Source organism: Klebsiella sp. 1SOBk10mer (genome assembly GCF_046602535.1).
GTDB classification, from domain to species: domain Bacteria; phylum Pseudomonadota; class Gammaproteobacteria; order Enterobacterales; family Enterobacteriaceae; genus Klebsiella; species Klebsiella quasipneumoniae.
The window spans coordinates 1-56,712 of record NZ_JBKIUP010000015.1 but is presented as its reverse complement, the minus strand read 5'-3'; the positions used below and the strand labels follow the sequence as shown (position 1 = coordinate 56,712).

The window sequence follows — 56,712 nt, the reverse complement described above, 5'->3', positions numbered from 1 at the left end:
CACGGAAGGGGCGACGATTTTTGGCTATCAGGTGATGGATCCTGAACGCTTTGGCGTGGTGGAGTTTGATGACAACTTCCGCGCGCTGTCGCTGGAAGAGAAGCCGAAGCAGCCGAAGTCGAACTGGGCGGTTACCGGTCTCTATTTCTACGATGGCAAGGTGGCGGAGTACGCCAAACGGGTCAAGCCATCCGAGCGCGGCGAACTGGAAATCACCTCCATCAACCAGATGTACCTTGAAGATGGCGCATTAACCGTCGAACTGCTTGGACGCGGCTTTGCGTGGCTGGATACCGGCACCCACGATAGCTTGATCGAGGCCAGCATGTTTGTGCAGACCGTCGAGAAGCGTCAGGGCTTTAAAATCGCCTGTCTGGAAGAGATCGGCTGGCGCAACGGCTGGCTGGACGACGACGGCGTCAAACGCGCGGCGAAGCGGCTGGAAAAAACCGGCTACGGCCAATATCTGCTGGATCTGCTCCGTGCCCGTCCGCGCCAGTATTGATCCCCTGGAGTGGGAGAACCGCTTCTTTGCCGTTAACAGCGCCGTCGTTCACTTTGACGAGCGTGCGCCGCTGCTGACGCCTGAGGCGCTGGCGGGGTGGTCGCGGGTGCAGGCGAAGGTAGCCGCCAGCGACACCGTCCGGCTCGATGCGCTGCAGCAGCTGGGTTTTCAGCTGGTGGAAGGCGAGGTCGATCTGGCGCTACCGGTGGGCAACCCTGCGGATGCGGGCGCCGACGTCGCCGTGGAGGCGGATATTGCGCCACTGCGCGAGCTGGCGGCGCAGGCCTTTGCCCTGAGCCGCTTTCGTGCGCCCTGGTACGCTGCCGATGCCAGCGGCCGCTTCTATGCCCAGTGGATTGAAAATGCGGTGCGCGGCACCTTCGATCATCAGTGCCTGATTTACCGCCATCCTGAGGGCGATATTCGCGCCTTTGTCTCCCTGCGCCAGCTCAATGCCACCGAGGCGCGTATTGGCCTGCTGGCCGGACGCGGCGCCGGGGCGCAGCTGATGCAGGCGGCGCGGTACTGGGCCGCTTCGCGCGGACTTTCTACACTGCGGGTGGCGACCCAGATGGGCAACACCGCCGCGCTTAAACGTTATATTCTCAGCGGTGCTAATGTGGAAAGCACCGCCTACTGGCTATACAGGTGACCTCATGATCCCATTTAACGCGCCGCCGGTGGTTGGAACCGAGCTTGATTACATGCAGTCTGCGATGAACAGCGGCAAGCTGTGCGGCGACGGCGGCTTTACGCGCCGCTGCCAGCAGTGGATGGAGCAGCGTTTTGGCACGGCAAAGGCCCTGCTAACCCCTTCCTGCACGGCTTCGCTGGAGATGGCCGCGCTGCTGCTGGATATCCAGCCGGGCGACGAAGTGATTATGCCCAGCTATACCTTTGTCTCCACCGCCAATGCTTTTGTGCTGCGCGGGGCGAAAATCGTCTTCGTTGATATCCGTCGCGATACGATGAATATCGATGAAACGTTAATCGAAGCCGCTATCACCGATAAAACCCGGGCGATCGTCCCGGTGCATTATGCCGGCGTAGCTTGCGAGATGGATATCATCATGGCCATCGCCGACAAGTACAACCTGTTCGTGGTGGAAGATGCCGCGCAGGGGGTGATGTCCACCTACAAGGGGCGTGCGCTGGGCACCATCGGCCATATCGGCTGCTTCAGCTTCCATGAAACCAAAAACTACACCGCTGGCGGCGAGGGCGGGGCGACGCTCATCAACGATCGCACGCTGGTGGAGCGCGCGGAGATCATTCGCGAAAAAGGCACCAACCGCAGCCAGTTCTTTCGTGGCCTGGTGGATAAATATACCTGGCGGGACATTGGCTCCAGCTATCTGATGTCCGACCTGCAGGCCGCCTACCTGTGGGCGCAGCTGGAAGCGGCGGAGCGCATCAACCAACAGCGCCTGGCGCTGTGGCAGAACTACTATGACGCCCTGCTGCCGCTGGCCCGCGCGGGACGTATCGAACTGCCGACGATCCCGGCCGACTGCGGGCAAAACGCGCACATGTTCTACATTAAGCTGCGCGATATCGAGGATCGCAGCAGGCTGATCGCCTGGCTGAAAGAGGCGGAGATCCTCGCGGTATTCCATTACATTCCTCTGCACAGCTGTCCGGCAGGCGAACACTTCGGCGAATTCCACGGTGAAGACCGTTATACCACCCAGGAGAGCGAGCGCCTGGTACGCCTGCCGCTGTTTTACAATCTGTCTGTGGTGAACCAGCGGACGGTGATTAACTCGCTGCTGAGCTACTTCTCCTGATATGTCGTTAGCAAAAGCTTCATTGTGGACGGCGGCATCGACGCTGGTCAAAATCGGCGCCGGGCTGTTGGTCGTCAAGCTGCTGGCCGTCTCGTTTGGGCCCGCGGGCGTTGGCCAGGCCGGTAACTTCCGGCAACTGGTCACCGTACTCGGCGTGCTGGCCGGGGCCGGGATATTTAATGGCGTCACGAAGCTGGTGGCGCAGCATCACGACGATCCCCCGCGCCTGAAGCAGGTGGTGGGCACCTCGTCGGCGATGGTGCTTGGCTTTTCCACACTGCTGGCGCTGGTGTTTTTACTGGCCGCGGCGCCGATAAGCCAGGGGCTGTTCGGCCATACTCATTATCAGAATCTGGTACGGCTGGTGGCGCTGGTACAGATGGGGATCGCCTGGGCGAACTTCCTGCTGGCGCTGATGAAAGGCTTTCGCGATGCGGCGGGTAACGCCTTCTCGCTGATTGCCGGGAGCCTGATCGGCGTGGCGGCTTACTATGCTTGCTACGTGTTGGGCGGCTATCAGGGCGCGCTGCTGGGGCTGGCGTTAGTTCCGGCGCTGGTGGTGGTTCCGGCGGGTATTATGCTCTGGCGGCGGGGTAATATCCCGCTGAGCGCCCTGCGTCCGCGCTGGGATAACGGTCTGGCGGGACAGCTATCGAAATTTACCCTGATGGCGCTGATAACCTCAGTGACCCTGCCGGTGGCTTATGTGATGATGCGTAATCTGCTGGCGGCGCATTATGGCTGGGAGGCGGTCGGTATCTGGCAGGGGGTGAGCAGCATCTCTGATGCCTATCTGCAGTTTATTACCGCCTCGTTCAGCGTCTATCTCCTGCCGACGCTGTCGCGGCTGAGCGCCAAAACGGATATCACCCGCGAGATAGTCAGGTCGCTGAAATTCGTCCTGCCGGCAGTGGCGGCGGCGAGCCTGACGGTCTGGCTGCTGCGCGATTTTGCCATCTGGCTGCTGTTTTCCGATCGCTTTACCGCGATGCGTGACCTGTTCGCCTGGCAGCTGGTGGGCGACGTTTTAAAAGTAGGCGCCTACGTCTATGGCTATCTGGTGATCGCCAAAGCGTCGCTGCGTTTTTATATTCTGACGGAAATCAGCCAGTTCACACTGCTGACCGCATTCTCACACTGGCTTATACCGGCGCACGGCGCGGTTGGCGCGGCGCAGGCGTATATGGCCACTTATATTGTTTATTTCGCCCTTTGTAGTGGCGTGTTTTTACTCTGGCGTAAACGGGCATGACAGCACTGATACATGTACTGGGATCAGATATCCCGCATCATAACCAGACCGTACTGCGGTTCTTTAACGACGAACTGGCCGCCGATCCGCAGGCCAGGAGATTTATGATCGTCGGTGATGAGGCCAGCGTGCGTGATGGGTATCCGGCGCTGGACATCACCTGCTATCCGGGGAAGAAGTCGCTGGCGCAGGCGGTGATTGCGCAAGCCAAAGCCAACCGCCAGCAGCGCTTTTTCTTCCACGGCCAGTTCAATACCGGCCTGTGGCTGGCGCTGTTGGGCGGTGGTATCCGCCCGTCGCAGTTTAACTGGCATATCTGGGGGGCGGATCTGTACGAAAACGCCACCAGCCTGAAGTTCCGCCTGTTCTATCCGCTGCGCCGCCTGGCGCAGGGGCGGGTAGGGCGCGTTTTCGCCACCCGCGGCGATCTGAGCTGGTTCGCAAACCGTCATCCGCGCGTCCCGGGCGAACTGCTCTATTTCCCGACCCGTATGGATCCGGCGCTGAATACCCTGGCCGAAAACGCGCCGCGCGGCGACACGCTGACCATTCTGGTGGGTAACTCAGGGGATCGCAGCAATGAACATATTGCCGCGCTGAAGGCTATTTATCAGCAGTTTGGCGATACGGTAAACGTCATCGTGCCGATGGGCTATCCGGCGAATAACGAGGCCTATATCAATGAGGTTCGTGAGGCGGGGGCGGCGCTGTTTAGCGGTGAGCATCTGCAGATCCTCAGCGAGAAACTGGAGTTTCATGATTATCTGGCGCTGCTGCGCCGCTGCGATCTGGGCTATTTCCTGTTCGCGCGTCAGCAGGGGATCGGCACCCTGTGCCTGCTGATTCAGGCGGGCATTCCCTGCGTGCTCAACCGCGAAAACCCGTTCTGGCAGGATATGACCGAGCAGCATGTGCCGGTGCTGTTCACCAGCGATGCGCTGGACGTCAGCGTGGTGCGCGAAGCGCAGCGCCAACTGGCGAGCGTGGATAAGTCGGGTATCGCTTTCTTCCGGCCGAACTATCTGACGGGCTGGCAGCGGGCGCTACGGTTAGCGGCGGAGGGGCAGGCATGACGTTAATGCAATTTAGCGGGCTGCTGGTAGTCTGGCTGCTGTCGACGCTGTTTATCGCTACCGCCACCTGGTTTGAGTTCCGCCGGGTACGCTTCAACTTCAACGTCTTTTTCTCGTTGCTGTTTCTGCTGACTTTCTTCTTCGGTTTCCCGCTGACCAGTATTCTGGTGTTCCGCTTTGACGTCAGCGTGGCGCCGCCGGAGATTTTGCTGCAGACGCTGCTGATCGCGGTGTGCTTCTATGCGATTTACTACGTGACCTATAAAACGCGGCTGCGTCCGGCATCGCGTGAGGTTGCGCGTCGGCCGCTGTTCACCATGAACCGGGTAGAAACCCATCTGGCGTGGGGCATTTTGATGGGGCTGGCGCTGCTGTGCGTTGGCATCTTCTTCGCCCACAACGGTTTCCTGCTGTTTAAGCTCAACTCCTACAGCCAGATTTTCTCTGCTGAAGTCTCCGGCGTGGCGTTGAAGCGCTTCTTCTACTTCTTTATTCCGGCGATGCTGGTGGTCTATTTCCTGCGCCAGGATTATAAGGCGTGGATCTTCTTCCTCGTCAGCACGGTGGCCTTTGGTTTGCTGACCTACGCCATCGTCGGCGGGACGCGCGCCAATATCATCATCGCCTTCGCCATCTTCCTGTTTATCGGCATTATTCGCGGTTGGATCAGCCTGTGGATGCTGGCGGCGGCGGGCGTGCTGGGCATCGTCGGCATGTTCTGGCTGGCGCTGAAGCGCTACGGGATGAACGTCAGCGGCGACGAAGCGTTTTATACCTTCCTCTATCTCACGCGCGATACCTTCTCGCCGTGGGAGAACCTGGCGCTGCTGCTGCAAAACTACGACAAGATCGATTTCCAGGGGCTGGCGCCGATGATCCGCGATTTCTACGTCTTTATCCCCAGCTGGATGTGGCACGGTCGCCCGACGATGGTGCTCAATACCGCCAACTACTTTACCTGGGAAGTATTAAACAACCATTCGGGGCTGGCGATTTCGCCGACGCTGATTGGCTCGCTGGTGGTGATGGGCGGCGTCTGGTTTGTGCCGCTGGGCGCCGTGGCGGTCGGGTTGATTATTAAATGGTTCGACTGGCTGTATGAGCTGGGCAACCGGGAGAGCAATCGCTATAAAGCGGCTATCCTGCACAGTTTCTGTTTCGGCGCTATCTTCAACATGATAGTGCTGGCGCGCGAGGGCCTGGATTCGTTCGGCTCCCGCGTGGTGTTTTTCCTCGTGATCTTTGGTATCTGCTTGCTGGCGGCGAAACTGCTGTACTGGTTCCTGGATAGCGTGGGACTGATTCATAAGCGCGTAAAACCGCTTTCGCAACCGCAAGTCTGAGAAGGATGGACATGACTGGGACCATTTCCGCGCCGTTGTACCTGTTAAGAGGGCTGCAGCTCATAGGCTGGCGCGATATGCAGCACGCTCTGGATTATTTGTATGCCGACGGCGTTCTCCGCGAGGGGACGCTGGTGGCGATTAATGCCGAGAAAATGCTGGCCGTAGAGGATAACCCGGAGGTGCGGGCGCTGATTGAGGCGGCGGAGTTTAAATATGCGGATGGCATCAGCGTGGTGCGTTCGCTGCGTAAAAAATATCCGCAAGCCCAGGTGTCCCGCGTGGCAGGGGCCGATCTCTGGGAAGCGTTAATGCAGCGCGCCGGCGCTGAAGGCACACCGGTGTTTTTGGTCGGCGGTAAACCTGAAGTCCTGGCGCAGACGGCGTCCAGCCTGCGCCAGCGCTGGCAGGTGAATATCGTCGGCACCCAGGACGGCTATTTTGCTCCTGAACAGCGCCAGGCATTATTCGAACGCATTCGCGACAGCGGGGCGAAAATCGTCACCGTCGCCATGGGGTCCCCGCGTCAGGAGATCTTTATGCGCGACTGTCGGCGTCTGTACCCGCACGCGCTGTATATGGGCGTCGGCGGCACTTACGATGTTTTCACCGGGCACGTGCATCGGGCGCCGAAGTTCTGGCAGGATCTGGGGCTGGAATGGTTCTATCGTCTGCTTTTACAGCCGAGCCGCATCAAGAGACAGTTCCGCCTACTGCGCTATTTACGTTGGCATTATTCCGGTAAGCTCTGATATTCCACTGCAACCAGGCGAGTTTGCATACATATTCTGTGTAATCTCTTCACTCGCCTGATACTTTATTTGCCATTTCCGCAAAATTAATTAACCATTCGCAGGCTTTATACGCGCGGGGGAGACCTGCGCGTCGGCAAGGCTATGAGTTCAGTTAATAACAATAACCGGGAGTACCCGGAATACGGCAAACACAAGAGGATATATGACTGAGAAAAAAGCGGAGCTCCAGCGTGGACTGGAGGCCCGGCATATTGAACTGATCGCCCTTGGTGGGACGATTGGCGTGGGGTTGTTTATGGGGGCGGCCAGTACGCTGAAGTGGGCTGGACCTTCCGTGCTGCTGGCGTACATTATCGCTGGCCTGTTCGTCTTTTTCATTATGCGCTCAATGGGCGAAATGCTGTTCCTTGAGCCCGTCACCGGCTCTTTCGCGGTGTATGCGCATCGCTATATGAGCCCCTTCTTCGGCTACCTGACCGCGTGGTCGTACTGGTTTATGTGGATGGCGGTGGGCATCTCGGAGATTACCGCCATCGGCGTCTATGTGCAGTTCTGGTTCCCGGAGATGGCGCAGTGGATCCCGGCATTAATTGCCGTGGGGCTGGTGGCGCTGGCAAACCTCGCGGCGGTCCGGCTGTACGGTGAAATCGAGTTCTGGTTCGCCATGATTAAAGTGACCACCATTATTGTGATGATCTTCGTGGGCCTGGGCGTCATTTTCTTCGGCTTTGGCAACGGCGGCCACTCCATCGGTTTTGGCAACCTGACCGAACATGGCGGTTTCTTTGCCGGCGGCTGGAAGGGCTTCCTGACGGCGCTGTGTATCGTGGTCGCGTCATATCAGGGCGTGGAGCTCATCGGCATTACCGCAGGTGAAGCGAAAAATCCGCAGGTCACGTTACGCAGCGCGGTGGGCAAAGTGCTGTGGCGGATCCTGATTTTCTACGTCGGCGCGATTTTCGTTATCGTCACCATCTTCCCATGGGATCAAATCGGCTCCAACGGCAGCCCGTTCGTACTGACGTTTGCCAAAATCGGTATTACCGCCGCGGCGGGGATTATCAACTTCGTGGTGCTGACGGCGGCGCTTTCCGGCTGCAACAGCGGGATGTACAGCTGCGGACGTATGCTGTACGCCCTGGCGAAGAACCGTCAGCTGCCGGCGGCGATCGGTAAGGTATCGCGCAACGGCGTTCCTGCCGTCGGCGTAGCGCTGTCGATTCTGATCCTGCTGGTAGGCTCCTGCCTGAATTACATCATTCCTAATCCCCAGCGGGTATTTGTCTATGTCTATAGCGCCAGCGTCCTGCCGGGGATGGTGCCGTGGTTTGTGATCCTGATTAGTCAGCTGCGTTTCCGTCGCGTACATCAGGCAGCGATAGCCAGCCATCCGTTCCGTTCGCTGCTGTTTCCGTGGGCCAACTATTTCACCATGGCTTTCCTGATCTGCGTGCTGGTCGGGATGGGGCTGAATGATGAAACCCGGATGTCGCTCTTTGTCGGTATTATTTTCCTTGCTGCCGTTACCCTGATTTATAAGGTGTTTGGCCTCGGAAGACAGGGACAAATCAATAATCCGGCTGAATAAGCGTCAAAACGAACAAAGCATGAGCAAACGATAATTTTCTTTAAAAAGGCACTAGACAGCGGGGGAGGAAGTCCGTATTATCCGACCCCGCAACGGCGCTAAGCGCCCGTAGCTCAGCTGGATAGAGCGCTGCCCTCCGGAGGCAGAGGTCTCAGGTTCGAATCCTGTCGGGCGCACCATTAACCCGGTGCTGGAGCTGCGGTGGTTTTAATACCGCGTAAAAGGTTTGCAGTGGTGGCTATAGCTCAGTTGGTAGAGCCCTGGATTGTGATTCCAGTTGTCGTGGGTTCGAATCCCATTAGCCACCCCATTATTTGATAGAGTTGTGAATTTGCGAAGGTGGCGGAATTGGTAGACGCGCTAGCTTCAGGTGTTAGTGTTCTTACGGACGTGGGGGTTCAAGTCCCCCCCCTCGCACCACGACTTTAACGAATTGAACTAAAAATTCAAAAAGCAGTATTTCGGCGAGTAGCGCAGCTTGGTAGCGCAACTGGTTTGGGACCAGTGGGTCGGAGGTTCGAATCCTCTCTCGCCGACCAATTTTGAACCCCGCTTCGGCGGGGTTTTTTGTTTTCTGTTACTTCCTGCCATGACTTATTCCCCTGATCTTGCTGATAAAAAATCTTCTCTTTGCTTAAGAATACGCGTCAGGAAAACTCTCAATTCATCACTGTGGTAGATGCAATTTCCCCGGATCCTGTGCGATAATAACCGGGTAGATGCTCATTCCATCTCTTATGTTCGCCTTGGTGCCTCATAAACTCCGGAATGATGCAGAGCCGTTCTTACGGTGCTTATCGTCCACTGACAGATGTCGCATTTATGCCTCATCAAACACCATGGACATTACGTTGAGTGAAGCACCCAATTTGTTGTCAAACAGACCTGTTTTAACGCCTGCCCTGATTTCAGCGCAGGCGTTTTTTTCTTTCAGGGGATCGTCAACGCGAAGGCGGGGGAGAAGCGCTATCGCCCCGCAGGAGGCGATAGCCAGACCAGGTTATTGCTGAGGGTTATTCTGCAGCGTCAGCAGCAGGCCATCGCGGCGCATGGTGGCCGCTTCCTCCGGCTGATGCAGGCGATCCAGGGCATCGGCCAGCCAGGCGTAATCAAAGGCATCCGGACGCTGCTTAAGCGCGGCGCGGAAGGCGATGCTGGCCTCCTGCCATTCACCGTGCCGCATCAGCGACTGGCCCAGGGTGCTCCACAGCAGCGGACGGTCGCCAACGGCTTTGATCTGTTGGCGCAGTACTTTCTCCAGCTGTTCCGGGTTATTGGTCTTCAGGCGCGGGATCGGCATCACCAGACGATCGTCATACTGTTTCTTCAGACCATCAATGATAATTTGCTGCGCGGTATCGTGATCGTCGCTCTCGATGAGGCGCTCGGCCATCGCCACCTGCAGCGGCACCAGCGCCCGCGTTTTACGGCTCTGGTTGCGCCACCATTCACGCAGCCCCTCGCTGCCGCCATCGGCCAGCGCTTTGTCCATCAGGCCAACCCACGCCAGCTGTTCCAGCGCGGCGCGGTGCTCTTCATCGCCGACGTTAGCTTTCGCCATCGACGGAATGATATCCAGCAGCGACTGCCAGGCGCCGGTGCGGGTATAAGCCTGTTCGGCGAGGCGCAGCACTTCCGGATGACGCGGGGTGATCTCCAGCAGCTTATCGATGCCATGGCGCGCGGCGTGATTTTCATTGCGCGCCAGCTGCAGGCGAACGCGGGTGATTTCCACCGGGATCAGATCATCGCCCGCCAGTTCTGTGGCGCGCTCCAGATGCTGGTTAGCCCGCGCTTCATCGCCGCGCTGCTGGGCCGCTTCCGCCGCCAGCAGATAGTTCACCACCGGCTGTTCGGCGTGATCGGCGTTTTTCGCCATCAGCTTCTCAACCTGCTGGTAATCACCTTCCGCCAGCTTAAGCAGCGCCTGCTCGGTTTGCTTACGCGCGCGACGGCGTTTACGGCCGACAAACCAGCCGCGCGTATGCGCCCCGGTGCGGAAAATGCGGCGCAGCAGCCATTCAATGGCGAACAGCACCACCATGGCGAGGATCAGGATAATCACCAGCCCGGTCACGCTGGTCTCGATATTGTAGTTATCAGTCTGGATCAGGACGTAGCCCTGATGGCCGGCGATCATCGGGCCAAGCACGATCCCGGCGATCAACAGTGCGAAGAGTAAAAGAATTTTCAGCATGCGTTACTCTCCTTGCGGCGCAGCGGGGGCGGCCGGTGCAGCAGGTGCAGACGGTGCAGGTGCGGGCGCGCCGCCCGCGGAAACGGCAGGCTGCGCCATCAGATTACGCACCCGGGTCTGCATCAGTTTTTCCAGCAACGCCTGGCTCTGCAGCGTCTCCGGCACCGTCATGGTAATGCTTTGCTGACTGAGTTTATCCACCTCTTCAAGGAAGGCTTTAGTGGTGGCGTCATCGGTATCGTAATAGGCGCGTACCCAGGTCGAGACGTTATCCAGCGACTGTTTCCAGGTCTCTTCCTGATGACGCGGCACCGCCTGCGCGGCGACCAGCAGGCGAGAGCGAATATTTTCCCGCAGATAGATATCCTGATTCGGCGCCAGCAGCGGGACCGCCGTTTCATCGCGACGGCGCACGGTGATAAAGCTGTCCATAAAATTCTGCCAGCTTTTCTGCAGATTGATGCGCCATTCGCTGATGGAGCTGGAGAGCTCATCGCTATCAGAATCCATCGGCGAATCGTCATCGTTATTATCCGCCAGCCGCAGGTTATCGATCTGGTTCGCCAGCTGATTAACCTTGAGGATCATGCCGTCGTAGTCCACCTGGTTCACCGCGGAGAGAGTGGCGATGTCGTCGGTAATCGCCCGGCGGGCGCCGATCAGGCTCGGGTCATTCATGTCGGCGAGACTGGCGTCGGCGCTTTTCAGCAGCGCAGCGGCGGTAGTGACATCCTGATCGCTCCACAGCTTACGTCCCGCCAGCTTGACGAGGAAGTCGGCCTGGGCCAGCAGCCAGGTTTTGGCGTCGCTACCGGAAATGACTGCCACTTTTTGCTGGACTTCGTCCAGCTGTTTGGCCAGCGTCTCCTGCTGGCGTTTGGCTTCGTTTAGCTGGTCGGCCTGCTGTTTGATAATGCCTTCCAGTTCGCTTTTTTGGCTCTCCTGCGCTTTTTGCAGCGCCGCGACCTGGCTTGATAATTCAGAGGTGGTTTCGTTTTGACGCGAGGCCTGCTGTTTGTTCAGGCCATACAGACCGATACCGGCGGCTATCGCAATGGCGATAGCGATCGCGCTGAGCGCCAGGCTGGTTTTGTTGCCAGCCTTCTTCTTATCAGTGTTCTCTGGCTGTGGTGTGGTCTCCACGGCCTCCCTGGTCTCTTCAACCACGGCGGATTGATTTTGTTGTTCCGTCATTATGGCTTCCAATGTTGAGAGTTATTGTAATGCGCGTAGCAGCGCATCGTTGTCGGCGCTATCGGCAACCTGAATCTCCTGCCAGCCCAGCTCCCGGGCCTGAAGGGCCAGACGTTCGCTGACAACGACAACGCGGCAGTGCAGGAGCCACCGTTCGCGATACCATTGCGGTATTAACGACCATAGCTGCTGCAGCATCTCGCCGCTGGTGACCACCAGCGTGGTGACCCCGCGAGATTGCCAGCGCATCGCTTCTTCTGCGCCATCGTAATGCTTTGCACTACGTTGATAACATTCACAAAATGTGACCCTGGCGCCGCGCTCGGTCAGCGTCGCGCCTAAGAGTTCCCGCCCGCCATTGCCACGTAAGATCAGCGCATTTTTCCCGGCAATGTTTTGTAATTCAGGTAATTGTAGCAAGACTTCGCTAATTTCCCGATCTAACGGGTAATGGATATGCTGCCCGCTGACCGTATGCAGGGCCAGCGCCGTCGTGCGGCCAATGGCAAAATAGCTTGGGGAAGTGGGCCAGGGCAGCCCCTGTTGCTGCAGGCGGGCATGGGCGAACTCCACCGCATGCTGGGACAGCGCAAACAGCAGATCGTCAGGCCCGAGGCGGGCAAGCGCGTCGCCCAGCGCGGGAAGCTCCCGGCCAGGCGTAAATTCTATCAGCGGAAAGCCCCAGGCCACGCGTCCCATGGCCCGCAGACGGCTGACCAGCGCTTCTCCTTGCGGTAATGGACGAGTGACCAGGATGCTCATCGTGGGGCTTCTCCATCATAAACTGCCGCGAGAATGTCGCGCGCGCCGTTATCCAGGAGCTCTTCCGCCAGCGAGATGCCGAGCGCTTCGGCCTGCTCTGCTGGCCCGCGCCGTTCGCCGCGTACCATCTGCGAACCATCCGGGGCGCCAACCAGCGCCCGCAGCCACAGTTCGCCGTTGACGAGTTCCGCATAGCTGCCAATCGGCACCTGGCAGCCGCCTTCGAGACGAGTGTTCATCGCCCGCTCGGCGCGCACGCGCACTGCCGTTTCCGTATGGTTGAGAGGCGCTAGCAGCCCCTGGGTCCATGCATCGTCGAGACGGCATTCGATGCCGACCGCACCCTGGCCGACCGCCGGCAGGGATTGCTCCGGCGACAGCGGCTGGCGAATTCTCGCCTCGAGCTGCAGGCGCTTCAGGCCGGCGGCGGCGAGGATGATGGCGTCATACTCGCCGTTATCCAGCTTACTCAGCCGGGTACCGACGTTACCGCGCAGAGAGCGGATCACCAGGTCCGGACGAGTGGCGGCCAGCTGGCACTGACGGCGTAAACTTGATGTGCCAACGACGCTGCCGGCCGGGAGTTCATCAATCGAGGCATAGTGATTGGAGACAAACGCGTCGCGCGGATCGTCGCGCTCGCAGATAGTCACCAGCCCCAGACCCTCCGGGAATTCCACCGGCACATCTTTCATCGAATGAACGGCGATATCGGCGCGCCCTTCGAGCATGGCAAGCTCTAACTCTTTCACAAATAAGCCCTTGCCACCCACCTTTGCCAGCGGAGTATCAAGGATGACATCCCCGCGAGTGACCATCGGCACCAGCTCGACCTTCAGTCCGGGATGCGCGTGTTCGAGGCGCGCTTTAACATATTGCGCCTGCCATAGCGCAAGCGGGCTTTGCCGTGTGGCAATTTTCAAAACTTTGTCTAACATGCTTGTTACCGTCATTGTCGACCACTAACCATCCTAACATTGTTGTCTTACGGATGTTAGTTTTCACGGTTTATGTGGGAGATAGCTCCGGCCCACTCTTTTTTAACCTTTCATGCGCGTGGCGGTTGCCGGAGGCGTAGTGAGGAATTTACAGGTAATAAACGGTGCTACACTTGTATGTAGCGCATCTTTCTTTACGGTCAATGAGCAAGGTGTTAAATTGATCACGTTTTAAACCATTTGTCCGTCCGCTGCTCATCACAACCACACCGACGACGAATGGTGACGGTTTTTGTTGAAATACTGAAATCCTCCGTACTATTGTACCTCGGGTTTTTGAACATCAGGCGATATGTCTTGTACCTCTATATTGAGACACTGAAACAGAGACTGGATGCCATCAACCAATTGCGCGTGGATCGCGCGCTTGCTGCCATGGGACCCGCTTTCCAGCAGGTTTACAGTCTACTGCCAACGTTATTACATTATCATCACCCGCTGATGCCGGGTTACCTTGACGGTAACGTTCCCCGTGGCATTTGCCTCTACACGCCTGATGAAACCCAACGCCACTATCTTGAAGAACTGGAACTGCATCGCGGCATGCAGACCCAGGAGCCGCCAAAAGGCGAGCTGCCGATCACCGGCGTCTACTCGATGGGTAGTACCTCCTCCGTCGGCCAGAGCTGTTCTTCCGATCTTGATATCTGGGTATGTCACCAGGCCTGGCTGGATAGCGAAGAGCGCCAGCTGCTGCAGCGAAAATGCAGCCTGCTTGAGAGCTGGGCGGCCTCGCTCGGCGTGGAAGTCAGCTTCTTCCTGATCGACGAAAACCGCTTCCGCCATAACGAAAGCGGCAGCCTCGGCGGCGAAGACTGCGGTTCGACCCAGCATATTTTACTGCTCGATGAGTTCTACCGCACCGCGGTGCGTCTCGCCGGCAAGCGTATTCTGTGGAATATGGTGCCGTGCGATGAAGAAGAGCATTACGACGATTACGTCATGGGGCTGTATGCCCAGGGCGTGCTGACGCCAAACGAGTGGCTCGATCTCGGCGGCCTTAGTTCACTGTCGGCGGAAGAGTACTTCGGCGCCAGCCTGTGGCAGCTGTATAAGAGTATCGACTCGCCCTATAAAGCGGTGCTGAAAACGCTGCTGCTGGAAGCCTACTCCTGGGAATACCCCAACAACCGCCTGCTGGCGAAAGATATCAAACAGCGCCTGCACGACGGCGAGATCGTCTCCTTCGGACTCGACCCCTACTGCATGATGCTGGAGCGCGTGACCACCTACCTCCAGGCCATTGACGATGAAACTCGTCTCGACCTGGTGCGCCGCTGCTTCTACCTGAAAGTGTGCGAAAAACTCAGCCGCGAGCGCGCCTGCGTCGGCTGGCGTCGCGAAGTCGTCAGCCAGCTGGTCAACGCGTGGGGCTGGGATGAAAAGCGTCTGATGATGCTCGACAACCGGGCGAACTGGAAAATTGATGAAGTGCGCAAGGCGCACAACGAACTGCTCGATGCGATGATGCAGAGCTATCGTAATCTGATCCGTTTCGCACGGCGCAATAACCTCAGCGTCTCCGCCAGTCCGCAGGATATCGGCGTGCTGACGCGTAAGCTGTATGCGGCCTTTGAAGCGCTGCCGGGCAAAGTGACGCTGGTGAACCCGCAAATTTCGCCGGATCTCTCGGAACCGAATCTGACCTTTATTCACGTGCCGCCGGGTCGCGCCAACCGTACCGGTTGGTATCTGTATAACCGCGCGCCGGATATGGAATCGATCATCAGCCATCAGCCGCTGGAATATAACCGCTATCTCAATAAGCTGGTGGCCTGGGCCTGGTTTAACGGCCTGCTGACCTCACGCACCCGCCTGTTTATTAAGGGCAACGGCATCGTCGATCTGGCGAAGCTGCAGGAGATGGTGGCCGATGTGTCGCACCACTTCCCGCTGCGCCTGCCGGCGCCCACGCCAAAAGCGCTATACAGCCCGTGCGAAATTCGCCACCTGGCGATTATCGTTAACCTCGAATATGACCCGACGGCGGCCTTCCGCAATCAGGTGGTGCACTTCGATTTCCGTAAGCTCGATGTCTTCAGCTTCGGCGAAGAGCAAAAATGCCTGATCGGCAGCGTCGACCTGCTGTATCGCAACTCGTGGAATGAAGTGCGTACGCTGCATTTCAACGGCGAGCAGGCGATGATTGAAGCGCTGAAAACGATCCTTGGTAAAATGCATCAGGATGCCGCGCCGCCGGACAGCGTGGAGGTCTTCTGCTATAGCCAGCATCTGCGCGGCCTGATCCGCACCCGCGTACAGCAGATGATCTCCGAGTGCATCGAACTGCGTCTCTCCAGTACCCGTCAGGATACCGGGCGCTTTAAAGCGCTGCGCGTCTCCGGCCAGACCTGGGGACTGTTCTTCGAGCGTCTCAATGTTTCGGTGCAGAAGCTGGAAAACGCCATTGAGTTCTACGGCGCTATCTCGCACAACAAGCTCCATGGCCTGTCGGTGCAGGTTGAAACCAATCACGTTAAGCTGCCGGCGGTAGTGGACGGATTCGCCAGCGAAGGGATTATCCAGTTCTTCTTTGAAGACGCGGATAACAACGACAGCGGCTTTAACATCTATATTCTCGATGAGAGCAACCGCGCTGAGGTCTATCACCACTGCGAGGGCAGCAAAGAGGAGCTGGTGCGCGATGTCAGCCGCTTCTATTCGTCATCGCACGATCGTTTTACCTACGGCTCCAGTTTTATCAACTTCAACCTGCCGCAGTTCTATCAGATTGTCGAGGTGGACGGGCGCACCCAGGTGATCCCTTTCCGCACCCAGGCGATTGCCGCCGCGATCCCCACCAGCCAGGACGTTACCGCCTCGCCGGTGCTGCAGCAGCGCTACTCGTAGATTTGGCCCGGAAAAGGCGCAATGCGCCGTCATCCGGGAAACATGTCATTAACGGAATCTCACCGTCTCACCGGCCTGCTGGCTCGCCGCCTGCTCCAGCAGATCCCAGAAGGTTTCACCGCTGCGATCGCAGATCCACTCGTCGCCTTTGAGATCGAAATGGTAGCCGCCCTGTTTGGTGGCCAGCCACACCTGGTGCAGCGGCTCCTGACGGTTAATAATGATTTTGCTGCCGTTTTCAAAGCTAATGGTCAGCACGCCGCCGTTGATTTCGCAGTCGATGTCGCTATCGCCGTCCCAGTCATCCAGGCGTTCTTCGATGGTCATCCACAGGCTATCGGCCAGGCGATGGAATTCACTGTCGTTCATAATTTTATTCTGCTTTTTTGATTTTTGAAGATGGGTCGCAGTATAGCGCGAAACAAAAGCGCGCGCAGTCGGATGCTAAAGGCTTGCTTTTACGTCTTCTCCTGCGATGATAGAAAGCAGAAAGAATGAATCACGGGCAACTATCAATGAAAAACGTTTTTCCTACGCTTGCCGTTTTGTTTGCGATCTTCAGCCTGACCGGCTGCGGTCTGAAAGGGCCTCTCTATTTCCCGCCGGCTGATAAAACTGCGCCGCCGCCGACCAAACCGGTTAACCCGGGCATTCAGAGCTCAACGCCGGATCGTAACGATCGTGGCGATACTGGTGGTCCGAGCCAGGTCAATTACTAACGATAACGTTCTGTTCCGCGCAACTGGAGTAGATGATGCAGTTCTCTAAAATGCATGGCCTTGGCAACGATTTTATGGTCGTTGACGCGGTAACGCAGAATGTTTTTTTCTCGCCGGAGCTGATTCGCCGCCTGGCGGATCGCCACCTTGGCGTCGGGTTCGATCAGCTGTTGGTGGTGGAGCCGCCCTACGATCCGGATCTGGATTTCCATTACCGGATCTTTAATGCCGACGGTAGCGAAGTGTCGCAGTGCGGCAACGGCGCGCGCTGTTTCGCGCGTTTCGTCCGGCTGAAAGGCCTGACCAATAAACGTGATATCCGCGTGAGTACGGCCAACGGCCGTATGGTATTAAGCGTAACGGAAGACGATCTGGTGCGGGTGAATATGGGCGAGCCCAACTTCGAGCCCTCCCAGGTGCCGTTCCGCGCCAACAAAGCGGAAAAGACCTATATCATGCGTGCCGCCGAGCAGACAGTATTGTGCGGCGTGGTGTCCATGGGGAACCCGCACTGCGTTATCCAGGTGGATGATGTGGATACGGCGGCGGTGGAAACCCTCGGCCCGGTGATGGAAAGCCATGAGCGTTTTCCGGAGCGCGCGAATATCGGTTTTATGCAGGTGGTCGGCCGGTCCCATATTCGTCTGCGCGTCTACGAACGCGGCGCGGGGGAAACCCAGGCCTGTGGCAGCGGCGCTTGCGCCGCGGTGGCGGTGGGGATCCAGCAGGGGTTGCTCGCTGAAACGGTACGTGTGGAATTACCCGGCGGTCGTCTTGATATCGCCTGGAAAGGCCCGGGCCAGCCGCTGTTTATGACCGGCCCGGCGGCCCATGTCTATGATGGATTTATTCATTTATGAAACCAATCGGGGAAGAACAGCAGGAGGTCGCCAGCGCATTGAACGATCGTGCAGTGGTGGACTATCTGTTGCAAAATCCTGAATTTTTTATTCGTAATGCCGCCCAGGTCGAACATCTCCGCGTCCCGCATCCGGTGCGCGGTACGATTTCGCTGGTGGAGTGGCACATGATGCGGGCGCGTAACCATATCCATGTGCTGGAAGAGAATATGTCGCTGCTGATGGAGCAGGCGGTAGCCAATGAAAGCCTGTTCCAGCGCCTGCTGCAGCTGCAAACGCGGCTGGCGGCGGCGGAGAGCCTCGACGATATGCTTAACCGCCTTCACCGCTGGGCGCGCGAGCTGGGGCTGGCGGGCGCCACGGTGCGCCTGTTCCCTGACAGCTGGCGCCTGGGCGCGCCTTCGAAGTTTACCCACCTGGCGTTAAGCCGGCAGGCGTTTGAGCCGATCCGTATTCAGCGTCTGGGCCAGGCGCGCCACTACCTTGGGCCGCTGAACGGTCCGGAGCTGCTGGTGGTATTGCCGGAGGCGAAAGCCATTGGGTCAGTGGCGATGTCGCTGCTGGGCGGCGATAATGCCCCTGGCGTGATGCTCTTTAGCAGCCGCGATGCGCAGCATTATCAGCCAGGACAGGGGACGCAACTGCTGCAGGAGATCGCCCAGATGCTGCCCGGCCTGCTGGAGCGCTGGATTGAACGCGCATGACCGATTCTCCTCTCTTCTCCGCCGTCGCCCGCTTTCTACGCCACCTTGGCGTTGAACGCCAGCTCAGCCCGATCACGTTACTGAATTACCAGCGACAGCTGGACGCGCTGATTGCCCTGGCGGATGAGGCGGGTCTGAAAAGCTGGTCACAGTGCGATGCCGCTCAGGTGCGAAGTTTTGCGGTGCGCAGTCGCCGCGCGGGATTAGGCCCGGCAAGCCTGGCGCTTCGCCTGTCGGCGCTGCGCAGTTTCTTTGACTGGCTGGTCGGCCAGGGCGAGCTCAGCGCCAATCCGGCGAAAGGGATTGCCGCGCCGAAAATTCCCCGTCACCTGCCAAAAAATATCGATGTCGATGACGTCAATCGGCTGCTGGATATTGATCTCAACGATCCGCTGGCGGTGCGCGACCGGGCGATGCTGGAGGTGATGTACGGCGCGGGGCTGCGTTTGTCCGAGCTGGTCAACCTTGATATCAAACATCTCGATCTCGAAAGCGGCGAGGTCTGGGTGATGGGCAAAGGCAGCAAAGAGCGCCGCTTGCCGATCGGTCGCAACGCCGTGATGTGGATTGAGCACTGGCTGGATTTACGCGGCCTGTTCGGTACTGACGACGACGCGCTGTTTTTGTCGAAACTGGGCAAGCGAATTTCGGCGCGCAACGTACAGAAGCGGTTCGCCGAGTGGGGCATTAAGCAGGGACTGAACAGCCATGTGCATCCGCACAAGCTTCGCCACTCCTTTGCCACCCATATGCTGGAGTCCAGCGGCGATCTGCGCGGTGTGCAGGAGCTGTTGGGTCATGCTAACCTCTCCACCACCCAAATCTATACCCATCTCGACTTTCAACACCTTGCCTCGGTGTACGATGCCGCGCATCCGCGCGCAAAACGGGGGAAATAATGCGTTTTTACCGACCTCTGGGCCAGATTTCCGCGCTGACGTTTGACCTGGACGATACCCTTTATGATAACCGCCCGGTCATTGACCGGACGATGCACGAGTCGCTGGCCTTTGTACGCAGCTACCATCCGTCGCTCAGCCAGTTCGACGCCCATGAGCTTAATCAGCTGCGCCAGACGCTGTTGGCATCCGAGCCTGAGATCTATCACGACGTGACCGTCTGGCGCCACCGTGCGCTGGAGTTAGGCATGCGTAACGCCGGACTCTCCGCCGACGCGGCGAAAGCGGGGGCCGATGCGGCGATGGAACACTTCGCCCAGTGGCGCAGCCGCGTCGATGTCCCGCAGGAGACCCACGATACGCTGGCGAAGCTGGCGGAGAAGTGGCCGCTGGTGGCGATTACCAACGGCAACGCCCGACCAGAGTTGTTCGGCCTGAGCGACTATTTCCGCTTTGTGCTGCGCGCCGGGCCGGATGGCCGCTCCAAGCCGTTTGCCGACATGTACCATCTGGCGGCGGAGCGCCTGAACTTACCGCTCGGGCATATTCTGCACGTCGGCGATGACCTGACCACTGACGTCGCCGGATCGCTGCGCTGTGGCATGCAGGCCTGCTGGATCAAACCGCAAGGCGCGGACCTGATGCACACCGCGGACAGCCGCCTGCTGCCGCATATTGAAATTTCACAGTTGGCATCTCTGACCTCGCTGATATAATCACCAGTTACTCTGTATATATTAACAGGGGTTCGTGTAACCCCTTCTCTTCCGGCGGTGCCAATGGACGTTTCTTACCTGCTCGACAGCCTTAATGACAAACAGCGTGAAGCCGTAGCGGCCTCGCGCACCAACATGCTGGTTCTGGCAGGGGCGGGCAGTGGTAAGACGCGCGTTCTGGTGCACCGTATCGCCTGGCTGCTGAGCGTGGAGAACTGCTCGCCGTATTCTATTATGGCGGTGACCTTTACCAACAAAGCGGCGGCAGAGATGCGCCACCGTATCGGCCAGCTGATGGGCACCACCCAGGGCGGCATGTGGGTGGGCACCTTCCACGGCCTGGCCCACCGCCTGCTGCGCGCGCACCATCTGGACGCCAACCTGCCGCAGGATTTCCAAATCCTCGATAGCGAAGACCAGCTGCGCCTGCTGAAGCGTCTGATTAAGGCGATGAACCTCGATGAGAAGCAGTGGCCGCCGCGTCAGGCGATGTGGTACATCAACAGCCAGAAAGATGAAGGGCTGCGCCCGCATCATATTCAGAGCTACGGCAACCCGGTCGAGCAGACCTGGCAGAAGGTCTATCAGGCCTATCAGGAAGCCTGCGATCGTGCCGGGCTGGTGGACTTCGCCGAACTGCTGCTGCGCGCCCACGAGCTGTGGCTGAATAAGCCGCATATCCTCCAGCACTACCGTGAGCGGTTCACCAATATCCTCGTCGACGAATTCCAGGATACCAACAACATTCAGTACGCGTGGATCCGCCTGTTGGCGGGCGATACCGGCAAGGTGATGATCGTCGGCGATGACGATCAGTCGATTTACGGCTGGCGCGGCGCGCAGGTCGAGAACATTCAGCGTTTCCTTAACGATTTTCCCGGTGCGGAAACCATCCGCCTTGAGCAGAACTATCGCTCGACCAGCAACATCCTCAGCGCCGCCAACGCCCTGATTGAAAACAACAACGGTCGCCTGGGCAAGAAGCTATGGACCGACGGCGCCGACGGCGAGCCGATCTCGCTGTACTGCGCTTTCAACGATCTCGACGAAGCACGCTTCGTAGTGAACCGGATAAAAACCTGGCAGGAGAACGGCGGGGCGCTGGAGCAGTGCGCCATCCTCTATCGCAGCAACGCCCAGTCGCGCGTGCTGGAAGAGGCGCTTCTGCAGGCCAGTATGCCGTACCGCATCTATGGCGGCATGCGCTTCTTCGAACGCCAGGAAATCAAAGACGCGCTCTCGTACCTGCGTCTGATCGCCAACCGTAACGACGATGCGGCGTTTGAGCGCGTAGTCAATACGCCGACCCGCGGCATCGGCGACCGCACGCTGGACGTGGTGCGCCAGACGTCACGCGATCGTCAGCTGACGCTGTGGCAGGCCAGCCGTGAGCTGCTGAAAGATAAAGCGCTGGCCGGTCGCGCCGCCAGCGCCCTGCAGCGCTTTATGGAGCTGATTGACGCGCTGGCGCAGGAGACCACCGATATGCCGCTGCACGTCCAGACCGATCGGGTGATTAAAGACTCCGGGCTGCGCGCGATGTACGAGCAGGAGAAAGGCGAGAAGGGTCAGACCCGTATTGAAAACTTAGAGGAGCTGGTGACGGCGACGCGCCAGTTTAGCTACAACGAAGAAGATGAAGATCTGATGCCGCTGCAGGCGTTCCTCTCCCACGCCGCGCTGGAAGCGGGCGAGGGACAGGCGGATACCTGGCAGGACGCGGTTCAGCTGATGACCCTGCACTCGGCGAAAGGGCTGGAGTTCCCGCAGGTGTTCATCGTCGGCGTCGAGGAGGGGATGTTCCCGAGCCAGATGGCCCTTGATGAAGGCGGCCGCCTGGAAGAAGAGCGTCGTCTGGCCTACGTCGGCGTGACCCGCGCCATGCAGAAGCTGACGCTGACCTACGCGGAAACCCGACGTCTGTACGGCAAAGAGGTTTACCATCGGCCGTCGCGCTTTATTGGAGAACTGCCGCAGGAGTGCGTAGAAGAAGTGCGTCTGCGGGCTACGGTGAGCCGCCCGGTAAACCATCAGCGACTGGGCGCGCCGATTGCCGAGAGCGATACCGGCTACAAATTAGGCCAGCGCGTACGGCATCCGAAGTTTGGCGAAGGCACCATCGTCAACCTCGAAGGCAGCGGCGAGCACAGCCGGCTGCAGGTGGCTTTTCAGGGTCAGGGGATCAAATGGCTGGTCGCGGCTTACGCCCGGCTCGAGGAAGTGTAACTTTAAGAAAAATATCATTATTTTGTAATATTCTGCTACCTTTATACGTTAAGGCGCCTGATTTGCGCTTTCGCGTTCCGTTGCGTGTTGACGCCGATTTTGCGCTGGCGTAACATGCGCGCACGATTACGCTAAGAGGACATTCGCCTTGGACACACCCAGTAGATGCTGGCTCAACTTCCTGTCATTCAGGAACAACTCCTAAGGCTATCCTCTTATGCTGATAGCCTTAGCGGTTGTCAGCGACCTGCCCCATTCCCGTCGCGCTGAGTCAGGCTTAATGGTCTGAAACCCAATTTGTTTCTGTGTGCCCACCGAACTGTCCGATAATTTTTTTGCATTGGGAGTCCCGGTCATGCTGAGCGCATTTCAACTGGAAAACAATCGTTTAACGCGCCTGGAAGCCGATGAGATCAAGCACCTCGCCAGCTCGGTGTGGGTCGATCTGGTCGAGCCTGACGACGATGAGCGAAGCCGCGTGCAGACGGAACTGGGTCAGAACCTGGCGACGCGCCCGGAGCTGGAAGATATCGAAGCCTCCGCGCGTTTCTTTGAAGATGAAGACGGGTTACATATCCACTCCTTCTTCTTTTTCGAAGATGCCGACGATCACGCGGGTAACTCTACCGTGGCGTTTACCATCCGCGAAGGGCGCCTGTTTACGCTGCGTGAGCGTGAACTGCCCGCTTTTCGCCTCTACCGCATGCGCGTGCGTAACCAGACCCTGGTGGACGGCAACGCCTACGAGCTGCTGTTAGATCTGTTCGAGACCAAAATCGAACAGCTGGCGGATGAGATAGAAAACATCTACAGCGACCTGGAAAAGCTGAGCCGCGTGATTATGGAAGGCCACCAGGGCGATGAGTACGACGAAGCGCTGTCGACGTTGGCGGAGCTGGAAGATATCGGCTGGAAGGTCCGCCTGTGTTTGATGGATACCCAGCGCGCGCTGAACTTTCTCGTGCGCAAAGCGCGCCTGCCGGCGGGCCAACTGGAGCAGGCGCGGGAGATCCTGCGCGATATCGAATCCCTGCTGCCGCACAACGAATCGCTGTTCCAGAAGGTGAACTTCCTGATGCAGGCGGCGATGGGCTTTATCAACATCGAGCAGAACCGCATCATCAAGATCTTCTCGGTGGTGTCGGTGGTGTTCCTGCCGCCAACTCTGGTGGCCTCCAGCTACGGGATGAACTTTGAATTTATGCCTGAGCTGCACTGGAGCTTCGGCTACCCGGGGGCGATCGTCTTTATGATGCTGGCTGGCCTGGCGCCGTATCTCTACTTCAAGCGTAAAAACTGGCTGTAGTTGTTGTGCCGGATGCGCTGCGCCTATCCGGCCTGAGTGCTGTACTTTTGTAAGCCGGATAGGGCGGAGCCGCCATCCGGCAATGTCCTAGCTCCGACGCCCCCGCCTTTGCGTATACACCGCATCCATCACGAATATCGCCAGCGCCACCCAGATAAAGCCAAAGGTGACCATTTTATCCTTGCCCGGCACTTCGCCGTAGAACGTCACCGCCAGCAGGAACATCAGCGTCGGGCCGATGTACTGGAAAAAGCCCAGCGTGGAGAGCCGCAGACGCGTTGCCGCCCCGGTGAAGCACAGCAGAGGGATGGTGGTCACCACGCCCGCCGCCATCAGCAGCAGATTGAGCGACCAGGGGTTCTGTCCCATATGGCTGGTGGGGCTGTCGGTGATGCCGAACAGCCAAATCGCCGCCACCGGCAACAGCCACAGCGTTTCCACCAGCATGCCGGTCTGCGCATCGACAGCGATTTTCTTCCGCACCAGACCATAAAAGGCAAAGCTGAAGGCCAAACCAAGGCCGATTATCGGTAGCGAACCAAAGGTCCAGAGCTGCACCAGCACGCCGCAAAAGGCGAGGATCATCGCCAGCCACTGCAGGCGACGGAAACGTTCGCCAAGGAAAATCATCCCTAACAGAATATTCACCAGCGGGTTGATAAAGTAGCCGAGGCTGGCTTCCAGCATATGGTGGTTATTCACCGCCCAGATGAACAGCAGCCAGTTACCGCCGACCAGCACCGCAGAGAGCGCCAGCAGGAAGATCTTGCGCGGCGTCTTCAGCAGCTTTTTCACCTGCGGCCACTGACGGCTAACGCTGATGAGCGCCACCATGAAGAAGAAAGACCAGATCACGCGATGGGTCAGAATTTCATCGGCGGGAACATAATAAATAAGTTTGAAGTACGCCGACGCGATACCCCAGATAAAGTAGGCGGCGAGGGCCAGAATAATCCCCAACCGCGTCTGTTTCGCATCCATCGGTAAAATCCATTGCCAAAGAGAGTGATGTTACTCGATTTTGGGCAATCAACCCACCATATAGGTCGCTGTTGCGCTGGCAATATATACCTGAGCTTCGTTATGCAGTTCCACACGGGCTACCGCCACTTTATTGCCGGCGCGCAGCAGGGTGCTGGTCGCGGTAAAACGTTCGCCGCGGCCCGGACGCAGGTAGTCCACGCGCAGGTCGATGGTTCCCATGCGGGAAAGCCGCTGGCGCAGCTCTTCTTCATTGATGGTGTCATGGCGGGTAAGGGTGCTGCCAACGCAGACCAGACCTGCGGCGACGTCCAGCGCGGAGGCGATTACACCGCCATGCAGAATGCTTTGCGCCCAGTTGCCGACCATCATCGGCTGATTATTAAAGCTGAGCTGGGCAAACGCTTTTTCATAGCGCTCCAGTTCGAGGCCGAGGGCGCGGTTAAACGGCATGTGATAGACGAAAATCTCCCCCACCAGTTTCAGAGCTGCTTCGGCAGTAAGTTCAGACATAACACCGGTTCCATTCGTTAATAAAATGTTGATTTTATGCTTCTAAAATATTGATTTCCACTTTCGGAGTGGATTTGGGGGCAGGGGATTAATAAACAGGTAGAATGTCTTCAGGTGAAACAAAAATAAAAACTATTTATCAGGAGACCAGCATGCGTATCTCTTTGGCCTGCCTGGCGGCGCTGTGCGCGCTACCGGCTGGTGTTATGGCGCAGGATGCGTCGGTACACGACAAACCAGCAGTGCGCGGCAGTATTATCGCCAACCTGCTACAGGATCATGATAATCCTTTTCTGCTCTACCCTTATGAAAGCAACTATTTGCTCTACACGTGGACCAGCGATCTCAATAAAGAGGCGATTCGCAGCTATGACTGGGCCGAAAATGCCCGTAAAGATGAAGTGAAGTTTCAACTGAGCCTCGCCTTCCCGCTGTGGCGCGGCATCCTGGGGGATAATTCGCTGCTCGGCGCGTCCTATACCCAGAAGTCCTGGTGGCAGCTCTCCAACAGCAAAGAGTCGGCGCCGTTTCGCGAAACCAACTACGAACCCCAGCTGTTTCTTGGCTTTGCCACCGACTATCAGTTTGCCGGCTGGACGTTGCGCGATATCGAAATGGGATATAACCACGACTCGAATGGCCGCTCCGATCCCACCTCGCGCAGCTGGAACCGGCTCTATGCCCGCCTGATGGCGCAAAATGGCAACTGGCTGGTGGAAGTGAAACCCTGGTATGTGGTGGGCAGCACCGATGATAACCCGGATATCACCAAATATATGGGCTATTACCGCCTGAAGGTGGGTTACCATCTGGGCGAGGCGATCCTCAGCGCGCAGGGGCAATATAACTGGAACACTGGCTACGGCGGGGCGGAGTTGGGGGTGAGCTATCCCATCACCAAACATGTTCGCGCTTACACCCAGATCTACAGCGGCTACGGCGAATCGCTTATCGACTATAACTTTAATCAAACGCGCGTCGGCGTCGGGCTAATGCTCAACGATCTGTTTTAATCGTTGCACTCTGGCTCGCAGGCGCTGAAAATAGCGCCTGTTTTCTTTTCAGGCAAATGGGGTCAACGTGGCACAGGCGGAAGTATTAAATCAGGAATCGCTGGCTAAGCAGGTTTTACAAGAGACCTTCGGCTACCAGCAGTTCCGCCCTGGCCAGGAGACGATTATCGAGACGGTGCTCGAGGGCCGTGACTGCCTGGTGGTCATGCCGACCGGTGGCGGCAAGTCACTGTGTTATCAGGTACCGGCGCTGGTTATGGGCGGCCTGACGGTAGTGGTCTCGCCGCTGATCTCGCTGATGAAAGATCAGGTCGATCAGCTGCTGGCCAACGGCGTGGCGGCGGCCTGTCTGAACTCGACCCAGAGCCGCGAACAGCAGCAGGACGTGATGGCCGGCTGCCGCAGCGGGCAGGTTCGTCTGCTGTATATCGCCCCGGAACGGTTGATGCTCGACAATTTCCTTGAGCATCTGGCGAACTGGAATCTGGCGATGCTGGCGGTGGACGAAGCGCACTGCATCTCCCAGTGGGGCCATGACTTCCGCCCGGAATATGCCGCGCTGGGCCAGCTTCGTCAGCGGATGCCGCAGATCCCGTTTATGGCGTTGACCGCCACCGCCGATGACACCACCCGCCGCGATATCGTCCGTCTGCTGGGACTTAACGATCCGCTCATACAGGTCAGCAGCTTCGACCGGCCGAACATCCGCTATATGCTGATGGAGAAATTCAAGCCGCTCGACCAGCTGATGCGCTACGTCCAGGATCAGCGCGGCAAATCGGGCATTATCTACTGCAACAGCCGTTCGAAAGTGGAAGATACCGCCGCGCGTCTGCAGAGCCGCGGCATCAGCGCGGCGGCTTACCATGCCGGCCTGGAAAACGACGTGCGCGCCGACGTGCAGGAGAAATTCCAGCGCGACGATCTGCAGATTGTGGTGGCGACAGTGGCCTTTGGGATGGGCATCAACAAGCCGAACGTCCGCTTTGTGGTGCATTTTGATATCCCGCGCAATATTGAATCCTACTATCAGGAGACCGGCCGCGCCGGGCGTGACGGCCTGCCGGCGGAAGCGATGCTGTTTTACGATCCGGCGGACATGGCGTGGCTGCGCCGCTGTCTGGAAGAGAAGCCCGCCGGGCCGCTGCAGGATATCGAACGGCATAAGCTGAACGCGATGGGGGCGTTTGCTGAAGCCCAGACCTGTCGTCGTCTGGTGCTGCTGAACTACTTTGGCGAAGGACGCCAGGAGCCGTGCGGCAATTGCGATATCTGTCTTGATCCGCCGAAGCAGTACGATGGCTTAATGGACGCCCGTAAGGCGCTCTCCACTATTTATCGGGTCAACCAGCGCTTCGGGATGGGTTATGTGGTGGAAGTCCTGCGTGGCGCCAACAATCAGCGCATCCGTGAGATGGGCCACGATAAGCTCCCGGTATACGGCATCGGCCGGGAACAGAGTCACGAGCACTGGGTGAGCGTGATCCGCCAACTGATTCACCTTGGGCTGGTGACGCAGAATATCGCCCAGCACTCCGCGCTGCAGCTGACCGAAGCCGCACGCCCGGTGCTGCGCGGCGACGTCCCGCTGCAGCTTGCCGTACCGCGTATCGTGGCGCTGAAGCCGAAGGCGATGCAGAAATCCTTCGGCGGTAATTACGATCGTAAGCTGTTTGCCAAGCTGCGCAAATTACGTAAAGCGATTGCCGATGAAGAAAACATTCCCCCGTACGTGGTCTTCAACGACGCGACGCTTATTGAGATGGCGGAGCAGTCGCCGCTAACCGCCGGCGAAATGCTCAGCGTCAACGGCGTGGGGACACGTAAACTCGAGCGTTTCGGCAAGCCGTTTATGGCGCTGATCCGGTCGCATGTCGATGGCGACGACGAGTAGTCAGCTGGCTATAAAAGTGCCAGAATAGTTATCCTCTTCATTATTTTCCTGCGAGTTAACTATGCTGATGCTTTTCCTTACCGTGGCGCTGGTGCATATCATTGCGCTGATGAGTCCGGGGCCGGATTTTTTCTTTGTCTCACAAACGGCCATCAGCCGCTCGCGCAGAGAGGCGTTGATGGGAGTGCTGGGGATCACCTGCGGCGTAATGATCTGGGCGGGGGTAGCGCTGCTCGGCCTGAACCTGATCCTCGCCAGAATGGCGTGGCTGCACAACATCATTATGGTCGGCGGGGGCTTGTACCTGTGCTGGATGGGCTACCAGATGCTGCGCGGCGCGTTGAAAAAAGAGGCGGTGTCCCCGCCAGAGCCGCAGGTTGAGCTGGCCCGCAGCGGACGCAGCTTCCTGAAGGGATTGCTGACCAATCTGGCGAACCCGAAAGCGATTATCTATTTCGGCTCGGTGTTCTCGCTGTTCGTCGGTGACAGCGTTGGCGCCGGCGCGCGCTGGGGTATTTTTCTGCTGATTATCATGGAGACGCTGGCCTGGTTTATGGTGGTTGCCAGCCTGTTCGCCCTGCCGGGGATGCGCCGCGGCTATCAGCGGATGGCGAAGTGGATCGACGGTATCGCCGGCACGCTGTTTGCGGGCTTCGGCATCCACCTGATTATCTCGCGTTAACCTGGCGTGATGCTCCACCCGGCGATATCCGGGTGGAGAAAGTGTCAGTGGCGAAGCCGCTGCAGCTCGTCTTCAGACAGACCGGTCATTTCCATAATCGCTTCGTCATCAATACCGCGTTTGCGCATCGCTTCGGCAACCTGCAGCAGGGCCTGATGTTTGCCTTCCTTTATACCTTCCTTTATACCTTGCTGTACGCCTTTCCTGATGCCTTTTTCCATACCTTCTGCGAGCCATGTTTCCGCCAGCGTCATCAGTAATCCTCCATGCTGCGGCACGCGCTGTGCCAGCCCGTATAAGAGTGTCCGAGTATCCTCGGCATCCCCTGCCTGAGCCATATAGTTTACCAATACGGTGATTTGTTGTCCGCTCATCTGCTCCAGCATTAAGAGTTGGGTCAACTTATCCAGCAATTGCGCCATATCGCGCTGACGGATGTGTTTTTGCACCAGCGTCAGGGCCGCCATGCTGCGGTGCTGCATAATGTCGTCGTCGGGGATCACCGTGATATCGACCAGCGGAAACGCTCCGCTATAGAGCTGGCGGGCGGTCTCGGGATCGGCGAAATTATCCAGCCAGCTCATAGACCAGGGATAGGGGCTGCGTCGTCCCTGATAGAAGAGGACCGGGATAACCAGAGGCAGCGTTTTATGGCCGTTCTCCAGATGGCGCTGCATGGCGGCGACGGCATAGCGCATTAAGCGAAAGGCCATCAGTTTATCAGGGGCGCTCTGGTGCTCGATCAGAACATGGACATACCCCTTACCGCGGGTGGTTTCCAGCGAGTAGAGAATATCGCTGTAGTAGGGCCTGAGGTCGTCTTCAAGAAAGCTGCCGGATTCCAGACGTAGGGTATCCAGTTTGCAGATCGCTGTTAACGCCGGAGGCAGGTGGATCTCGATGAAATCGCGCGCCGTCTCTATCCGTGAGAGAAAAGTTTTAAATACCGCATCATGAGGGGTCGCCGTTTCTGCCATCGCCGTTCATCCGTGAATCACCTATCTGGCGGCATCCTGGCACGGTGGGCTCAGCGTCGACAGCGGGCAAAAAAATTAATTTCCCGCTTTGCGCGCCGGCTCGCGCAGAGAGATTGCTTCGCCCGCCAGGCGAACCTCTCTTTGCGAGCGAGATTTCATCATTCAGGCGTGACGGGCGGAGGCGAGGAGCGCCCCAACCAGCATAAACAGTGAACCAAAGACTTTATTCAGCGCCTTCATCTGCTTTGGCCCTTTAATCCAGGCTGAAATGCGCTGCGCCAGGGTCGCATAGCCAATCATCACAATGATATCGACGACGATGGTGGTGACGCCCAGAACGAGATACTGCATCACCTGGGGCTGGTGGGGCAGGATAAACTGCGGAAACAGGGCGGCCAGAAAAACAATGCTTTTGGGATTGGTGAGATTCACGAACACCGCACGCTGGAACAGTTTGCCGCGCGTCTGCGCCTTCGCCAGCGTATTCAGGTCGATGGCCCCTGCCGCGCGCCATTGCTGGATACCCAGCCAGATAAGATAGGCTGCGCCGGCCCATTTCAGCACCTCAAAGGCCAGCACCGAGCGGGAGAACAGGGTGCCGAGACCGACGCCGACCAGCACGATATGAATGGCCAGCCCGGTCTGCAAACCGGCAATTGACGCCGCCGCGCCGCGGTATCCGTGGTTAATGGAGGTGGTCATGGTATTAATCGCTCCGGAACCCGGGGACAGGCTGAGAATGATTGATGTCAGCAGGTAGGCGAACCACCACTCAATGGTCATGAGAAACTCCCTGATTGTCTGTTTTTATGCCACAATACGCTATTGTGTCAGCATTGTGTGATACACGGCAAAAAAACGATTTTCAGCGGTTAACAGGGGTGTAAACCCGATGTTTGGGCAGAAAAAGGACTGGGAAACACGAGAAAACGCGTTTGCGGCCTTTAGCATGGGGCCGCTTACGGATTTCTGGCGACAGCGCGAAGAGGCTGAATTTAAAGGCGTCGATGATGTACCGGTACGCTTTGTTCGCTTTTGCGCGCAAAATCACGATCGACTGGTGCTGATTTGCCCTGGGCGCATTGAAAGCTACGTGAAGTATGCTGAAGTGGCCTACGATCTCTTTCACAGCGGCTTTGACGTGATGATCATCGACCATCGCGGTCAGGGTCGCTCGGGTCGTCTGCTCTCTGATACTCACCGCGGGCACGTGGTGAACTTCAGCGATTATGTTGATGACCTGGCTGCGCTCTGGCAGCAGCAGGTGGTCCCCGGCCACTGGCGAAAACGGTTTATCCTCGCTCACTCTATGGGCGGGGCGATTGCCACGCTCTTTCTGCAACGCTACCAGGCGCATTGCGATGCGATTGCGCTCTGCGCGCCGATGTTCGGGATTATCATTCGGCTGCCGGACTGGATGGTGCGCCATATTCTCGACTGGGCTGAGGGCCATCAGCGCATTCGCGAAGAGTATGCCATCGGCACCGGACGCTGGCGGGCGCTGCCTTTTGCCGTTAACGTGCTGACGCACAGTCGACAACGCTATCGTCGTAACCTGCGCTTCTATGCCGACGAGCCGCGCCTGCAGGTCGGCGGCCCGACCTGGCACTGGGTGCGCGAAGGCATGCTGGCCGGTGACGAAGTGCTGGCGAATGTGGAGAAAGATACGGCCCCGACGCTGCTGCTGCAGGCGGAAGAGGAGCGGGTGGTCGATAATCTGATGCACGACCGCTATTGTGAATTACGGGCCGCCGCCGGCCATCCCTGTGAGGGCGGAAAGCCGCTCGTCATTGAAGGGGCATACCATGAGATCCTTTTTGAAAAGGACGCTATGCGCTCAGTCGCGCTCAATGCCATCGTCGAGTTTTTCAATCGACATACTTAATCCGACGATAACGCTCGTCGCCCTGCTTAGAGGTTAACTTTTTTATGTACCAGGTTGTTGCGTCTGATTTAGACGGCACGCTGCTTTCCCCCGATCATTTCCTGACCCCCTATGCCAAAGAGACGCTGAAGCTGCTTACCGCCCGTGGGATCAATTTCGTCTTCGCCACCGGCCGACACTACATCGACGTCGGGCAGATCCGCGATAACCTCGGCATCCGGTCGTACATGATCACCTCTAACGGCGCCCGCGTTCACGATAGCGATGGTCAGCAAATCTTCGCCCATAACCTCGACCGTGATATTGCCGCCGACCTGTTTGAGATCGTGCGTAACGACCCGAAAATCGTCACTAACGTCTATCGGGAAGATGAGTGGTATATGAACCGCCATCGCCCGGAAGAGATGCGCTTTTTCAAAGAGGCGGTGTTTAACTACAAGCTGTATGAGCCGGGCGAACTGGATCCGCAGGGGATCAGCAAGGTGTTCTTTACCTGTGAGGATCACGAACATTTGCTGCCGCTTGAGCAGGCGATGAACGCCCGCTGGGGCGATCGCGTGAACGTCAGCTTCTCCACCTTAACCTGCCTGGAGGTGATGGCGGGCGGGGTATCGAAGGGGCATGCGCTGGAGGCAGTGGCGAAAATGCTCGGCTACAGTCTGTCAGATTGCATCGCTTTCGGCGACGGCATGAACGACGCCGAGATGCTGTCGATGGCCGGCAAAGGCTGCATTATGGCCAACGCCCACCAGCGGCTGAAGGATCTGCATCCGGAACTGGAAGTGATCGGTAGCAACGCCGACGATGCGGTCCCGCACTACCTGCGTAAGCTGTACCTCGACTGACAAAGATTGACGACTGGCGAATAATCACCCAGTCGTCAACCTGACTCTTCGCTACAATGCCTGTTCTTTACCCAACGAGACGACCATTGTGGCGCTGTTAATTATCACCACTATCCTGTGGGCCTTTTCTTTTAGCCTGATTGGCGAGTACCTGGCCGGTAGCGTCGACAGCTATTTTTCGGTACTGATGCGCGTGGGCCTGGCGGCGCTGGTGTTCCTGCCTTTCCTGCGCACGCGAGGCCAGTCTCCGCGCACGATCGTGCTCTATATGCTGGTGGGCGCGATGCAGCTTGGCATCATGTACCTGCTGGCCTTCCGCGCCTATCTCTATCTGACGGTCTCGGAATTCCTGCTGTTTACCGTGTTTACCCCGTTGTATATCACGCTGATCTACGATCTGCTCAGCGGACGGAAACTGCGCTGGGGCTATCTGCTGAGCGCCGCGCTGGCGGTGCTGGGGGCGGCGATTATCCGTTACGACAAAGTCAGCGATCATTTCTGGACCGGGCTGTTACTGGTGCAGTTGTCAAACCTCTGCTTCGCCATCGGTATGGTGGGGTATAAGCGCCTGATGGAGGTGCGACCGATGCCGCAGCACAATGCCTTTGCCTGGTTCTATGTCGGGGCCTTTATCGTGGCGGTGGCGGCATGGTTTATGCTGGGCAACCCACAGAAGCTGCCGACCACCACGCTGCAGTGGAGCGTGCTGGTGTGGCTGGGCGTGGTGGCTTCCGGGCTGGGCTACTTTATGTGGAACTATGGCGCCACTCAGGTGGATGCCGGCACGCTGGGGATCATGAATAATGTCCATGTCCCCGCCGGGCTGCTGGTTAACCTTGCCATCTGGCAGGAGCAGCCGCACTGGCCGAGCTTTATTAGCGGAGCGTTGGTGATCCTGGCCTCGCTGTGGGTCCATCGACGCTGGGTCGCTCCGCACTCCGGACAAACGGCAGATGATCGCAGGCGTGGTTCCGCGCAGAGCGAATAAACGCTTCGGTGACCGGTTGACGCTGCTCGCCATCGCGAACGGCCGCGTACAGCCGGCTCCATAATCCCTCTCCCAGGGTTTTGGTCACCACCAGACCCTGGCGTTCAAAACTTTCCACCACCCAGTGCGGCAGCGCGGCGATGCCCATCCGGGCTGCCACCATCTGGATCAGCAACAGCGTGTTATCGACGCTTTTTAGCTGGGGGCTGATACCGGCCGGCTGCAGGAAATGGCGCCAGATGTCGAGGCGTCCGCGCTGTACGGGATAAATCAGCAGCGTTTCCGCGGCCAGATCCTCCGGCGTAATCAGCGTCTTCATGGCTAACGGGTGCTCAGGCGCCAGCACCAGGCGCACCTCATAATCAAACATTGGCGAGTAATGCAGACCGCTGCGCGGCAGGATATCGGAGGTCATCACCAGATCCAGTTCGCCCTGCTGCAGCGCAGGCTGCGGGTCGAAGGTGACGCCGGAATGGAAGTCGACTTCCACGTGTGGCCAGCGGGCGCGGAAATTCTCCAGCGCCGGCGTCAGCCACTGAATACAGCTGTGGCATTCGATAGCCAGCCGCAGCCGGGTCTGCTGCGGTTCGTTACAGTCCTGCAGGGCGCGGGCGATCTGCGGCAGCACCTGGTTGGCCAGCTGTAAGAGGATCTCCCCCTGAGGGGTAAAACGCAGCGGCTGGCTCTTACGCACAAAGAGACGAAAGCCAAGACGCTGTTCCAGATCGCTGAACTGGTGAGACAAGGCGGACTGGGTCTGGTGCAGGGCAGCCGCTGCGCCCGCCAGTGAACCGCTATTCCGCAACGCTTGCAGCGTTTTCAGATGTTTAATTTCGATCATGAAAGTCCTTCACTTCGCCATGAGCAATTTGCGCTTGAGGAATATACAGTAACTGCCAATTATGGATGTGTAAACATCTGGACGGCTAAATCCTTTATCTTTCGAATTTATGGTGCGTTGGCTGCACTTCCTCACCCCAGTCACTTACTTCAGTAAGCTCCTGGGATGAGCAAGTTTGCCGCCTTCCCTAAATCCGAAATCTTTCGGATTGCAATTATGAGGCTCAAAAAATGACAATTATTAACCACACCCTCGGTTTTCCTCGCGTTGGCCTGCGTCGCGAGCTGAAAAAAGCGCAAGAGAGCTACTGGGCGGGCAATGTCACTCGCGAGGAGCTGCTGGCGGTAGGCCGGGAACTGCGCGCCCGTCACTGGGAGCAGCAGAAGCAGGCCGGTATTGACCTGCTGCCGGTGGGCGATTTCGCCTGGTACGACCATGTTCTGACCACCAGCCTGCTGCTTGGCAACGTGCCGGCTCGTCATCAGAACAAAGACGGCTCTGTCGATATCGATACCCTGTTCCGCATTGGCCGCGGCCGCGCGCCCACCGGCGAGCCAGCGGCCGCCGCGGAAATGACCAAGTGGTTCAACACCAACTATCACTACATGGTGCCGGAGTTCGTGCAGGGCCAGCAGTTCAAACTGACCTGGACCCAACTGCTGGATGAAGTGGACGAAGCGCTGGCGCTAGGCCACAAGATCAAGCCCGTGCTGCTGGGGCCGGTGACTTATCTGTGGCTGGGCAAAGTGAAAGGCGAACCGTTTGACCGTCTGAGCCTGCTGAATGCCATCCTGCCGGTTTATCAGCAGGTGCTGGCCGAACTGGCGAAGCGCGGCATTGAGTGGGTGCAGATTGATGAACCGGCGCTGGTGCTGGAGCTGCCGCCAGCGTGGCTGGAGGCCTTTAAACCGGCTTATGACGCCCTGCAGGGCCACGTCAAACTGCTGCTGACCACCTATTTTGAAGGCGTTAGCGACAATCTCGAGACCATTGCTGCGCTACCGGTCCAGGGGCTGCACGTCGATCTGGTCCACGGTAAAGATGATGTCGCCGAACTGCATAAACGTCTGCCGGCCGACTGGCTGCTGTCCGCCGGCCTGATCAACGGGCGTAACGTCTGGCGCGCCGATCTCGCCGAAAAGTATGCGCAAATTAAAGACCTCGTCGGTAAGCGCGAGCTGTGGGTCGCTTCATCCTGCTCTCTGCTGCACAGCCCGATCGACCTGAGCGTGGAGACGCGCCTTGATGCGGAAGTGAAGAGCTGGTTTGCCTTCGCTCTGCAAAAATGCGGTGAGCTGGCGCTGTTGCGCGATGCGCTGAACAGCGGCGATACGGCGGCGATTACCGAGTGGAGCGCGCCAGTCCATGCTCGTCGCCATTCGTCTCGCGTACACAACCCGGCGGTGGAAAAACGGCTGGCGGCGATCACTCCTCAGGACAGCCAGCGCGCCAGCCCCTATGAGGTTCGCGCTCAGGCACAGCGTCAACGCTTTAACCTGCCGGCCTGGCCGACCACCACCATCGGGTCATTCCCGCAGACGACCGAGATCCGCGGCCTGCGCCTGGACTTCAAAAAGGGAAATCTTGACGCCAGTCATTATCGTACCGGCATTGCGGAACATATTAAGCAGGCGATCGTCGAGCAGGAGCGGTTAGGATTAGACATACTGGTGCACGGGGAAGCCGAGCGGAACGATATGGTGGAATACTTCGGTGAACATCTGGACGGTTTCATCTTCACGCAAAACGGCTGGGTGCAGAGCTATGGCTCCCGCTGCGTGAAGCCGCCGGTGGTGATCGGCGACGTCAGCCGTCCGCAGGCGATCACCGTCGAATGGGCGAAGTACGCGCAGTCGCTGACCGACAAGCCGGTGAAAGGAATGCTCACTGGACCGGTGACGATTCTGTGCTGGTCCTTCCCGCGGGAAGACGTCAGCCGTGAAACCATCGCGAAACAGATTGCGCTGGCCCTGCGTGATGAAGTGGCGGATCTGGAGGCGGCCGGTATCGGCATCATCCAGATTGATGAGCCAGCCTTGCGCGAAGGTTTACCGCTGAAGCGCAGCGACTGGGATGCCTATCTGCAGTGGGGTGTGGAAGCCTTCCGTCTTAACGCTGCGGTGGCCAAAGACGATACTCAGATCCATACCCACATGTGCTATTGCGAGTTCAACGACATCATGGACTCCATCGCCGCGCTGGATGCTGACGTGATCACCATTGAAACCTCGCGTTCCGACATGGAACTGCTGGAGTCGTTCGAAGTGTTCGAGTATCCCAATGAGATCGGGCCGGGAGTATATGATATTCACTCGCCAAACGTACCGAGCGTGGAGTGGATCGAAGCGCTGCTGGAAAAAGCCGCGCAGCGTATCCCGGCGGAGCGGCTGTGGGTCAACCCGGACTGCGGCCTGAAAACCCGCGGCTGGCCGGAGACGCGCGCCGCGCTGGCGAATATGGTGCAAGCGGCGCGGAATCTGCGCCAGTCCGCTTGATCGTCACCGGAAAAATCAAAAAGGAGGCATTTGCCTCCTTTTTTCATGCTTTGGGCGATTACCCTTTTTTTCCGCCATACTGCGCAAACCAGGCCAGCATTCGCTGCCAGCCGTCTTTGGCTGACTCTTCGTGATAGCTGGCGCGATAGTCGGCGTTAAAGGCGTGATCGGCTTCGGGATAGACCACGATTTCCGCTGTGGCGTTAGCCGCCCGCAGCGCCTGACGCATCGTCTCGACGGTGTCCTGCGGAATGCTGGCGTCTTTCGCACCGTACAGGCCGAGCACCGGGGCGTTGAGATCGACGGCGATATCCACCGGATGTTTTGGCGAATTCAGCGATTTTTCTCCCACCAGCTTGCCGTACCAGGCCACTGCCGCTTTAAGCTGCGGGTTATGTGCGGCATACAGCCAGGTGATGCGTCCGCCCCAGCAGAAGCCGGTGATCAGCAGACGATGGGCATCGCCGCCATGACGCGCCGCCCAGCTGGCGACGTGGTCGAGATCCGCCAACACCTGCGCGTCCGGCACCTTGGTAACCAGCTCTTTAAACAGGGTTGGGATATCGTGATACTCATTCGGATCGCCCTGACGGAAGTACAACTCAGGCGCGATAGCCAGATAGCCCTCCTGCGCCAGGCGGCGACAAAGATCGCGAATATGCTCATGCACGCCGAAAATTTCCTGTACCACGATGACGATCGGCAATGGGCCATCGACGTTTTTCGGACGGGCATGGTAAGCCGGCATGTTTTCACCCTGAGAGGGAATAGAGGTCTCTCCGGCGACAATATGCTCTTCCGGCGTATGAACGGCGGTTGCGGCGTGCGGCGAGGCTGCAGGTGCGAATCCAGGTTGCTTGGTGGTGGTCATGGTATTCTCCGTACCCTTATTTATTAGCGCATCAGTAACTATAGACCCTTTACCTTTAGTTCGGGCGGTAATAAAGCACAGTGCCTGAAAGCGGCTATCTTTTGTTCTGTGACGATGAATATAACTTGTTAATGTGATGTGTATCACTATTTACTGAAAAACAACTGCAATCATTATTGTTCTTGGTGACTATCATCACAAAATGTTGCCTGGGGCTTCTGTACAGTACCGTTTTGCTTCTGCTGATAATTCGACCCACAGAGGAGTTTTTTATGTCCAAGTCTGATGTTTTTCATCTCGGCCTCACCAAGAACGATTTACAAGGGGCTACGCTGGCTATCGTCCCTGGCGATCCGGAGCGTGTGGAAAAGATCGCCGCGCTGATGGATAAGCCGGTTAAGCTGGCATCCCACCGCGAATTTACCTCCTGGCGCGCGGAGCTGGACGGCAAACCGGTGATCGTCTGCTCCACCGGCATCGGCGGCCCGTCTACGTCTATCGCTGTGGAAGAGCTGGCGCAGCTTGGCGTACGTACCTTCCTGCGCATTGGCACCACCGGCGCCATTCAGCCGCACATCAACGTTGGCGATGTGCTGGTGACTACCGCTTCCGTTCGCCTGGACGGCGCCAGCCTGCACTTCGCGCCGATGGAATTCCCGGCCGTCGCAGATTTCGCCTGCACCACCGCGCTGGTGGAAGCGGCGAAATCCATTGGCGCCACCACCCATATCGGCGTGACCGCCTCTTCGGATACCTTCTACCCGGGCCAGGAGCGTTACGACACCTTCTCCGGTCGCGTGGTGAGCCGCTTCAAAGGCTCTATGGAAGAGTGGCAGGCGATGGGCGTGATGAACTATGAAATGGAATCCGCTACGCTGCTGACCATGTGCGCCAGCCAGGGCCTGCGCGCCGGGATGGTGGCTGGGGTTATCGTTAACCGTACCCAGCAAGAGATCCCTAACACCGAAACCATGAAGCAAACCGAAAGCCACGCGGTGAAAATCGTCGTCGAAGCGGCGCGCCGTCTGCTGTAATTAAACCGCTTTCCCTTCAGGCCGGATCCTCCGGCCTTTTTTTTTGCGTCGCCTCTCGCAGGAAATTCCTTTTAAACTGGACGTTTGTACAGCACAATTCTATTTTGTGTCATCAGGTTATCGCAGGGGGCGTCGTGGATCTCTCCATTATTATCAGCGCGGTTATCGCACTGGCTGCCGGGTTAATCGTCGGCTGGCTGGCGACCAAAGCGCGCGCCGATCAAATTCGGGCCGATCTTATCGAGGAGCGGCGGGAGCTGGATATTGAGCTGAGCGCTGCCCGTCAGCAACTGGTACAGGAAGCCCACTGGCGTGAAGAGTGCGAGCTGCTGAACAACGAGCTGCGCAGCCTGCGGGATATCAATACCTCGCTGGAGGCCGATCTGCGTGAGGTTACCACCCGGCTCGAATCCACCCAGCTGCATGCGGAAGATAAGATCCGCCAGATGGTGAACAGCGAGCAGCGCCTGAGCGAGCAGTTTGAAAACCTCGCCAACCGCATTTTCGAACACAGCAACCGACGCGTCGATGAGCAAAATCGCCAGAGCCTGCATGGCCTGCTGACACCGCTGCGCGAACAGCTGGACGGGTTCCGCCGGCAGGTGCAGGAGAGCTTCGGTCAGGAGGCGCGAGAAAGACACACCCTGGCGCATGAGATCCGCAACCTGCAGCAGCTGAACGCGCAGATGGCGCAGGAGGCGCTGAACCTGACCAAAGCGCTGAAGGGCGATAACAAAACCCAGGGCAATTGGGGGGAAGTGGTTCTCACCCGCGTGCTGGAGGCCTCCGGCCTGCGGGAAGGCTATGAGTACCAAACCCAGGTCAGCATCGAGACCGACAACCGCTCGCGGATGCAGCCGGACGTCATCGTGCGCCTGCCGCAGGGTAAAGACGTGGTTATCGACGCCAAAATGACCCTTGTCGCCTATGAGCGTTATTTCAACGCCGAGGACGACTACACCCGCGAAGTCGCGCTGCAGGAACACCTTGCTTCGGTGCGAAATCATATTCGCCTGCTGGGGCGCAAGGATTATCAGCAACTGCCAGGCCTGCGCTCCCTCGACTATGTGCTGATGTTTATTCCCGTCGAGCCGGCATTCCTGCTGGCCATCGACCGTCAGCCCGAGCTTATCAGCGAGGCGCTGCAAAATAATATTATGCTGGTTAGCCCGACGACGCTGCTGGTGGCCCTGCGCACCATCGCCAATCTGTGGCGTTATGAGCACCAAAGCCGCAACGCGCAGAAGATCGCCGAGCGGGCGGGGCGCCTTTACGACAAAATGCGCCTGTTTGTGGACGATATGTCCGCTATCGGCCAGAGTCTGGATAAAGCGCAAGAGAACTATCGCCAGGCGATGAAAAAGCTCGCTTCCGGGCGCGGTAATCTTCTGGCCCAGGCGGAGGCTTTTCGCGGGTTGGGCGTGGAGGTCAAGCGCGGGATTAATCCTGATTTAGTTGAACAAGCCATTGCTCAGGACGATCAATATCGTCTCGAAGAGGAGGATAACCTGCCGGAAAATGAGGCATTTTCACCCGACTCTGCCGAGCCGGTGCGTAGCCGGGAGGCGGCTCCGCCACGCTGAAACGTATGGGAAATGCGCTGAGTCTGATACACTCAGTGAACATTTTCTTGAAAAGCAAGCAGGCATAAAGATGGTTGAGGATTCACAAGAAACGACGCACTTTGGCTTTCAGACGGTCGCTAAAGAGCAGAAAGCAGACATGGTGGCGCATGTATTCCATTCTGTCGCCGCAAAGTATGATGTGATGAATGACTTGATGTCGTTTGGTATCCATCGTTTGTGGAAGCGTTTCACCATCGACTGCAGCGGCGTACGTCGCGGGCAGACCGTGCTGGATCTGGCGGGGGGGACCGGTGATTTGACGGCTAAGTTTTCCCGTCTGGTAGGGGAAACCGGCCGCGTTATGCTTGCTGATATCAATGATTCAATGCTCAAAATGGGCCGCGAAAAGCTGCGCAATATCGGCATCGTGGGTAACGTTGAGTATGTTCAGGCCAACGCGGAAGCCCTACCGTTTGCTGATAATACCTTTGACTGCATCACCATCTCTTTCGGTCTGCGTAACGTGACCGACAAAGAGAAAGCGCTGCGCTCGATGTACCGCGTGCTGAAGCCGGGTGGACGTCTGCTGGTGCTGGAGTTTTCTAAACCCATTATCGAACCGCTGAGCAAAGCCTACGACGCTTACTCCTTCCATATCCTGCCGAAAGTGGGCGAGCTGGTGGCAAAAGATGGCGACAGCTATCGCTACCTGGCGGAATCTATTCGTATGCATCCGGACCAGGAAACCCTGAAAGGGATGATGCAGGATGCAGGCTTCGAAAGCGTGGACTACTACAACCTGACGGCGGGTATCGTTGCTTTGCATCGCGGTTACAAGTTCTGACAGGAGGGACGCTATGCCTTTCACACCCCTGGTGACCGCTGGCATTGAAACGGCGCTAAATACTTTCCTCTGGCGCGACAAAGCGCTAAAACCCGCCCGCCAGCGCCTGCTGGGCAAGGTATTGCGGGTACAGCTGCAGGATTTCGCTACGCCCGTGGTGCTGGTGTTCAGTGAACGCCAGGTTGATGTTCTGAGCGCCTGGGACGGAGAGGCTGACTGCACTGTGATTACCCGGCTCAGCGTGCTGCCAAAACTACGCAACCGTCAACAACTGACGGCGCTTATCCGTAGCGGCGAGCTGGAAGTGCAGGGCGATCTGCAGGTGGTGCAGAACATGGTCACCCTGTGCGATCTGGCAGAGTTCGATCCCGCTGAGCTGCTGGCGCCTTATACCGGTGACATCGTGGCCGAAGGCGTCGGTAAAGTCCTCCGCGGCGGCGCTCAGTTTTTACTGAAGGGCGCGCAGCGCCAGCAGCGTTATGTCGCTGAAGCGATCACTGAAGAGTGGCGCCTGGCACCGGGGCCGCTGGAGCTGGCCTGGTTTGCTGAAGAGACGACGGCTATTGAACGCGCGCTGGCCGCACTGGAAAAACGGCTGGAAACGCTGGAGGGCAAATGACGCCAGGAGAATTACGGCGCCTGTATTTCATCATCCACACCTTTTTGAGCTACGGGCTCGATGAGCTTATCCCCAAAATGCGGATCACGCTGCCGCTGCGTATCTGGCGGCGGATGCTCTTCTGGATGCCAAACCGCCATCAGGATCAACCTCTTGGCGCCCGTCTGCGGCTGGCGCTCCAGGAGCTGGGGCCGGTGTGGATTAAATTCGGCCAGATGCTTTCCACGCGGCGGGATCTCTTTCCTCCGCATATTGCCGATCAACTGGCGCTGTTGCAGGACCGCGTGGCGCCCTTTGAAGGGAAGCTTGCGCAGCAGCAGATAGAAAAAGCGATGGGTGGCCTGCCGGTGGAGGCCTGGTTTGATGATTTCTCCGTTGAGCCGTTAGCCTCGGCGTCTATCGCCCAGGTGCATACCGCGCGTCTGAAAGAGAACGGCAAAGAGGTGGTGATCAAGGTTATCCGCCCGGATATCTTGCCGATCATTAAAGCGGACATGAAGCTCATCTACCGCCTGGCGCGCTGGGTGCCGCGACTGCTGCCTGACGGCCGACGTCTGCGCCCGCAGGAGGTGGTTCGTGAGTATGAAAAAACGCTGCTGGACGAGCTGAACCTGCTGCGGGAATCCGCCAACGCCATTCAGTTGCGGCGTAATTTCGAAGACAGCCCGATGCTGTATGTGCCGGAAGTGTACCCCGATTACTGCAGCGAAAGCATGATGGTGATGGAGCGCATCTACGGCATTCCGGTTTCCGACGTGGAGGCGCTCGAGGCTCAGGGAACCAATATGCAACTGCTGGCGGAGCGGGGTGTGCAGGTCTTCTTCACCCAGGTGTTCCGCGACAGCTTTTTCCATGCCGATATGCACCCTGGCAACATCTTCGTCAGCTACGAGCACCCGGAAGATCCGCAGTATATTGGCATCGACTGCGGCATTGTCGGCTCGCTGAACAAAGAAGATAAGCGCTATCTGGCGGAAAACTTTATCGCCTTTTTCAACCGCGATTATCGTAAGGTTGCCGAGCTGCACGTCGACTCCGGTTGGGTTCCGCCGGACACCAATGTTGAAGAGTTTGAGTTCGCGATCCGCACGGTCTGCGAGCCCATCTTTGAGAAGCCGCTGGCGGAGATCTCCTTCGGCCACGTGCTGCTAAATCTGTTCAACACCGCGCGGCGCTTCAATATGGAAGTCCAGCCGCAGCTTGTTTTGCTACAGAAGACATTACTTTACGTAGAAGGGGTAGGCCGGCAGCTCTATCCTCAGTTAGACTTGTGGAAAACGGCGAAGCCTTTCCTTGAGTCGTGGATCAAAGATCAGGTCGGTATTCCGGCGCTGGTGCGCGCGTTTAAAGACAAAGCGCCGTTCTGGATCGAAAGAATGCCTGAAATACCTGAGCTGGTGTATCAGAGCCTGCAGCAGAGCAAACAGCTGCAGACCAGCGTCGATACTATCGTGCGGGATATGCATGTGCGTCATGTGCGCCAGGGCCAATCCCGTTATCTGTTTGGTATAGGCGCGGTTTTATTGCTCAGTGGTACGCTGCTTTTTATCCATCGCCCTGAGTGGGGAATGATGCCCGGCTGGCTGATGGCCGGCGGTATCGTGACCTGGCTGATTGGCTGGCGAAAAACCCGCTGATCGGTTCGCCTCTTCATGACGCAGGCTTATTTGCGCAAAATCATGCCGGTGGCCTGACGGCGAGGCGGCTGGCAGGATGGCGTGTATAATGCGTCCACATAATTCATCATCTGTCATAGGGGAACGTGTATGGGTGGTATCAGTATTTGGCAGTTATTAATTGTTGTCGTCATCGTAGTTCTGCTTTTCGGGACGAAGAAGCTGAGCTCACTGGGGTCAGACTTAGGGGCATCCATCAAAGGCTTTAAAAAAGCCATGAGTGATGATGATAAACCTGAAAAGTCGGCGCCAGACGCAGATTTCACGGCGAAAACTATCGCCGATAAACAGGATGATGCAAAAAAAGACGAGACAAAACGCCACGACAAAGAGCAGGTGTAACTCGTGTTCGATATTGGTTTTAGTGAACTACTGCTGGTGTTTGTGATTGGCCTCATCGTTCTGGGGCCACAGCGGCTTCCCGTCGCGGTTAAAACGGTGGTTGGCTGGATCCGTACGCTACGGTCGCTGGCGACCACGGTACAGAATGAGCTGGCTCAGGAGCTAAAACTGCAGGAGTTCCAGGAGAGCCTCAAGAAGGTGGAAAAGGCCAGCCTGAATAACCTGACGCCGGAGCTGAAAGCCTCCATGGATGAGCTGCGCGAGGCCGCGGAGTCGATGAAGCGCTCCTATAGCGCCCACGACCCGGAAAAGGCCAGTGACGAAGCGAATACCATCCATAATCCGGTGGTGAAAGGCAGCGAAGCGCAGCGGCAGGACGTCACGCCGGCGACGGCAGAACATCACGCCAGCGCTCCGGTTCATGCGCCGGATCCCGTGGCCGACGAGCAACCCGCTTCACCGGCAGAGAAAACAACCGCTACGGCGGCTGCCCCCCATTCTTCCCCCGCATCGAGTGATAAACCGTAAACATGGGCGTAGACGATACACAACCGCTAATTTCGCATCTGATTGAGCTGCGCAAGCGTCTGCTCAACAGCATCATTGCTATCCTGGTGATCTTCCTGGCGCTGGTCTATTTCGCCAATGATATCTATCAGCTGGTCTCGGCCCCGCTTATCAGCAAGATGCCGGTAGGCGCGACGATGATCGCCACCGATGTCGCTTCACCTTTCTTTACGCCGATAAAGCTGACCTTCATGGTGTCGGTGATCCTGTCGGTGCCGATTATTCTGTATCAGGTATGGGCCTTCGTCGCGCCGGCGCTGTATAAGCATGAGCGCCGGCTGGTGGTGCCCTTACTGGTCTCCAGCACGCTGCTGTTCTATATCGGCATGGCTTTCGCGTATTTTGTCGTGTTTCCGCTGGCGTTCGGCTTCCTGACCCATGCTGCCCCGGAGGGGGTGCTGGTCTCGACCGATATCCGCAGTTATCTCGACTTCGTGATGGCGCTGTTTATGGCGTTCGGGGTCTCTTTTGAGGTGCCGGTCGCTATTGTGCTGCTCTGCTGGATGGGCGTCACCACGCCGGAAGAGCTGCGCAAAAAACGGCCGTATGTGCTGGTGGGCGCCTTCGTGGTGGGGATGCTGCTGACGCCGCCGGACGTGTTCTCGCAGACGCTGCTGGCTATTCCGATGTACTGCCTGTTTGAAGTCGGGGTGTTCTTCGCCCGCTTCTACACCGGGAAGCGCCTGACGCGTGATGACGATGCCGCGGCCGAAGCTGAAGCCGCTGAGCACAGAGAAGAGTAATACCGCCAACCGCCCGTCAGGGCGGTTGTCATATGGAGCGATCATGTTTGATATCGGCGTTAATCTGACCAGTTCGCAGTTTGCCCGCGACCATGATGAGGTGGTGGCGCGCGCCCGGGCGGCGGGGGTTCACGGCATGCTGCTGACCGGCACAAATTTACCGGAGAGCCAGCAGGCGCAGAGAATGGCGAGTCATTACGCCGGCTGCTGGTCCACGGCGGGGGTTCATCCCCATGACGGCAGCAGCTGGACGCCAGCGGTCGCCGAGGCGATTTATGCCCTCGCCCGCGAGCCGCAGGTGGTGGCGATAGGGGAGTGCGGTCTGGATTTTAATCGTAATTTTTCCACGCCCCAGGAGCAGGAGGAGGCGTTTAGTGCCCAGCTGGCGCTGGCCGCCGAGCTGTCGATGCCGGTGTTTTTACACTGCCGCGACGCCCACGACCGGTTTCTGGCGCTGCTTAAACCCTGGCTCGGGAAGATCCCGGGCGCGGTGCTGCACTGCTTTACCGGCAGCCGCAGCGAGGTGCAGGAATGTCTGGATCTGGGGCTGTTTATCGGTATTACCGGTTGGGTATGCGATGAGCGGCGAGGGCTCGAGCTGCGAGCGCTATTGCCGGCGATCCCGGCGGAACGTCTGCTGCTGGAAACTGACGCGCCCTATCTGCTGCCGCGCGACCTCAAGCCGAAACCCGCCTCGCGTCGTAACGAGCCCGCGTATTTGCCGCATATCCTGGCCAGCGTCGCGGCCTGGCGCGGCGAGGAAGCGCAGTGGCTGGAGGCGCAAACGGACGCCAACGTCAGGGCGCTGTTTGGCGTCGACGTTAACGGCGCTTAGATTTTCTGGAAATCGGTGTTTTTAACGCTCTGCAGGACTTGCTTATTCAGCAGGTTTAACAGCAACATAGAGCGTGCTTCACCGTCCGGCTCGGTAAAGATAGCCTGTAAGCCTTCGAACGCGCCGTCGGTGATCAGTACGCTATCGCCCTCATGCGGCGTTTCCGGGTCGGTAATGCCTTCCGGTTTGTAGATAGAGAGCTGGTGGATGACCGCCGAGGGGACGATAGCGGGTAGGGCGCCAAAGCGCACGAAGTTGTTAACCCCGCGGGTGGCGCTGATGGTGGTGGTATGAATCACCTCTGGATCGAACTCAATAAACAGGTAGTTCGGGAACAGCGGTTCGCTGACCATGGTGCGTTTACCGCGAATGATTTTTTCCAGCGCAATCGTCGGCATCAGGCAGTTAACTGACTGACGTTCCAGATGTTCCTGGGCTCGTTGTAGCTGCCCACGTTTGCAATACAGTAAGTACCAGGCTTGCATAATGACTCATTCCACTTCTAATAACGGCAAGCATAACAAATGGCTGGTGTAATCGCGAAAGCCATTATAATTGAAATCCAAATTTCAGCGTTCTTTCACGCTAATTTAACAAAATTACAGCATCTCGCCGTTGAACACCGTATAATTAGCCGCCTGTAGAGAGGTCAATAACACTTTCATGAAATATCACGATCTTCGCGACTTTCTGACACTCCTGGAACAACAGGGCGAACTAAAACGTATCACTCTGCCGGTCGATCCTCACCTGGAAATCACCGAAATTGCCGACCGCACCCTGCGCGCTGGCGGTCCTGCGCTGCTGTTTGAGAATCCGAAAGGCTATACCATGCCGGTGCTGTGCAACCTGTTCGGCACGCCGCGGCGCGTGGCGCTGGGGATGGGTCAGGAGGACGTCAGTTCGCTGCGCGAGGTGGGTAAGCTGTTAGCCTTTCTGAAAGAGCCTGAGCCGCCCAAAGGTTTCCGCGATCTGTTTGATAAGCTGCCGCAGTTTAAGCAAGTGCTGAATATGCCCACCAAACGTCTGCGCGGCGCCCCCTGTCAGCAAAAAATCATCCAGGGCGATGACGTCGACCTGAGGAAAATCCCGATTATGACCTGCTGGCCGGAAGATGCCGCGCCGCTGATCACCTGGGGGCTGACGGTGACCCGTGGGCCGCACAAAGAGCGGCAAAACCTGGGGATTTATCGCCAGCAGCTGATTGGCAAAAACAAACTGATTATGCGCTGGCTGTCTCATCGCGGCGGCGCGCTGGATTTCCAGGAGTGGTGCGCGGCGCGTCCGGGGGAACGCTTCCCGGTTTCTGTGGCGCTCGGCGCCGACCCGGCGACCATTCTTGGTGCAGTGACCCCGGTGCCGGATACGCTGTCGGAATATGCCTTTGCCGGGCTGCTGCGCGGCACCAAAACCGAAGTGGTGAAATGCGTCTCGAACGATCTTGAAGTGCCTGCCAGCGCAGAGATTGTGCTGGAAGGTTATATCGAGGCCGGGGAGATGGCGCCGGAAGGTCCGTATGGCGACCATACCGGCTACTACAATGAAGTAGACCAGTTCCCGGTGTTTACGGTCACCCATATTACCCAGCGTGAAGACGCGATTTATCATTCGACCTATACCGGCCGTCCGCCGGATGAGCCTGCGGTGCTGGGCGTGGCGCTGAATGAAGTCTTCGTCCCGATCCTGCAGAAACAGTTTCCGGAAATTGTCGATTTCTATCTGCCGCCGGAAGGGTGCTCCTACCGCCTGGCGGTGGTGACGATGAAAAAACAGTACGCAGGCCATGCCAAGCGCGTGATGATGGGCGTCTGGTCGTTCCTGCGCCAGTTTATGTACACCAAATTCGTGATTGTCTGCGATGACGATGTTAACGCCCGCGACTGGAACGATGTGATTTGGGCGATCACTACCCGTATGGACCCGGCTCGTGATACGGTACTGGTAGAGAATACGCCAATTGATTATCTGGATTTTGCCTCGCCGGTTTCCGGCCTGGGTTCAAAAATGGGGCTGGATGCCACCAATAAATGGCCTGGCGAAACCCAGCGTGAATGGGGTCGCCCAATCAAAAAAGATCCTGCCGTCACGGCGCGCATTGACGCCATCTGGGATGATCTGGCCATCTTTAAACAACAGTAAGCGGGGCTAACGCCGCTGTTTTGCTCTTTAGACCCGACAGAGGGGACGCATGACAACCTTAAGCTGTAAAGTGACCTCGGTGGAGGCGATTACCGATACCGTGTATCGTGTTCGATTAGTACCGGAAGCGGCATTCTCTTTCCGCGCTGGCCAGTATCTGATGGTGGTAATGGATGAGCGCGACAAACGCCCATTCTCCATGGCCTCCACGCCGGCGGAACAGGAGTTTATCGAACTGCATATCGGCGCCTCGGAGCTCAATCTGTACGCGATGGCGGTCATGGATCGCATCCTGAAAGAGCGTGAAATTGAGGTTGATATTCCGCATGGCGAAGCCTGGCTGCGTGAAGATGAAGACCGCCCGCTGATTTTGATTGCCGGCGGTACCGGCTTCTCTTATGTGCGTTCTATTCTGCTCACCGCGCTGTCACGCAATCCTCAGCGCGATATCGCGATTTACTGGGGCGGTCGCGAGACCAAACATCTGTACGATCTGGCCGAGCTGGAAGCCTTGAGCGTCAAGCATCCAAATCTGCGCATCGAGCCGGTGGTTGAGCAGCCGGAAGAGGGCTGGCGTGGGCGTTCCGGCACCGTGCTGACCGCGGTGCTGCAGGATTACGGTACCCTGGCCGATCACGATATCTATATTGCCGGGCGTTTCGAGATGGCTAAGATTGCTCGCGACCTGTTCTGCAACGAACGCGGCGCGCGCGAAGATCGCCTGTTTGGCGACGCGTTTGCCTTTATCTGATATCTGCAAATAAAAAACCCGCCCCTGACAGGCGGGAAGAACGGCAACTAAACTGTCTCTCTTCGCCAATGACGTCATCACTGCGTTGGCTGCGCTTGCTCACCCGAATCACTTACTTCAGTAAGCTCATCGGGATTCGCTCGCTTGCTGCCTTGTTCTGACGCCATTGGCTGTGAGATACCCTTTTGTAAATTTACACCCGCTCAAACACGGTGGCGATCCCTTGTCCCAGGCCGATGCACATGGTGGCGAGGCCGAACTGGGCATCTTTACGCTCCATCTGATTGATCAGCGTGGTGCTAATACGCGCCCCGGAACAACCCAGCGGATGACCGAGCGCGATCGCCCCGCCGTTGAGGTTGATCTTTTCATCGATCTGCTCCATCAGGCCCAGATCTTTAATGCACGGCAGGATCTGCGCGGCAAAGGCCTCATTCATTTCAAAGACGTCGATATCGCTGGTGGATAAGCCCGCTTTTTTCAGCGCCAGCTTCGAAGCGGGAACCGGGCCATAGCCCATAATAGACGGGTCGCAGCCGACCACCGCCATCGAACGGACGCGGGCGCGTGGCTTCAGACCCAGTTCGCGGGCGCGGCTTTCGCTCATCAGCAGCATCGCCGCCGCGCCATCGGAAAGGGCGGAAGAGGTGCCCGCCGTTACCGTACCGGTCACCGGGTCAAACGCCGGCCTTAGGGTAGACAGCGTCTCGACGGTGGTTTCCGGGCGGATCACTTCGTCATAGTTAAAGGACTTCAGTACGCCATCGGCATCGTGGCCGCCGGTGGGGATAATCTCGGCTTTGAATGCGCCGGACTGGGTCGCAGCCCAGGCGCGGGCGTGGGAGCGCGCGGCAAACTGATCCTGCATTTCCCGGCTAATGCCGTGCAAACGCGCCAGCATTTCAGCGGTCAGCCCCATCATCCCTGCCGCCTTTGCCACGTTACGGCTCAGGCCCGGGTGGAAATCGACGCCGTGGCTCATCGGCACATGGCCCATGTGCTCCACGCCGCCAATCAGGCAGACGCTGGCATCGCCGGTCATGATCATGCGTGCGGCATCGTGCAGCGCCTGCATGGAAGAACCGCACAGACGGTTAACCGTGTTTGCCGGTACCGAATGCGGGATCTCCGCCAGCAGCGCCGCGTTACGGGCGATGTTAAAACCCTGCTCGAGGGTTTGCTGTACGCAGCCCCAGTAGATATCGTCTATCGCGCTTGCCTCAAGCGACGGGTTGCGTGACAGCAGGCTGCGCATCAGGTGCGCGGAGAGGTCCTCCGCGCGCACGTGGCGAAATGCGCCGCCCTTTGAACGGCCCATCGGGGTGCGAATAGCATCGACAATGACAACCTGTTCCATTGTGACTCCTTAAGCCGTTTTCAGAGCGCCAACCGGACGGGCTGGCTCTACCTGGGGATAATACGCTTCGTTATGGCGCGCTTTGTCTCGCAGACCGGCAGGGACTTCATACAGCGGCCCAAGGTGCTGGTACTGCTGCGCCATATCGAGATACTTCGCGCTGCCGATGGTATCCAGCCAGCGGAAGGCGCCGCCGTGGAACGGAGGGAAGCCGAGGCCGTATACCAGCGCCATATCCGCTTCCGCCGGGCTGGCGATAATGCCTTCTTCCAGGCAGCGGACGACTTCGTTAACCATCGGGATCATCATGCGGGCGATAATCTCTTCATCGCTGAAATCGCGCTTCGGCTGGCTGACGTCGGCCAGCAGGCTGTCGACGGCAGCATCTTCTTCTTTCTTCGGCTTACCTTTGCTGTCTTCTTTATAGCGCCAGAAGCCGAGGCCGTTCTTCTGCCCGAAACGGTTGGAGTCAAACAGGGCGTCGATAGCGTCGCGATAATCTTTCTGCATCCGCTGCGGGAAACCCGCCGCCATGACCGCCTGAGCATGGTGCGCGGTATCGATGCCGACCACGTCCAGCAGATAAGCTGGGCCCATCGGCCAGCCAAACTGTTTCTCCATCACTTTGTCGACTTTGCGGAAATCCGCCCCGTCGCGCAGCAGCTGGCTAAATCCGGCGAAGTAGGGGAACAGCACGCGGTTGACGAAGAAACCGGGACAATCATTGACCACGATTGGCGTCTTGCCCATTTTGCTGGCCCAGGCCACCACTTTGGCAATGGTCTTATCCGAGGTTTTTTCGCCGCGAATCACTTCAACCAGCGGCATGCGATGCACTGGGTTAAAGAAGTGCATGCCGCAGAAGTTCTCCGGGCGCTGCAGAACGCTGGCCAGCTCGCTGATGGGGATCGTTGAGGTGTTGGATGCCAGTACGGTATCCGGGCGCACTTTCTCTTCGGTTTCCGCCAGCACCGCTTTCTTCACTTTCGGGTTTTCCACCACCGCTTCAACGACCACGTCCACGCGATCAAAACCGCTATACTCCAGCGTCGGCTGAATGGTGCTTATGACTCCGGCCAGCTTCAGACCGTCAATTTTGCCGCGTTCCAGCTGTTTATTCAGCAGCTTCGCCGCTTCGGTCATCCCAAGGGTCAGCGATTTGTCGCTAATGTCTTTCATCACCACCGGCACGCCCTTCCAGGCCGACTGGTATGCGATACCGCCGCCCATAATGCCAGCGCCCAGTACGGCAGCATGCTTCGGTGTTTCGACATCTTTGGTCAGTTTTTTCGCTTTCGCTTTGACGTACTGGTCGTTCAGGAAGATACCGACCAGTGCGCGGGCCTCGTTGGTATGAGCCAGCGGGACAAAGCTTTTATTTTCCAGCACCAGAGCTTCTTCACGATCAAGACGCGCAGCGGCTTCGATGGTTTTCACCGCGGTGATCGGCGCCGGATAATGCTTCCCGGCGGTTTGCGCGACCATGCCTTTGGCGATGGTGAAACTCATCGTCGCTTCAATTTTGCTGAGTTTCAGCGGCTCCAGCTTCGGTTGACGTTTCGCTTTCCAGTCCAGGTCGCCCTGAATCGCCTGGCGCAGGATCGCCAGCGCGCCGTCGCGCAGTTTTTCCGCGGCGACCACGCCATCCACCAGGCCGATTTTCAGCGCTTGCTCGGCGCCGACATCTTTCCCGGCAGCAATGATCTCCAGCGCGCTGTCGGCGCCGAGCAGGCGCGGCAAACGGACTGAGCCGCCGAAGCCTGGCATAATGCCGAGTTTGGTTTCCGGCAGACCAATGCGCAGATCCGGCGTCGCCAGGCGGTAATCGGTCGCCAGGACACATTCACAACCGCCGCCCAGCGCGTAACCATTGACGGCAGAGATAGTGGGGACGGGAAGATCTTCCAGACGGTTGAAGACGCTGTTAGCAAAATGCAGCCATTGGCTTAACTGCTCCTCAGGGACCAGGAACAGTGAGAGGAATTCAGTGATATCCGCGCCGACGATAAACGCCGCTTTTTCAGAGCGCAGCAGCAGGCCTTTGAGATCGTTTTGTTTTTCCAGTACATCCAGCGCGTGACCGAGGCTGGCTACGGTTGCGGTATCAAGCTTGTTGACCGAACCTGGGGCATCGAACACCAGTTCGGCGATGCCATCTTCCAGCCAGTCGAGGTACAGGGTGTCGCCTTTGTAGAGCATGTCAGTCTCCTGAATCCAGCAATATGATCTGGTCATACCAGATGAAACGGAGTGTGGAATTTATGTTAAAGAATTGCAAATTACTCTTTAAATAATTGCTGGTCGGATCACATCCGGCGGAAATCACCCGCACGCAGGTCGATGTGCTAAGATGCGGAGTATCACGATCCCATAAAAGCAAAGGACAAAAGATGGAATCCCTGGCCGCGCTCTATAAAAATCATATTGTTACCCTACAAGAACGTACCCGCGACGTCCTGGCCCGTTTTCAGATGGATGCTCTGCTGATTCACTCCGGCGAGCTGGTTAACGTCTTCCTTGATGACCATCCATACCCGTTCAAGGTCAATCCGCAGTTCAAAGCCTGGGTGCCGGTGACTCAGGTGCCTAACTGCTGGTTGCTGGTGGACGGTGTGAATAAACCGAAGCTGTGGTTCTATCTGCCGGTTGATTACTGGCATAACGTTGAGCCGCTGCCGACCTCGTTCTGGACCGAAGAGGTCGATGTGGTCGCGCTGCCGAAGGCCGATGGCATCGGCAGCCAACTGCCTGCCGCTCGCGGTAATATTGGCTATATCGGGCCGGTGCCGGAGCGCGCGCTGGGCCTGGGAATCGCCGCGGATAAGATCAACCCGAAAGGGGTTATCGATTATCTGCATTACTACCGGGCTTACAAAACCGATTACGAGCTGGCCTGTATGCGTGAAGCGCAGAAGTCGGCGGTGAATGGTCATCGTGCGGCCTATGAGGCTTTTCAGTCCGGGATGAGCGAATTCGATATCAACCAGGCCTATCTTACCGCCACCGGTCACCGCGATACCGATGTGCCTTACAGCAACATCGTGGCGCTGAACGAGCATGCTTCCGTCCTGCACTACACCAAACTGGACCATCGCGCTCCGGCGGAGATGCGCAGCTTCCTGCTCGACGCCGGCGCGGAATATAACGGCTATGCCGCGGATCTGACGCGGACCTGGGCGGCACACGGCGATAACGATTTCGCCCATCTGATTAAAGACGTTAACGACGAGCAGCTGGCGCTGATTAGCACCATGAAAGCCGGGACGCGCTACGTTGATTACCATATCCAGTTCCATCAGCGTATTGCGAAGCTGCTGCGTAAACACCAGTTAGTCACTGACATGAGCGAAGAGGCGATGGTGGAGAACGATCTGACCGGGCCATTTATGCCGCACGGGATTGGTCATCCGCTGGGTCTGCAGGTGCATGATGTTGCTGGCTTTATGCAAGACGACTCCGGTACGCATCTGGCGGCGCCAGCGAAATACCCGTATCTGCGCTGCACCCGTATTATCGAGCCGCGGATGGTGTTGACCATTGAACCCGGCATCTACTTTATCGAGTCGTTACTGGCGCCGTGGCGTGAAGGCCCGTTCAGCAAGCACTTCAACTGGCAAAAAATTGACGCCATGAAGCCATTCGGCGGGATCCGTATCGAAGATAACGTGGTGGTTCACGAAAACAGTATCGAAAACATGACGCGCGATCTGAAGCTGGCCTGATGGAGAGCTGGTTAATCCCGGCGGCGCCAGTTTCCGTCGTTGAGGAGATCAAAAAGAGCCGTTTTATCACGCTGTTGGCGCATACCGACGGCGTGGCGGCGGCGAAAGCCTTTGTCGAGTCGGTCAGAGCGGATCACCCCGATGCTCGCCACCACTGCGTGGCGTGGGTCGCCGGACCGCCTGATGATTCGCAACAGCTTGGGTTCTCAGACGATGGCGAACCGGCGGGAACGGCGGGTAAACCGATGCTGGCGCAGTTGATGGGTAGCGGCGTCGGTGAGATAACCGCTGTCGTCGTACGTTATTACGGTGGTGTCCTGCTGGGCACCGGCGGCCTGGTGAAAGCCTATGGCGGCGGTGTCCATCAGGCGCTGGCGCAGTTGACGACGCTGCGCAAGACGCCGTTAACGGCATATACTTTGCAATGTGAATATGGGCAACTGGCCGGCGTTGAAGCGCTGCTCGCCCAATTTTCCGGGAATGTCGTTGAAAGCGAATATCTGGCGTCGGTTCGGCTGCGCGTGGCGCTTCCCCAGGCCGAAGTGGCGGCTTTTTCAGCAAAACTGGCTGATTTTAGTCGCGGTTCATTGCAATTACTGAAGATTAACGAATAATCCCCTCTGTTTTTTTGCCTATCAAAGGAAGCGCCAGAGATGCATTTTCGCGCCATAACCCGAATCGTTGGACTGCTGGTCATCTTATTCTCGGGGACAATGATCGTCCCGGGATTAGTGGCCCTGATATATCGCGATGGCGCGGGACGGGCCTTCACTCAAACTTTTTTTGTCGCTCTGGCGATCGGCTCCATGCTGTGGTGGCCGAACCGTAAGCAAAAGGGCGAACTGAAATCTCGTGAAGGGTTTCTGATCGTGGTGCTGTTCTGGACCGTGCTGGGTAGCGTAGGGGCCTTGCCCTTTATATTCGCCGAACAGCCGAACCTGACGGTGACGGATGCCTTCTTCGAATCATTTTCCGGCCTGACGACGACCGGGGCGACCACCCTGGTGGGGCTGGACTCGCTTCCGCACGCTATCCTTTTTTACCGGCAGATGCTGCAGTGGTTCGGCGGCATGGGGATCATTGTGCTGGCGGTGGCCATTCTGCCTATCCTCGGCGTCGGGGGAATGCAGCTCTACCGCGCGGAAATGCCCGGCCCGCTGAAAGATAACAAGATGCGCCCGCGCATCGCCGAGACGGCAAAGACATTGTGGCTTATCTATGTGTTACTAACGGTCGCCTGCGCATTGGCGCTCTGGTTTGCCGGTATGCCGGCCTTCGATGCGATAGGGCACAGCTTCGCCACCATCGCTATCGGCGGTTTCTCGACTCACGATGCCAGCGTCGGCTATTTCAACAGCCCGATGATCAACTCCATCATTGCCATCTTCCTGCTGATCTCCGGCTGTAACTACGGTCTGCATTTTTCGTTGTTGAGCGGACGCAGCCTGAAGGTGTACTGGCGCGACCCTGAGTTTCGAATGTTCATTGGCGTCCAGTTGACGCTGGTCATCGTCTGTACGCTGGTGCTATGGCTTCATAACGTGTACGGCTCGGTGCTGACGACGCTGAATCAGGCGTTTTTCCAGGTGGTGTCGATGGCGACCACCGCAGGATTCACCACCGATAGCATTGCGCGCTGGCCGCTGTTCCTGCCGGTGCTGCTGCTGTGCTCCGCATTTATCGGCGGCTGCGCTGGCTCCACGGGCGGTGGCTTAAAGGTGATCCGTATCCTGTTGCTGTTCAAGCAGGGCAACCGTGAGCTTAAGCGTCTGGTTCACCCGAATGCGGTGTATAGCATTAAATTAGGTAACCGCGCGCTGCCGGAACGTATTCTGGAAGCGGTGTGGGGATTCTTCTCCGCCTATGCGCTGGTCTTTATCATTAGTATGCTGGCTATTATCGCCACCGGGGTGGATGACTTCTCTGCTTTCGCCTCCGTGGTGGCGACATTGAACAACCTCGGGCCTGGGCTCGGCGTCGTCGCGGACAACTTTGCCACCATGAACCCGGTCGCGAAATGGATCCTGATTGCTAATATGCTGTTTGGTCGTCTGGAAGTGTTCACCTTACTGGTGCTCTTTACTCCCACTTTCTGGCGCGAATAACAGGAGTGCTCGTGAAAACTTTAATTCTCTTTTCCACCCGCGACGGGCAGACCCGTGAAATCGCTTCGTTTCTCGCCTCGGAGCTGAAAGAGCTGGGTATCGATGCGGATACCCTGAATCTGAACCGTACCGATAACGTGGAATGGCATCATTATGATCGCGTGGTGATTGGCGCGTCGATTCGCTACGGACACTTTCATCCGGCGGTGGACCGCTTTGTGAAAAAGCACCTGGCAGTATTGCAGGCGCTGCCGGGGGCATTCTTTTCGGTGAACCTGGTTGCGCGCAAACCCGAAAAGCGCACGCCGCAGACCAATAGCTATACGCGCAAGTTTCTGCTCAACTCGCCTTGGCAGCCGCAGAGCTGCGCGGTGTTTGCCGGGGCGCTACGTTACCCGCGTTACCGCTGGTACGATCGGTTTATGATCCGCCTGATTATGAAAATGACCGGGGGCGAAACGGATACCCGTAAAGAAGTGGTCTATACCGACTGGCAACAGGTCTCCCGATTTGCCCGAGAAATCGCGCAAATGATCAGCAAACAGGGCGTTTAAACAGCGTCTTGATGGAAAAGCGAGCGAACGAAAAGTTTTTTTGCATTTCCCCTTGTCACCTCGGAATTACTCCCTATAATGCGCCTCCACTGACACGGAACAACGGCAAGCAAGCCGCCGGGTCAGCGGGGTTCCGGTGA

The 56,712-nt window shown here is 57.8% G+C and carries 53 protein-coding genes and 4 tRNA genes (1 of these 57 only partly in view); 43 read left to right on the top strand and 14 right to left on the bottom strand.

What is annotated here, in order from left to right; translation table 11 throughout:
- The 12 genes from rfbA to ACLH1I_RS23860 all read left to right on the top strand — a co-directional run.
- Window positions 1-505, top strand: partial view of a glucose-1-phosphate thymidylyltransferase RfbA gene (gene rfbA / locus ACLH1I_RS23915; protein WP_004886836.1) — the 3' portion only. It extends 377 nt beyond the left edge of the window; the window shows 505 of its 882 coding nt (coding positions 378-882); its start codon lies beyond the left edge, outside the window; the stop codon is at window positions 503-505.
- Window positions 483-1,157, top strand: coding sequence for a dTDP-4-amino-4,6-dideoxy-D-galactose acyltransferase (gene rffC / locus ACLH1I_RS23910; protein ID WP_004886833.1), 675 nt, complete (start codon window positions 483-485; stop codon window positions 1,155-1,157). The genes rfbA and rffC overlap by 23 nt, the downstream gene beginning before the upstream one ends.
- Before the next feature lie 4 nt (window positions 1,158-1,161).
- Complete coding sequence (gene rffA / locus ACLH1I_RS23905) at window positions 1,162-2,292, top strand: dTDP-4-amino-4,6-dideoxygalactose transaminase (protein WP_004886831.1); 1,131 nt, start codon at window positions 1,162-1,164, stop codon at window positions 2,290-2,292.
- 1 nt (window position 2,293) lies between these two features.
- Window positions 2,294-3,544, top strand: a complete 1,251-nt coding sequence (wzxE, locus tag ACLH1I_RS23900; RefSeq protein WP_048326197.1) for a lipid III flippase WzxE — start codon at window positions 2,294-2,296, stop codon at window positions 3,542-3,544.
- The gene (locus ACLH1I_RS23895; protein WP_004886826.1) at window positions 3,541-4,617 is read left to right on the top strand and encodes a TDP-N-acetylfucosamine:lipid II N-acetylfucosaminyltransferase; all 1,077 of its coding nucleotides are present in this window, start codon (window positions 3,541-3,543) and stop codon (window positions 4,615-4,617) included. The genes wzxE and ACLH1I_RS23895 overlap by 4 nt, the downstream gene beginning before the upstream one ends.
- Window positions 4,614-5,960, top strand: coding sequence for an ECA oligosaccharide polymerase (gene wzyE, locus ACLH1I_RS23890; RefSeq protein ID WP_017899404.1), 1,347 nt, complete (start codon window positions 4,614-4,616; stop codon window positions 5,958-5,960). Before ACLH1I_RS23895 ends, wzyE begins: the two co-directional genes overlap by 4 nt.
- Window positions 5,961-5,971: 11 nt before the next feature.
- Window positions 5,972-6,712, top strand: coding sequence for a lipopolysaccharide N-acetylmannosaminouronosyltransferase (wecG, locus tag ACLH1I_RS23885; RefSeq protein WP_004886818.1), 741 nt, complete (start codon window positions 5,972-5,974; stop codon window positions 6,710-6,712).
- A 205-nt stretch (window positions 6,713-6,917) separates the two neighbouring features.
- The gene (gene thrP, locus ACLH1I_RS23880; RefSeq protein WP_198080092.1) at window positions 6,918-8,303 is read left to right on the top strand and encodes a bifunctional threonine/serine APC transporter ThrP; all 1,386 of its coding nucleotides are present in this window, start codon (window positions 6,918-6,920) and stop codon (window positions 8,301-8,303) included.
- Window positions 8,304-8,405: 102 nt separating this feature from the next.
- Window positions 8,406-8,482 (top strand) — tRNA-Arg (locus ACLH1I_RS23875).
- A 55-nt stretch (window positions 8,483-8,537) separates the two neighbouring features.
- A tRNA-His gene (locus ACLH1I_RS23870) sits at window positions 8,538-8,613 on the top strand.
- Window positions 8,614-8,636: 23 nt separating this feature from the next.
- Window positions 8,637-8,723 (top strand) — tRNA-Leu (locus tag ACLH1I_RS23865).
- A gap of 42 nt (window positions 8,724-8,765) precedes the next feature.
- Window positions 8,766-8,842 (top strand) — tRNA-Pro (locus tag ACLH1I_RS23860).
- 461 nt (window positions 8,843-9,303) lie between these two features.
- On the opposite strand, the gene hemY is transcribed toward ACLH1I_RS23860, so the two are convergent.
- Genes hemY through hemC form a run of 4 tightly spaced genes read right to left on the bottom strand, consistent with a single transcriptional unit; the run spans window position 9,304 to window position 13,394 of the window.
- On the bottom strand, window positions 9,304-10,500 hold the full coding sequence (gene hemY, locus ACLH1I_RS23855) for a protoheme IX biogenesis protein HemY (protein WP_004886811.1): 1,197 nt from the start codon (window positions 10,498-10,500) through the stop codon (window positions 9,304-9,306).
- 3 nt (window positions 10,501-10,503) lie between these two features.
- On the bottom strand, window positions 10,504-11,694 hold the full coding sequence (gene hemX, locus ACLH1I_RS23850) for a uroporphyrinogen-III C-methyltransferase (RefSeq protein WP_004886808.1): 1,191 nt from the start codon (window positions 11,692-11,694) through the stop codon (window positions 10,504-10,506).
- 21 nt (window positions 11,695-11,715) lie between these two features.
- Complete coding sequence (hemD, locus tag ACLH1I_RS23845) at window positions 11,716-12,456, bottom strand: uroporphyrinogen-III synthase (RefSeq protein WP_151629384.1); 741 nt, start codon at window positions 12,454-12,456, stop codon at window positions 11,716-11,718.
- Window positions 12,453-13,394 carry a hydroxymethylbilane synthase gene (gene hemC / locus ACLH1I_RS23840; protein WP_004886804.1) on the bottom strand — a complete coding sequence of 314 codons (942 nt, stop codon included), beginning with the start codon at window positions 13,392-13,394 and terminating at the stop codon, window positions 12,453-12,455. Before hemC ends, hemD begins: the two co-directional genes overlap by 4 nt.
- Before the next feature lie 357 nt (window positions 13,395-13,751).
- Between hemC and cyaA the strand changes: the two genes are divergently transcribed.
- Window positions 13,752-16,304, top strand: coding sequence for a class I adenylate cyclase (cyaA, locus tag ACLH1I_RS23835; RefSeq protein WP_025999157.1), 2,553 nt, complete (start codon window positions 13,752-13,754; stop codon window positions 16,302-16,304).
- Between the two features lie 48 nt (window positions 16,305-16,352).
- Here the strand turns inward: cyaA and cyaY are convergent, their stop codons facing one another.
- Window positions 16,353-16,673 (bottom strand): iron donor protein CyaY, encoded by a 321-nt coding sequence (gene cyaY, locus ACLH1I_RS23830; protein ID WP_004886799.1) that lies wholly within the window; start codon window positions 16,671-16,673, stop codon window positions 16,353-16,355.
- A gap of 146 nt (window positions 16,674-16,819) precedes the next feature.
- Between cyaY and lptM the strand changes: the two genes are divergently transcribed.
- From lptM to corA, 8 genes are all read left to right on the top strand, one after another.
- On the top strand, window positions 16,820-17,023 hold the full coding sequence (lptM, locus tag ACLH1I_RS23825) for an LPS translocon maturation chaperone LptM (RefSeq protein ID WP_004886794.1): 204 nt from the start codon (window positions 16,820-16,822) through the stop codon (window positions 17,021-17,023).
- A gap of 35 nt (window positions 17,024-17,058) precedes the next feature.
- Complete coding sequence (gene dapF / locus ACLH1I_RS23820) at window positions 17,059-17,883, top strand: diaminopimelate epimerase (protein WP_002883394.1); 825 nt, start codon at window positions 17,059-17,061, stop codon at window positions 17,881-17,883.
- On the top strand, window positions 17,880-18,587 hold the full coding sequence (locus ACLH1I_RS23815) for a DUF484 domain-containing protein (protein ID WP_004886790.1): 708 nt from the start codon (window positions 17,880-17,882) through the stop codon (window positions 18,585-18,587). The genes dapF and ACLH1I_RS23815 overlap by 4 nt, the downstream gene beginning before the upstream one ends.
- A complete protein-coding gene (gene xerC, locus ACLH1I_RS23810; protein WP_004886788.1) occupies window positions 18,584-19,486 on the top strand; it encodes a tyrosine recombinase XerC in 903 nt (300 codons plus the stop codon). The genes ACLH1I_RS23815 and xerC overlap by 4 nt, the downstream gene beginning before the upstream one ends.
- A complete protein-coding gene (yigB, locus tag ACLH1I_RS23805; RefSeq protein WP_023319446.1) occupies window positions 19,486-20,202 on the top strand; it encodes a 5-amino-6-(5-phospho-D-ribitylamino)uracil phosphatase YigB in 717 nt (238 codons plus the stop codon). Before xerC ends, yigB begins: the two co-directional genes overlap by 1 nt.
- 63 nt (window positions 20,203-20,265) lie before the next feature.
- Window positions 20,266-22,428: a DNA helicase II gene (gene uvrD / locus ACLH1I_RS23800; protein WP_004886784.1), complete on the top strand. Its 2,163-nt coding sequence runs from the start codon at window positions 20,266-20,268 to the stop codon at window positions 22,426-22,428.
- A gap of 148 nt (window positions 22,429-22,576) precedes the next feature.
- Window positions 22,577-22,633 carry a YsgD/CorL family protein gene (ysgD, locus tag ACLH1I_RS23795; protein ID WP_349815745.1) on the top strand — a complete coding sequence of 19 codons (57 nt, stop codon included), beginning with the start codon at window positions 22,577-22,579 and terminating at the stop codon, window positions 22,631-22,633.
- Between the two features lie 150 nt (window positions 22,634-22,783).
- Window positions 22,784-23,734, top strand: coding sequence for a magnesium/cobalt transporter CorA (gene corA, locus ACLH1I_RS23790; RefSeq protein ID WP_002883400.1), 951 nt, complete (start codon window positions 22,784-22,786; stop codon window positions 23,732-23,734).
- An 87-nt stretch (window positions 23,735-23,821) separates the two neighbouring features.
- Here the strand turns inward: corA and rarD are convergent, their stop codons facing one another.
- Together rarD and yigI are read right to left on the bottom strand one after the other, a co-directional pair.
- Window positions 23,822-24,715: an EamA family transporter RarD gene (rarD, locus tag ACLH1I_RS23785; protein ID WP_198080091.1), complete on the bottom strand. Its 894-nt coding sequence runs from the start codon at window positions 24,713-24,715 to the stop codon at window positions 23,822-23,824.
- 48 nt (window positions 24,716-24,763) lie between these two features.
- Complete coding sequence (gene yigI / locus ACLH1I_RS23780) at window positions 24,764-25,228, bottom strand: acyl-CoA thioesterase YigI (RefSeq protein WP_002883404.1); 465 nt, start codon at window positions 25,226-25,228, stop codon at window positions 24,764-24,766.
- A gap of 152 nt (window positions 25,229-25,380) precedes the next feature.
- Between yigI and pldA the strand changes: the two genes are divergently transcribed.
- From pldA to rhtC, 3 genes are all read left to right on the top strand, one after another.
- Window positions 25,381-26,241 carry a phospholipase A gene (gene pldA / locus ACLH1I_RS23775; RefSeq protein WP_198080090.1) on the top strand — a complete coding sequence of 287 codons (861 nt, stop codon included), beginning with the start codon at window positions 25,381-25,383 and terminating at the stop codon, window positions 26,239-26,241.
- 67 nt (window positions 26,242-26,308) lie between these two features.
- Window positions 26,309-28,135, top strand: a complete 1,827-nt coding sequence (gene recQ / locus ACLH1I_RS23770) for an ATP-dependent DNA helicase RecQ (RefSeq protein WP_004886773.1) — start codon at window positions 26,309-26,311, stop codon at window positions 28,133-28,135.
- 61 nt (window positions 28,136-28,196) lie between these two features.
- Window positions 28,197-28,817 (top strand): threonine export protein RhtC, encoded by a 621-nt coding sequence (gene rhtC, locus ACLH1I_RS23765; RefSeq protein ID WP_023319447.1) that lies wholly within the window; start codon window positions 28,197-28,199, stop codon window positions 28,815-28,817.
- Between the two features lie 44 nt (window positions 28,818-28,861).
- Here the strand turns inward: rhtC and ACLH1I_RS23760 are convergent, their stop codons facing one another.
- Together ACLH1I_RS23760 and rhtB are read right to left on the bottom strand one after the other, a co-directional pair.
- On the bottom strand, window positions 28,862-29,794 hold the full coding sequence (locus ACLH1I_RS23760) for an Rpn family recombination-promoting nuclease/putative transposase (RefSeq protein ID WP_004886770.1): 933 nt from the start codon (window positions 29,792-29,794) through the stop codon (window positions 28,862-28,864).
- Window positions 29,795-29,956: 162 nt separating this feature from the next.
- On the bottom strand, window positions 29,957-30,577 hold the full coding sequence (rhtB, locus tag ACLH1I_RS23755) for a homoserine/homoserine lactone efflux protein (protein WP_002883411.1): 621 nt from the start codon (window positions 30,575-30,577) through the stop codon (window positions 29,957-29,959).
- A gap of 109 nt (window positions 30,578-30,686) precedes the next feature.
- Here rhtB and pldB point away from each other — a divergent pair, with 109 nt between their 5' ends.
- From pldB to ACLH1I_RS23740, 3 genes are all read left to right on the top strand, one after another.
- Window positions 30,687-31,679 (top strand): lysophospholipase L2, encoded by a 993-nt coding sequence (gene pldB / locus ACLH1I_RS23750; protein ID WP_004886768.1) that lies wholly within the window; start codon window positions 30,687-30,689, stop codon window positions 31,677-31,679.
- Window positions 31,680-31,723: 44 nt separating this feature from the next.
- Complete coding sequence (yigL, locus tag ACLH1I_RS23745; protein WP_017899394.1) at window positions 31,724-32,524, top strand: sugar/pyridoxal phosphate phosphatase YigL; 801 nt, start codon at window positions 31,724-31,726, stop codon at window positions 32,522-32,524.
- Window positions 32,525-32,612: 88 nt separating this feature from the next.
- On the top strand, window positions 32,613-33,512 hold the full coding sequence (locus ACLH1I_RS23740; RefSeq protein ID WP_012969187.1) for a carboxylate/amino acid/amine transporter: 900 nt from the start codon (window positions 32,613-32,615) through the stop codon (window positions 33,510-33,512).
- On the opposite strand, the gene metR is transcribed toward ACLH1I_RS23740, so the two are convergent.
- Window positions 33,400-34,353: an HTH-type transcriptional regulator MetR gene (gene metR / locus ACLH1I_RS23735; protein ID WP_017899391.1), complete on the bottom strand. Its 954-nt coding sequence runs from the start codon at window positions 34,351-34,353 to the stop codon at window positions 33,400-33,402. The two genes, ACLH1I_RS23740 and metR, sit on opposite strands and share 113 nt — an antisense overlap.
- Before the next feature lie 230 nt (window positions 34,354-34,583).
- Here metR and metE point away from each other — a divergent pair, with 230 nt between their 5' ends.
- Window positions 34,584-36,848, top strand: coding sequence for a 5-methyltetrahydropteroyltriglutamate--homocysteine S-methyltransferase (gene metE / locus ACLH1I_RS23730; protein ID WP_151629380.1), 2,265 nt, complete (start codon window positions 34,584-34,586; stop codon window positions 36,846-36,848).
- Window positions 36,849-36,906: 58 nt separating this feature from the next.
- Here the strand turns inward: metE and ACLH1I_RS23725 are convergent, their stop codons facing one another.
- Window positions 36,907-37,719: a dienelactone hydrolase family protein gene (locus ACLH1I_RS23725; RefSeq protein ID WP_004886756.1), complete on the bottom strand. Its 813-nt coding sequence runs from the start codon at window positions 37,717-37,719 to the stop codon at window positions 36,907-36,909.
- Between the two features lie 272 nt (window positions 37,720-37,991).
- On the opposite strand from ACLH1I_RS23725, the gene udp reads away from it, so the two are divergent.
- The 9 genes from udp (at window position 37,992) to tatD (ending at window position 45,944) form a co-directional block, all read left to right on the top strand.
- Entirely contained in the window at window positions 37,992-38,753 is a 762-nt protein-coding gene (gene udp / locus ACLH1I_RS23720) for a uridine phosphorylase (RefSeq protein ID WP_198080087.1), read from the top strand.
- Window positions 38,754-38,887: 134 nt separating this feature from the next.
- On the top strand, window positions 38,888-40,336 hold the full coding sequence (gene rmuC, locus ACLH1I_RS23715; protein WP_004886754.1) for a DNA recombination protein RmuC: 1,449 nt from the start codon (window positions 38,888-38,890) through the stop codon (window positions 40,334-40,336).
- A 70-nt stretch (window positions 40,337-40,406) separates the two neighbouring features.
- A complete protein-coding gene (gene ubiE, locus ACLH1I_RS23710) occupies window positions 40,407-41,162 on the top strand; it encodes a bifunctional demethylmenaquinone methyltransferase/2-methoxy-6-polyprenyl-1,4-benzoquinol methylase UbiE (protein ID WP_004886751.1) in 756 nt (251 codons plus the stop codon).
- Between the two features lie 13 nt (window positions 41,163-41,175).
- A complete protein-coding gene (locus tag ACLH1I_RS23705) occupies window positions 41,176-41,781 on the top strand; it encodes a ubiquinone biosynthesis protein UbiJ (RefSeq protein WP_004886750.1) in 606 nt (201 codons plus the stop codon).
- Entirely contained in the window at window positions 41,778-43,418 is a 1,641-nt protein-coding gene (gene ubiB / locus ACLH1I_RS23700; RefSeq protein ID WP_004886748.1) for a ubiquinone biosynthesis regulatory protein kinase UbiB, read from the top strand. Before ACLH1I_RS23705 ends, ubiB begins: the two co-directional genes overlap by 4 nt.
- A 129-nt stretch (window positions 43,419-43,547) precedes the next feature.
- Window positions 43,548-43,799 carry a Sec-independent protein translocase subunit TatA gene (gene tatA, locus ACLH1I_RS23695; protein ID WP_002883425.1) on the top strand — a complete coding sequence of 84 codons (252 nt, stop codon included), beginning with the start codon at window positions 43,548-43,550 and terminating at the stop codon, window positions 43,797-43,799.
- Between the two features lie 3 nt (window positions 43,800-43,802).
- A complete protein-coding gene (gene tatB, locus ACLH1I_RS23690; RefSeq protein WP_048293980.1) occupies window positions 43,803-44,327 on the top strand; it encodes a Sec-independent protein translocase protein TatB in 525 nt (174 codons plus the stop codon).
- Between the two features lie 2 nt (window positions 44,328-44,329).
- Window positions 44,330-45,109, top strand: coding sequence for a Sec-independent protein translocase subunit TatC (tatC, locus tag ACLH1I_RS23685; RefSeq protein WP_004886745.1), 780 nt, complete (start codon window positions 44,330-44,332; stop codon window positions 45,107-45,109).
- Window positions 45,110-45,152: 43 nt separating this feature from the next.
- Window positions 45,153-45,944: a 3'-5' ssDNA/RNA exonuclease TatD gene (tatD, locus tag ACLH1I_RS23680; protein WP_017899385.1), complete on the top strand. Its 792-nt coding sequence runs from the start codon at window positions 45,153-45,155 to the stop codon at window positions 45,942-45,944.
- Here the strand turns inward: tatD and rfaH are convergent.
- Window positions 45,941-46,429, bottom strand: coding sequence for a transcription/translation regulatory transformer protein RfaH (rfaH, locus tag ACLH1I_RS23675; protein WP_004886742.1), 489 nt, complete (start codon window positions 46,427-46,429; stop codon window positions 45,941-45,943). The two genes, tatD and rfaH, sit on opposite strands and share 4 nt — an antisense overlap.
- 178 nt (window positions 46,430-46,607) lie before the next feature.
- Here rfaH and ubiD point away from each other — a divergent pair, with 178 nt between their 5' ends.
- A complete protein-coding gene (ubiD, locus tag ACLH1I_RS23670) occupies window positions 46,608-48,083 on the top strand; it encodes a 4-hydroxy-3-polyprenylbenzoate decarboxylase (protein WP_004886738.1) in 1,476 nt (491 codons plus the stop codon).
- A gap of 49 nt (window positions 48,084-48,132) precedes the next feature.
- Window positions 48,133-48,834, top strand: a complete 702-nt coding sequence (fre, locus tag ACLH1I_RS23665; protein WP_004886735.1) for an NAD(P)H-flavin reductase — start codon at window positions 48,133-48,135, stop codon at window positions 48,832-48,834.
- A 193-nt stretch (window positions 48,835-49,027) separates the two neighbouring features.
- On the opposite strand, the gene fadA is transcribed toward fre, so the two are convergent.
- Both fadA and fadB read right to left on the bottom strand, forming a co-directional pair.
- Entirely contained in the window at window positions 49,028-50,191 is a 1,164-nt protein-coding gene (fadA, locus tag ACLH1I_RS23660) for an acetyl-CoA C-acyltransferase FadA (RefSeq protein WP_004886733.1), read from the bottom strand.
- A gap of 9 nt (window positions 50,192-50,200) precedes the next feature.
- Window positions 50,201-52,390, bottom strand: coding sequence for a fatty acid oxidation complex subunit alpha FadB (fadB, locus tag ACLH1I_RS23655; RefSeq protein ID WP_198080086.1), 2,190 nt, complete (start codon window positions 52,388-52,390; stop codon window positions 50,201-50,203).
- Between the two features lie 191 nt (window positions 52,391-52,581).
- Between fadB and pepQ the strand changes: the two genes are divergently transcribed.
- The 4 genes from pepQ to hemG are packed head-to-tail and all read left to right on the top strand — an operon-like array spanning window position 52,582 to window position 56,572.
- Entirely contained in the window at window positions 52,582-53,913 is a 1,332-nt protein-coding gene (pepQ, locus tag ACLH1I_RS23650; protein ID WP_004886728.1) for a Xaa-Pro dipeptidase, read from the top strand.
- Window positions 53,913-54,527, top strand: coding sequence for an IMPACT family protein (locus ACLH1I_RS23645; RefSeq protein ID WP_151629371.1), 615 nt, complete (start codon window positions 53,913-53,915; stop codon window positions 54,525-54,527). Before pepQ ends, ACLH1I_RS23645 begins: the two co-directional genes overlap by 1 nt.
- A 39-nt stretch (window positions 54,528-54,566) precedes the next feature.
- Window positions 54,567-56,018, top strand: a complete 1,452-nt coding sequence (gene trkH, locus ACLH1I_RS23640) for a Trk system potassium transporter TrkH (RefSeq protein ID WP_004886724.1) — start codon at window positions 54,567-54,569, stop codon at window positions 56,016-56,018.
- Between the two features lie 11 nt (window positions 56,019-56,029).
- Window positions 56,030-56,572 (top strand): menaquinone-dependent protoporphyrinogen IX dehydrogenase, encoded by a 543-nt coding sequence (hemG, locus tag ACLH1I_RS23635; protein ID WP_151629369.1) that lies wholly within the window; start codon window positions 56,030-56,032, stop codon window positions 56,570-56,572.
- Window positions 56,573-56,712: the final 140 nt, after the last annotated feature.

Excerpts from the sequence above, each read along its gene's own strand:
- xerC (WP_004886788.1), top strand. The coding sequence starts at position 18,584 with ATGACCGATTCTCCTCTCTTCTCCGCCGTCGCCCGCTTTCTACGCCAC.
- fre (WP_004886735.1), top strand. The coding sequence starts at position 48,133 with ATGACAACCTTAAGCTGTAAAGTGACCTCGGTGGAGGCGATTACCGAT.
- ubiB (WP_004886748.1), top strand. The coding sequence starts at position 41,778 with ATGACGCCAGGAGAATTACGGCGCCTGTATTTCATCATCCACACCTTT.
- lptM (WP_004886794.1), top strand. The coding sequence starts at position 16,820 with ATGAAAAACGTTTTTCCTACGCTTGCCGTTTTGTTTGCGATCTTCAGC.
- ACLH1I_RS23725 (WP_004886756.1), bottom strand. The coding sequence starts at position 37,719 with ATGACCACCACCAAGCAACCTGGATTCGCACCTGCAGCCTCGCCGCAC.
- tatC (WP_004886745.1), top strand. The coding sequence starts at position 44,330 with ATGGGCGTAGACGATACACAACCGCTAATTTCGCATCTGATTGAGCTG.
- tatD (WP_017899385.1), top strand. The coding sequence starts at position 45,153 with ATGTTTGATATCGGCGTTAATCTGACCAGTTCGCAGTTTGCCCGCGAC.
- pldA (WP_198080090.1), top strand. The coding sequence starts at position 25,381 with ATGCGTATCTCTTTGGCCTGCCTGGCGGCGCTGTGCGCGCTACCGGCT.
- yigI (WP_002883404.1), bottom strand. The coding sequence starts at position 25,228 with ATGTCTGAACTTACTGCCGAAGCAGCTCTGAAACTGGTGGGGGAGATT.
- ubiE (WP_004886751.1), top strand. The coding sequence starts at position 40,407 with ATGGTTGAGGATTCACAAGAAACGACGCACTTTGGCTTTCAGACGGTC.
- fadA (WP_004886733.1), bottom strand. The coding sequence starts at position 50,191 with ATGGAACAGGTTGTCATTGTCGATGCTATTCGCACCCCGATGGGCCGT.
- rffA (WP_004886831.1), top strand. The coding sequence starts at position 1,162 with ATGATCCCATTTAACGCGCCGCCGGTGGTTGGAACCGAGCTTGATTAC.
- udp (WP_198080087.1), top strand. The coding sequence starts at position 37,992 with ATGTCCAAGTCTGATGTTTTTCATCTCGGCCTCACCAAGAACGATTTA.
- wecG (WP_004886818.1), top strand. The coding sequence starts at position 5,972 with ATGACTGGGACCATTTCCGCGCCGTTGTACCTGTTAAGAGGGCTGCAG.
- ubiD (WP_004886738.1), top strand. The coding sequence starts at position 46,608 with ATGAAATATCACGATCTTCGCGACTTTCTGACACTCCTGGAACAACAG.
- pldB (WP_004886768.1), top strand. The coding sequence starts at position 30,687 with ATGTTTGGGCAGAAAAAGGACTGGGAAACACGAGAAAACGCGTTTGCG.
- ACLH1I_RS23705 (WP_004886750.1), top strand. The coding sequence starts at position 41,176 with ATGCCTTTCACACCCCTGGTGACCGCTGGCATTGAAACGGCGCTAAAT.
- metR (WP_017899391.1), bottom strand. The coding sequence starts at position 34,353 with ATGATCGAAATTAAACATCTGAAAACGCTGCAAGCGTTGCGGAATAGC.
- uvrD (WP_004886784.1), top strand. The coding sequence starts at position 20,266 with ATGGACGTTTCTTACCTGCTCGACAGCCTTAATGACAAACAGCGTGAA.
- pepQ (WP_004886728.1), top strand. The coding sequence starts at position 52,582 with ATGGAATCCCTGGCCGCGCTCTATAAAAATCATATTGTTACCCTACAA.
- hemX (WP_004886808.1), bottom strand. The coding sequence starts at position 11,694 with ATGACGGAACAACAAAATCAATCCGCCGTGGTTGAAGAGACCAGGGAG.
- hemC (WP_004886804.1), bottom strand. The coding sequence starts at position 13,394 with ATGTTAGACAAAGTTTTGAAAATTGCCACACGGCAAAGCCCGCTTGCG.
- cyaY (WP_004886799.1), bottom strand. The coding sequence starts at position 16,673 with ATGAACGACAGTGAATTCCATCGCCTGGCCGATAGCCTGTGGATGACC.
- yigB (WP_023319446.1), top strand. The coding sequence starts at position 19,486 with ATGCGTTTTTACCGACCTCTGGGCCAGATTTCCGCGCTGACGTTTGAC.
- ACLH1I_RS23815 (WP_004886790.1), top strand. The coding sequence starts at position 17,880 with ATGAAACCAATCGGGGAAGAACAGCAGGAGGTCGCCAGCGCATTGAAC.
- ACLH1I_RS23645 (WP_151629371.1), top strand. The coding sequence starts at position 53,913 with ATGGAGAGCTGGTTAATCCCGGCGGCGCCAGTTTCCGTCGTTGAGGAG.
- rarD (WP_198080091.1), bottom strand. The coding sequence starts at position 24,715 with ATGGATGCGAAACAGACGCGGTTGGGGATTATTCTGGCCCTCGCCGCC.
- yigL (WP_017899394.1), top strand. The coding sequence starts at position 31,724 with ATGTACCAGGTTGTTGCGTCTGATTTAGACGGCACGCTGCTTTCCCCC.
- corA (WP_002883400.1), top strand. The coding sequence starts at position 22,784 with ATGCTGAGCGCATTTCAACTGGAAAACAATCGTTTAACGCGCCTGGAA.
- ACLH1I_RS23895 (WP_004886826.1), top strand. The coding sequence starts at position 3,541 with ATGACAGCACTGATACATGTACTGGGATCAGATATCCCGCATCATAAC.
- wzxE (WP_048326197.1), top strand. The coding sequence starts at position 2,294 with ATGTCGTTAGCAAAAGCTTCATTGTGGACGGCGGCATCGACGCTGGTC.
- rhtB (WP_002883411.1), bottom strand. The coding sequence starts at position 30,577 with ATGACCATTGAGTGGTGGTTCGCCTACCTGCTGACATCAATCATTCTC.
- hemY (WP_004886811.1), bottom strand. The coding sequence starts at position 10,500 with ATGCTGAAAATTCTTTTACTCTTCGCACTGTTGATCGCCGGGATCGTG.
- fadB (WP_198080086.1), bottom strand. The coding sequence starts at position 52,390 with ATGCTCTACAAAGGCGACACCCTGTACCTCGACTGGCTGGAAGATGGC.
- tatA (WP_002883425.1), top strand. The coding sequence starts at position 43,548 with ATGGGTGGTATCAGTATTTGGCAGTTATTAATTGTTGTCGTCATCGTA.
- wzyE (WP_017899404.1), top strand. The coding sequence starts at position 4,614 with ATGACGTTAATGCAATTTAGCGGGCTGCTGGTAGTCTGGCTGCTGTCG.
- dapF (WP_002883394.1), top strand. The coding sequence starts at position 17,059 with ATGCAGTTCTCTAAAATGCATGGCCTTGGCAACGATTTTATGGTCGTT.
- ACLH1I_RS23760 (WP_004886770.1), bottom strand. The coding sequence starts at position 29,794 with ATGGCAGAAACGGCGACCCCTCATGATGCGGTATTTAAAACTTTTCTC.
- trkH (WP_004886724.1), top strand. The coding sequence starts at position 54,567 with ATGCATTTTCGCGCCATAACCCGAATCGTTGGACTGCTGGTCATCTTA.
- hemD (WP_151629384.1), bottom strand. The coding sequence starts at position 12,456 with ATGAGCATCCTGGTCACTCGTCCATTACCGCAAGGAGAAGCGCTGGTC.
- rfaH (WP_004886742.1), bottom strand. The coding sequence starts at position 46,429 with ATGCAAGCCTGGTACTTACTGTATTGCAAACGTGGGCAGCTACAACGA.
- thrP (WP_198080092.1), top strand. The coding sequence starts at position 6,918 with ATGACTGAGAAAAAAGCGGAGCTCCAGCGTGGACTGGAGGCCCGGCAT.
- rhtC (WP_023319447.1), top strand. The coding sequence starts at position 28,197 with ATGCTGATGCTTTTCCTTACCGTGGCGCTGGTGCATATCATTGCGCTG.
- metE (WP_151629380.1), top strand. The coding sequence starts at position 34,584 with ATGACAATTATTAACCACACCCTCGGTTTTCCTCGCGTTGGCCTGCGT.